The sequence below is a fragment of the Actinomadura sp. ATCC 39365 genome, assembly GCF_054392275.1.
Genome location: NZ_CP184335.1, coordinates 7,067,457 through 7,125,127, shown reverse-complemented (window position 1 = coordinate 7,125,127; position 57,671 = coordinate 7,067,457). Strand labels below are relative to the sequence as shown.

Below are 57,671 nucleotides of genomic sequence, written 5' to 3'. Positions count from 1 at the left end.
CAGGCGGGCCGTCCCGGACAGGACGGTGAACCATTCGCGCCCGGGATGCGCCTGCGGTTCGAGCGGCCGGTCGGGGGTGATGCGCAGCTTGGCCACCGTGACGCCGTGCAGCGAACGTTCCCGGGACAACAACCACACGGTCATCCCCGGGTGGTCGCAGGGGAGCGGCCGGATCACCACGTCGTCGTCCTCGGTGGACTCGACGAGCTGGTCGAGCGTCGTGCCGAGGGCCCGCGCGATGGGGACGAGCTGGTCGAGGGCGATCCGGCGGTGGCCGGTCTCGATGCGGCTCAGGTTGGACGGGCTCAGCCGGCACCGCGCGGCCAGGGCGTCGAGCGACCAGCCCCGGGCCAGCCGCAGGCCGCGGATGCGCCGGCGGACCACGGCGTCCAGGTCGACTTCTTGCGTCATAGGCAAGAGTGTATGCCGCACGCGCAGGAGCCCCTTACGGTGAGGGCATGGAAGCACATCCCCACCACGGACATCACCATGGCGACGTCTCAGCCGTGGCCGACCTGCTCGACCTGGACGCCGAAGTGCTCGGGCCGTTCCTGGACGAGCTGACCGCCTGGGTCGGCGAGCAGGCCGCCCGGCCCCCGCGGACGGTCGCCGACCTGGGCGCCGGCACCGGAACCGGCACGCTGGCCCTGGCCCGGCGGTTCGCCGCCGCCGAGATCGTCGCGGTCGACCGGTCGCCGGTCATGCTCGACCGGCTGCGCGCGGCGGCGCTCGGCCAGGGGCTGGGGGAGCGGGTGCGGGTGCTCCAGGTCGACCTGGACGCGGCCCTGCCGCCGCTCGGCACGCCCGACCTGGTGTGGGCGGCGGCGTCGCTGCACCACGTCGAGGACCCGGCGCGCGTGCTCCGCGAGGTGCACGCCGCGCTGCGCCCCGGCGGGCTGCTGGCGGTCGTCGAGATGGACGGCATGCCGCGCTTCCTGCCCGACGCGGCCGGGGCGGCGCTGGAGGCGCGCTGCCGGGAGGCGCTGGCGGGCAGCGGCCCGGACCCGTACCCGGACTGGGGGCCGTTCCTGGCGGCGGCCGGGTTCGAGGTGGCCGCGCGGCGCGACTTCCCGATCGAGGTGCGCCCGGCGCCGCCGGGCGCCGTCCGCTACGCGCGGGCCGTGCTGAGCGGCTACCGGTCGCGGCTCGCCGGGCGGCTGGCCGCCGACGACCTCGCCGCCCTCGACCGGCTGCTCTCCGGCGACTCGCCGGAGTCGCTCCGCCATCGCGAGCTCGTCGTGCGCGGCACCAGGACCGCCTGGGCGGCCCGCCGCCCCTGACCCGCCCCGACCCGCGGAGCCCGGATGCTGCCCGCGGGACCGATACGTTGGGGTGCGTGACGACTGCACCCATTGGCACCCCCCAGGTCGTTCGTCCGGAGGCGTCCAGGCTCGCCTGGCTGGACGCCCTGCGCGGCATCGGCGCGCTCGCCGTCGTGGGCGAGCACCTGACCACCTGGGCCATGCCCTGGCTGCGCCCGACCTTCTTCAACCTGGGTGTGTACGGCGTCCTGGTGTTCTTCCTGGTCAGCGGCTACATCATCCCGTCGTCACTGGAACGGCACGGCGACGTGCGCGCCTTCTGGATCGGCCGCGCCTTCCGGCTCTACCCGCTCTACCTCGCCGTCATCGCCGTGGTCCTGGCCCTGTCCTGGTGGATCCCGGTACGCGCGGAGGTGCCCAGGGACGTCTCCTCGGCCGCGGCGCACGCCACGATGCTGCTGGACGTCGTCGGCGTCGCCGGGGTGATGAACACGATGTGGACGCTCTCCTACGAGATGGTCTTCTACCTGATGGTCACCGCCCTGTTCGTGACCGGCGTCCGGGACCGGCGCGGCCTGGTCGCCGTCGCGTTCGGGGTGACCGCGGTCGTGGCGGGCCTCGCGCTGAGCGCGGCGCCGCTGACCGGCGGCTGGCTGGCGTGGGTGTCGTTCGCGGTGTTCGCCGCCGGGCTGGCCTGCGTCGTCTCCGGGCGGCTGCGCAACGTGGCGGCGTGCGCGCTCGGCGTCATAGCCCTGGCCCTGCTGCTGCTGAGCAGCCGCGTCCCGTGGTTCGGGGCGGCGATCCTCGCGGTCATGTTCACCGGCACGGCGATCCGCCGGTGGGAGAGCGGCCAGGGCTCCCTGTGGCCGGTGGCCCTGGCCGCCTCGCTGGTGACGGTCGCCCCCGTCCGGGCGCTCAGCGCCGGGTGGTGGTGGGTGCAGCCGGACGTGTGGGGGACGACCGTCGCGCTGGCCGGGCTCACGTTCGCGGCCGGTCTGGCCTGGCGGGCCCGCCGGGTGCCCGCCGTGCTCACCTGGCTCGGGCTGATGAGCTACTCCCTCTACCTGGTGCACCTGCCGGTGCTCCTCGTGGTGATGGAGGTGGCGGGGGAGATGCGCTGGTCGCCGCTGCCCCTGCAGATCGGCGTCAGCGTGCTCTTCCTCGCCCTCGTGCTGCCGGGCAGCCGGCTGACCTACCGTTTCCTCGAACGCCCGATGCAGCGGCTCGGCCGCCGCCTGACCGCCTCCTAGGGGCTCCTACCGGCGCGGGTCGAGCACGAGCTTGCCGGTCGTACGCCGTTCCCTGAGCTCCGCGTGCACCTGCCGCACCTCCGACATCGGACGGTCCCCGCCCGCGACCACCCGCAGCCCGCCCGCGATCACCTGCGCCGCCATCTCCGCGTACGCCCCGGCCAGGACGGCGGGCCGCTGGAAGGCGTTGAGCAGCCAGAAGCCGCTGACGGTCGCCGAACGGGGCTGCAGCGCGCGCGGCGAGACCGGCTGCGGCTCCACCCCGCCCGCCATCCCGTAGAAGGCGAGCCGGCCGAACGGCGCCAGCGCCGCCAGGCTCTGGTCGGTGACCCGGCCGCCGGTCATCTCCAGGACCACGTCCACGGGCTCGCCGCCGTTGGCCGCGCGCAGCGCCGCGGTGAGGTCGTCGGCGGCCGGGTCGACGGCGGTGTCCGCGCCCAGCGACAGGGCGAGCTCCCGCTTGGCGGGCGTGCTCGCCGTGGCGATCACCCGGCCCGCGCCCGCCGCCCTGGCCAGCTGCACCGCCAGCGAGCCGACGCCGCCCGCCGCCGCGTGCACGACCACGCTCTCCCCGGCCTGGACCCGGCCGGTGTGGCGGACCAGCCACCACGCGGTCAGCCCCTGGGCCAGCAGGGCCAGCGCCGCGACGTCGTCGAGCTCCTCGGGCACCGGGAAGGCGGACGCCTGCGGGATCGCGGCCTTCTCGGCGTACCCGCCGCGCTCCAGCATGGCGGCCAGGCGGCGGCCGTCGGCGGTCCTGCCGACGACCTCGCCGCCCGGGACGACCGGCAGCGTGGTCGCGGCCAGGTAGGCGTTCTCGCGCACCAGCGTGTCGGCGAAGTTCACGCCGCAGCGCGAGACGTCCACGACGACCTGGCCGGGGCCGGGCACCGGCTCGTCCACCTCCCGCACCCGCACGACCTCGGGACCGCCGAACTCGGTGATCTGCACGGCTCGCATGACAACTCCAATGGGATCTAGTTCCAAATGGTACTGAGTACCATAAGGGACGCCGTCCGGAAGCGCTAGACTGAGCCCGTGACCGAGTCCTCCCTGCGCGCCCGCAAGCGACGGCGAGCCCGCGACGAGATCATCGAGGCGGCCTACCGGCTCTTCGCCGAGCGCGGCTACGACGAGGTGACGGTCGCCGACATCGCCGAGCGCGCCGAGGTGGGCCGCACCACGTTCTTCCGCTACTTCGGCGACAAGCAGGAGGTCGTCTTCGCGGGGGAGCACGACTGGCTCGACGGCCTGGCCGCCCACCAGCGCGAGCTGCGCGGCGACCGCCCGCCCGGCCTGCCCGAGGCGCTCGCCCAGGTGCGCGAGCTCACCCTCGCCCTGTGCGCCAGGGCCACCCTCGACCCTGGCCGCTACGTCCTGCGCGAACGGCTGATCGCCGACCATCCCGAGCTCGGCGACCGTACGGCGCGCAAGCAGCGCCGCTTCGCCGAGACGATGACCGAGATCCTGCGCGAGCACGGCGCCACCCCCGAGACGGCTGCCCTGGCCCCGCAGCTCGCGCTGGCCTGCTACACCGCCGGCCGCGCCGTAGCCGGTGACGACCCGGCGGCGCTGGCCCCGAGCGTGGCCGCGGCCTTCGACCGGCTCGGCCTCCTCCCGCCCGCCGCCTGACCCGCCGCCACCGGACTCTTCACGCGCCCGGCTCAGCGCACGTGCACACCGATCAGGCAGGTGTCGTCGTCGGTGTCGGAGTTGCAATGGGTGAGCAGGTCGTCGAGCCGGTGGTCGAGGGTCGAGGCCGTGCGCGAGGCGACGGCCAGCAGCCGGTCCTGGGCGTGGCGCAGGTTGTGGTCGCGCCGCTCGATCAGGCCGTCGGTGTAGAGCAGCAGCGTGTCGTCGGCCTCCAGCTGCAGCCGGCCCTCCTCGTAGACGGCGTCGGCGAACGCGCCGAGCAGCGGCCCCTTCACCATCGGCAGCTCCGTGCCCTGCGCACCGCGCAGCAGGATCGGCGGCAGGTGCCCGGCCCTGGCCCAGCGCAGGACGCGGGTGGCGGGGTCGTACAGGCCGCAGATCGCGGTCGCCGTCATGCGGTCGGCGAGGTGGCGGGCGACCAGGTTGAGCCAGCTCAGCAGCCGGGCCGGGCCCGCGCCGGTGGTGGCCAGGCCGCGCAGCGCGTTGCGCAGCACCACCATGCCCGTGGCGGCCTCGACGCCGTGCCCGGCCACGTCGCCCACCGACAGCAGGATGCACTCCGACGGCAGGACGACCGCGTCGTACCAGTCGCCGCCGACCAGGTCCTCCTTCTGCGCCGGACGGTAGCGGACCGAGATGCGCAGCCCGAAGGAGTCCATGCGGCCGTGCGAGGGCGGCATGATGGCGTGCTGGAGCTGGAGGGCCAGGCGGTTGCGGGCGGCGGACTGCCGTTCGGTGTGGGCCAGCCTGTCGCGGGTCACCGCCAGCGCGACCTCCGTCCAGTGCTGGGGCGAGACGTCCTGGTAGGCCCCCCGCAGCGCGGTCAGCCGGCCGTCCGGGGCGAACACCGGCTCGGCCACCACGCGCAGGTGGCGGGCCACCCCGTCGGGGCGTTCGAGCCGGAACGCCGTCGCCGCCGGCCGCCGGTGATGCAGCACCGTGCGCAGGAAGAGGCCCACGGCCACCTCGTCGTCGCGGTGCACGTGGTCGCGCAGGCGTTCCAGCGGGACCGGCCGGGCGTCCGGCGGCAGGCCGTACAGGGAGAACATCTGGGCGTTCCACATGATCTGGCCGGTGAGCGCGTTCTCCTCGAAGCCGCCGATGCGGCCCAGACGCTGGGCGTGCTCGAGCAGGCGGGCCTGGTCGTCGTGGTCGCGCCGGACGAGCAGCACGCTCCCGCCGTGGCGGGTGATGCTCACCTCGGCCGTGGAGGCCGCGGTGAAGGGCATGTCGGTGGCGCGGAACGGCTCGCCGGTGGCGTGCACGTGCTCGATCCTGGCCAGCAGCTCCCCGGCCGCGAACGGGTACGCCTCCAGCAGCAGCCCGCCCGCCCGCACCGCCGCCGACCCGTTGGCGTGGTGGACGCGGAAGTCGGCGATGTGGCCCTGCGGGTCGAGGTGCGGCACCAGGACGAGCGCCGGGTCGGACATGGAGTCGGCCAGAGCGGCCAGCTCGGCCAGGGCGGCGCCGGCCCGCGCGGGCGGACCGGGGGAGTTCAGGGTGAGGGCGCACAGGTCGGCCAGCGCCTCGATCTGGCGTTCCATCCTGGGCGTGGGCTCGGGACAGCCACCCGGCCAGCAGATCTCCAGGACGCCGAGCACCCGTCCGCCCAGCCGGGCCAGCGCGGTGACGCGGCCGCCGGTCAGCTGGTGGCGGCCGATCGAGGGCGGCCCCTGCGTGGTGTGCCACAGCGTGCGGCGTTCGATCAGCGTGCTGGTGGCGGGCGTGACCAGGCCCGGCGGGACCTGCCGCCAGAGCCCGGCCTCCTCGGCGCTGAAGCCCGCGTGCCCGGCCAGCGTCAGCGACGTGTCCGGCCCGGCCGCCCACACCGCCACCGCCGTCGCGCCGATGGGCAGCAGGGCCGTCTCCAGCACGGCGTGGGCCGCCGCCTGCACGTCCGTGGCGCCGAGCGCGGCGCTCTCGGCCGTCCGCAGCCGCACCGCCGCCTCCGCGTGCCCGGCAAGCGGCTCGGGACCGCCGTCGAGCCCGGCGGCGCCGGTCAGGGACGCGTCGGCGATGGGGTCGTCGGCGGCCCGGTTGACGACGTCGGCCGCCAGCTCGGCCTGCGACCGCCCGGTCCTGGCCGCGAGCGTGGCGAGCTGGTCGGCGGCCTGCGCCGGGGCGCAGCGCAGGCGTTCGACCAGGATGCCCTTCGCCAGCTCGACCAGCGCGCGGTCGTCGGCGGCGCGGCGGACCTCGTGCAGCTCGGCGCGCAGGCGTTCGACGGTCGCGGCCAGCCTGGCCAGGCCCGTCTCCTCGGCTGAACTCCCCATGGCTCGACTCCTCACCGGGTCAGGCCGGATCCATCCAGTGCTGGATGCGTTCGATCAGCTGGTCGGCGTCGACCGGTTTGGTCACGTAGTCGCTGGCTCCGGCCGCCAGCGACTTCTCCTGGTCGCCCGGCATGGCCTTGGCCGTGACCGCGATGATCGGCAGGCCGGCGTAGCCGGGCATCTCGCGGATCGTCTCGATCGCCGTGTAGCCATCCATCTCGGGCATCATCACGTCCATCAGGATCAGGTCCGTCTCGGGGTGGGCCGTCAGCGTGTCGATGCCCTTGCGGCCGTTCTCGGCGTGCAGCACGTCGATGCCGTGGATCTCCAGCATGCTGGTCAGCGCGAACAGGTTGCGCGCGTCGTCGTCCACCACCAGGACCGTGCGCCCGGACAGCGTGTTGTCGATCTCCCGGCCCGACGCCGCCCCCACCGTCCGGGACCTGACCAGCGGCAGCACGTCGCCGGGCTGGTCGGCGGTCAGGTGCAGGGCGATGCGCTCGCGCAGCTCGTCGAGGCTGGACAGCAGCTCCAGCGGCCGGTCGCCGATGCGCGCCTCCTGCGACGGGCCGGAGCGCCAGTTGTTGTAGGCCAGCACCGGCACGCCGTGCAGCCCCGGATCGCCGTCCATGGCCTCCAGCAGGCCGTAGGCGGCCCGGTCGGGCAGGTCGAGGTCGAGCACGACGCAGTGGCACGGCTCGGCGGCCAGCAGGCTCGCCGCCTCCTCCGCGCCCGTCGCCTCGACCACCTGGACGGTCCCGCCCAGCGGGTCGGGCGACCCGGCCAGGCCGCTCACCACGCTCTCGGTCACCAGCGACAGCAGCCCGTGCGGGCGTTCCTCGATCACCAGCAGCCGCCGCGGCTGACCGGCCACCGGCAGCGCGACGGCCGCGGGCGCGCCGCCGGTCGCGTGCCCCTCGGCGCCGGGCTGGGCGACCGGCAGGTACAGGGTGAACACGCTGCCCTGGCCCGGCGTGCTCTGGACGGTGATCGCGCCGCCGAGCAGGTAGGCGATCTCGCGGCTGATGGACAGGCCGAGGCCGGTGCCGCCGTACTTGCGGCTGGTGGTGCCGTCGGCCTGCTGGAACGCGCCGAAGATGGCTTCGAGCTGCTGTTCGGGGATGCCGATGCCGGTGTCCATGACGCGCAGGGCGATGGCGGGGGCGTGCGGGCGCACCGAGGCGGGCAGTTCGCCGTGCGCGGCCGGCTCGATGCGCAGCTCGACGCCTCCGGTCTCGGTGAACTTGACCGCGTTCGACAGCAGGTTGCGCAGCACCTGGCGCAGCCGCGAGTCGTCGGTGAGCAGGTCGGCGGGCACACCCGGCCCGGTGGTGATCCGGAAGTCGAGGCTCTTCTGCGACGTCATCGGCCGGAACGTGGCCTCGACGTAGTCGAGAAGCTGGCGCAACGGCACCCATTCGGGGTTGATGTCCATCTTGCCCGCCTCGACCTTGGACAGGTCGAGGATGTCGTTGATCAGCTGGAGCAGGTCCGAGCCCGCGGAATGGATGATCCCGGCGTACTCGACCTGCTTGGGCGTCAGGTTGCGGGTGTGGTTCTGGGCCAGCAGCTGGGCCAGGATGAGCAGCGAGTTGAGCGGGGTGCGCAGCTCGTGGCTCATGTTCGCCAGGAACTCGCTCTTGTACGTCGAGGCCAGCGTCAGCTGGTGGGCGCGGTCCTCCAGCTCCTGCCTGGCCTGCTCGATCTCCAGGTTCTTGGTCTCGATGTCCTGGTTCTGGCGGGCCAGCAGCGTGGCCTTCTCCTCCAGCTCGGCGTTGGAGCGCTGGAGCTCCTCCTGCTGCTGCTGCAACTCCTCCGAGCGGGCCTGCAGCTCGACGGCCAGCCGCTGCGACTCCTTGAGCAGCTCGTCGGTGCGGGCGTTGGCCACGATCGTGTTGAGGTTGACCCCGATCGTCTCCATGAGCTGGTCGAGGAAGGCCCGGTGGACCGGCGTGAACGCCTGCACCGAGGCCAGCTCGATCACGCCGAGCACCTGCTCCTCCACCACGATCGGCAGCACGATCACCGAACTCGGATCGGTCCTGCCGAGCCCCGAGGAGATCGTGATGTAGCCGGGCGGGACATCGGCCATCGTGATCGTCCTGCGGCTGCGGGCGGCCTGGCCGACCAGCGCCTCGCCGAGCCGGAACCGGGTCGGCCTGCCGGGGTCGGCCGGGTAGCCGTAGGCGCTGATGAGCTGCAGCTCGTTCTCCTCGGCCGAGAAGAACGCGCCGTACTGGGCGCCGACCAGCGGGGCCAGCTCGTTCATCACCAGCTCGGCGACGGCCGCCAGGTCGCGGTGACCCTGCATGAGACCGGACATGCGTGCCAGGTTGGACTTGAGCCAGTCCTTCTCCTCGTTGGCGCTGGTCGTCTCGCGCAGCGACTTGACCATCGAGTTGATGTTGTCCTTCAGGTCGGCCAGCTCGCCCTCGGCGTCGACCGTGATCGAGCGGGTCAGGTCGCCGGAGGTGACCGCGCTGGTGACCTCGGCGATGGCGCGCACCTGCCGGGTCAGGTTGGCGGCCAGCTCGTTGACGTTCTCCGTCAGCCGCTTCCACGTGCCGGACACGCCCTCGACCTCGGCCTGGCCGCCCAACCTGCCCTCCCGGCCCACCTCGCGGGCCACGCGGGTCACCTCGGCGGCGAAGGAGGACAGCTGGTCGACCATCGTGTTGATGGTGGTCTTCAGCTCAAGGATCTCGCCGCGGGCGTCGACGTCGATCTTCCTGGTCAGGTCGCCCCTGGCCACCGCCGTGGTGACCTGGGCGATGCTGCGCACCTGGTTGGTCAGGTTGTCGGCCATCGAGTTGACGTTGTCGGTGAGGTCCTTCCAGGTGCCCGACACCCCTCGGACGGTCGCCTGGCCGCCCAGGTTGCCCTCGGTGCCCACCTCACGCGCCACCCGGGTCACCTCGTCGGCGAAGGCCGACAACTGATCGACCATCGTGTTGATGGTCTCCTTCAGCTCCAGGATCTCCCCACGCGCATCCACCCGGATCTTCTGCGTCAGATCACCCTTGGCCACCGCCGTGGTCACCTCGGCGATACTGCGCACCTGCGCCGTCAGATTGTCGGCCATCACGTTGACCGACTCCGTCAACGCCTTCCACGTACCCGACACACCCTTCACATCGGCCTGACCACCCAGCCGCCCGTCCGTGCCCACCTCACGCGCCACCCGCGTGACCTCGTCGGCGAACGACGACAACTGATCCACCATCGTGTTGAGCGTGTTCTTCAGCTCCAGGATCTCCCCACGCGCCGACACCGTGATCCGCTGGGACAGATCACCCCGCGCCACCGCCGTGGCCACCTGCGAGATGTTCCGCACCTGATCGGTCAGATTGCCCGCCATGAAGTTCACCGAGTCGGTCAGATCACGCCAGGTGCCCGCCACCCCCTCCACCTCGGCCTGACCACCCAGCTGACCCTCGGTGCCCACCTCACGCGCCACCCGCGTCACCTCGTCGGCGAACGACGACAACTGATCCACCATCGTGTTGACGGTGTTCTTCAGCTCCAGGATCTCCCCACGCGCATGCACCGTGATCTTCTGCGACAGATCACCCCGCGCCACCGCCGTCGTCACCTGCGCGATACTGCGCACCTGATCGGTCAGGTTGCCCGCCATCGCGTTCACCGACTCGGTCAGGTCCTTCCACGTGCCCGACACCGCCGGCACATCGGCCTGACCACCCAACCGCCCGTCCGTGCCCACCTCACGCGCCACCCGCGTCACCTCGGAGGTGAACAACGACAACTGATCGACCATGCCGTTGAACACCGAGGCGATCTCACCCAGCAACCCGTCGGCATCCTCGGGCAGACGAGTACGGAAATCACCGTCACGGACCGCCGTCAGCCCGCCGAGCAGCTGACGCAGCTCGGTCTCGCCGACCTCGGAAGGGCCTCGGACACGTTTGCCGCGCCCGCTCGAACGTGCGTTGCCGACCGTGGGGTCGCTCATGTCGTGTTCCTCGTTCCGTGCTCGCCCGGCATGGAAGAACTTCAACCCTGGGTAGCGGAAGAGTAGCCGCCTGCGCCCAGACGCGCGCTAGCCCCGAAGTTAGCCGAGATTGCCCCCGCGCGCCGCCCGTCACACGGAACGTTCCGCGGCGGCCCTGGCGGCGGCCACCGCCTCCTCGACGGTGTCGTGCACGGGGACGTGCCCGAGCACCCCGGTGATGTCCAGCAACCGGGCGGGCAGGGGCTGCACGGCGGCCGGGCGCACCGCGCCCGACCGCCTGAGCTGGTCGGTGGCGAAGGCCAGCAGGACGTGCAGGCCCGAGCTGTCCACGAACGGGACCCGGGCCAGGTCGAACACGACCTGGTGGCCGGGCTCCGGACGGTCTCGCAGGAAGCTCTCGAACTGGGCGCGGTTGGTGGCGTCGAGCTCGCCGGACACCACGATCACGGTCACGCCCGGCTGCTCCCGGCGCAGGAGCGTCAGCGGTGGCATCGCCGTCGCCCACCGCGCCTCGGACGCGACGCGACCGGCGGAGGAGGGGCGCCGACCGGCGCCCGGTGATGACCGGCCCCGGCGGAGGCCGGGTGTGTCGAGAAGCCGCGTCCCGCGGGGGCGGAGCAGTCACGCAAGCAGAATAGCCTCCCGGGGTCGCCGGGGACATCCCGTCAGTGACCGTGGCCGTGACCGACGAACGCGCCCGCCGGCCTGCCGGGCGGGACGAGGCCGAGCGAGATCACCGCCGCCACCCCCGCGACGACCGCGCACAGCACGAGCCCCGAGGTGAAGCCGCCGGCGCCCGCGCCCGGCACCAGGCTGGACGCGGCGACCGTGGAGACCACCGCCACCCCGATCGAGCCGCCCAGCTCGTGGAAGGTGTTGATCACCCCGGAGGCGACGCCGTTCTCGCCGGGCGGCACGTTGGCCATCGTCGTGGTGGTGGCGGTCACGAACGCCGGCCCGATCCCCACGGCGGCCAGCACGAACCCCGGCACCAAGGTGGTGAACGCGCCCGCCTCGGGGGAGACCCGCGTCATCAGCGCCGCCCCCGCGGCGGTCAGCAGGAACGACGCCACGGCCACCGGCCGGCCCCCGACCTTGCCGATGAGGCGGCCGCCGAGATGCGCGCCGAGCGTGATGGCGACGGCGACGGGCAGGAACGTGAGCCCCGTCCGCAGGGGGCTGTAGCCCAGGACGTGCTGCAAGTAGAGGGAGCTGAGGAAGAACAGGCCCAGCATCAGTCCGGTGGCGACCAGCATGACGAACGCGCCCGAGACGACAGGCCGCCTGGCCAGGGTCTCGACCCGCATGAGCGGCGCCCGTACCGACCGCTCGACCAGCACGAACGCGACATAGGACAGGGCGGCTCCGGCCAGCGGCAGCACGGTTCCCGCGGAGCCCCAGCCGCCGTCGCCGGCGGAGACGAGCCCGTAGATCAGCAGGGCGGTCGCCAGGGTGACGAGCAGCGCGCCGCCGACGTCGACACGACCGCCGCGCCGGGCCTCGTTCTCGATACCGCCCTCGACGCCGTCCTCGGCGCGGGCGGGGACGACGCGGGGGACGGCGGCCAGCACCAGCAGGCCGACGGGGACGTTCACGAAGAACACCCACGTCCAGCCGGGGCCGTCGGTCAGGACGCCGCCGAGCAGCACGCCGATCGCCGCGCCCGAGCCGCCGATGGCCGCCCACACGGCGAGCGCGCGGGCCCGGCGCTCGCCCTGGAAGACGGTGGTGACGACGGCCAGGGCCGCGGGTGACATCAGGGCCGCGCCGACCCCCTGGACGGCCCGCCCGGCGATGAGCGTGCCGCCGTCGTCGGCCAGGCCGCAGACGAGGGAGGCCGCGGTGAACAGCGCCAGGCCGGCCAGGAGCGTGCGGCGGGCGCCGAGCGCGTCGGCGAGCCGCCCGCCGAGGACCATCAGGCCGCCGAAGCACAGGGTGTACGTGGTCACCACCCAGGTCAGCGCCTCCCGGCCGAGCGCGAGGTCGGCGCCGATGGTGGGCAGGGCCACCTGGACGACGGTGATGTCGATGATCAGCATGAACTGCGCCAGGCACAACAACGCCAGCACCGCCCAGCCCTTGCTCTGTGCGGGGGCGGAAGCCCGCGTCCCGACGTGACGGCTCATCTCGTGTCTCCTTAACTCGTACACTGGTGTTCAAGTTAAGCACAAGAAAACGGTACGCCGGTAGGGTGTCGCGCCGGGCTCGGGAGAAGGGGGCTGAATGCCCACGCCGGGGCAGCCGAGCGTGAGGCCGTGCCGGAAGACCGGCGGGGGGACGGAGAGTGCCTGGAGGGTGGCGGTCAGGCCGGGGAGGGCGCGGTGAGGAGGGAGAGCATGGTGCGGATCAGGACCGGCTCGACCTCCTCGGCGGCCAGGCGGCCGGCCTCCCGTTCCTGGGCCGCGCTGTGAATGATCGCGAAGAACGTCGTCACCAGCCACTCCAGCGGCAGGTCGGTGCGGAAGTCCCCGTCGTCCTGGCCGCGGGCGATCAGGCGCTCCACCCGGCGCAGCGGACGGTCGTGGTGCTCGCGGATGCGCTCGGTGGGCAGCACCCGGTCGGCGGCCACGAAGAGCCGCCGGTGACGGTCGAGGATCTCCCACGACGAGTGCAGCAGCCCGGCCATCGCCTCCGGCGCGGGAGCCGTGTCGAGTGCCTCGTCCTCCAGGACGGCGTCGGCCAGCCCGACGGTGTGGTCGAGGACGGCGTCCACCAGAGCCTCGCGGGAGGGGAAGTGCCCGTACAGGGTGACCCGGCCGACGCCCGCGGCCTTGGCGATCTCGGCCACGCTCGCGCCCGGGTCGTCGCTGAGCAGCCGCGTCCCGGCCTCCAGGATGGCGGCGATGTTGCGTTCGGCGTCGGCCCGCCGGGCGGGGACGGGCTGTCGGGCGGCGGTCTTCCCCATGGGCACCAGCCTACGACGCCTCCGGCCGGGGATCGCCGCTGCCCTCGGCGCGTCACCGGCCCCAGGGGAGGTGGTCAGAGGGCGCGCGCGTGGTCCAGGAGAGGTGGTCAGAGGGCGAGCGCGTGGTCCAGGAGGGACTGGAGGGTGACGGCTCCGGCGACCCGGCCGTCCTCCACGATCGCCACCAGCGGGCTGCGCGTGCGGGCCATGAGCGCCGCCAGCTCGAGCACCGTGGCCTTCATGTCCGCCACCGGCAGCTCGCGCGGCTGCTCAGGAAGGCATTCGCGGACGGTACGCGTGCCGAGCCGGCGCAGGAACAGGTCGGCGTGGGCCTCGTCCACCACCCGGGCCAGGGCCGGGTCGTCCTGGCAGTAGGGCGGCACGGCCAGCCGGAGCACCTGCGTCCCAGGGAGGATGCTGTGGGGACGGCCGTCGTCGCCGATCACGATGAGGCCGGGCAGGTCGCGCTCGGCCAGCAGCCGGGCGGCGTCGAGCGCCGACATGTCCAGCGTGACCGCCGGGAACTCCGTGACGAGATCGCGTGCGCGCATGGGTGATCATCCTCCGGCCCACAGCCTAGCCAACCCCCCTCTCGCCCGGCGCGCAGGCAGGCGGGTGGGACGTGGGCAGTGATCGTCGGCCGAATTCCGCGGTACGCCTCCGTCGTCCGTCGAGTTGCCGGATCGCCGGCGCAGAAAGCGTCCGCCGTGCGCGGCGCCCGTCGGCCCGTGCTTTGTTTCCGATCGCCATGATGACGAAAACGGGGGGCTGTTTTCGAAGCTCTTTCCTGGCGGCAAAACCAGGCTCGAAGGTGTGGCGCGACACCATGAGTAGGGGCCGATCCTAAACGGTCGCCGCGAAATGCATATCACTCATCGAGATGTCCCCGCAACGCTCTTCCGGGTCGGAGAATGAGCGGCTTCTGTCGATCACGGAGCATCCCGTTCCCGTTACTGGAAACGATCTTTACATTCAATCCCGCGCATGTGACGATCACTGCGTTTTCCGACATCTGTTCGAAAGGCTGTGAGTGAACACACGTCGATTAGCGTCCGGCTTTTCTCACCGGACGCGCCGTCGCGCTGCCCTGATCACCACTCTGACGCTGCCGCTGTCGCTCCTGAGCGCCCCCGCGATCGCCCAGGGCCCCACGTCGCCCCCCACCTCGGCGCCTCCGGCGACGCCATCGGCCACCACGCCGCAACCGGCACTCAAGGCCGCCTGGCAGCAGGCGGCCAAGTCCGGCAAGCCTGTTGAAGTCCCGTCCCAGTTCACCGAGACCATGAAGGTCTGGGCGAACCCCGACGGCAAGCACATGCGGGCTGAGCTGTACACCCGGCCCGTCCAGCTCAAGAACCCGGCCAGCGGCGCCTGGGAGCCCGTCGACACCCGCATCGTCACCCGGGACGGCAAGCTGCGGGCCGCCCGGGTCAAGACCCCGCTGACCTTCGGCGGGCGCGGCGCCAGACACCTGGTGTCGGCGGAGGGCGAGAGGGGCGCGACCGGGCTGCGCGTCACCCGGGCGTTGCCGGAGCCGAAGGTCTCCGGCAGCACGGTCACCTACCCCGACGCCGTCGCGGCCGGAGCCGACCTGGTGGTGCAGGCCCAGCCTGACGGTTTCGTCTCGCAGGTGGTCTTCCGGCAGCGGCCGGCCGGCCCGGTGACCGTCCGGCTGCCGCTCACCCTGCCCAAGGGCACCGCCTTCGGCACCACCTCCGACGGGCAGCCGCAGCTCAAGGACGCCAAGGGCAAGGCCGCGGCGGCGCCGGTCGTCCTGACCGCCGTGGACGCCAAGGTCGAGACCGGGCCCGACGCCGGCAGGTCCGCCCCCGTCCGGGCCCGGGTGGACAGCTCCGGCGCGACGCCGGAGCTGGTGTTCACGCCGGACGAGAAGTTCCTGGCCGATCCGGCGGTGACCTACCCGGTGACGATCGCCGCGGCCGACGACTGGTTCGGCGGCGGCGAGCCCGACGACGCCTGGGTCAGCAAGAACAACCCCGGCACCAACAACGCCGCGGCCGGCTGGCTACGCGCCGGCACCACCTCCACCAGCGCCGACGTCGCCCGCGTGTACCTGAAGTTCGACACCGACGACCCCGTGCTCAGGGGCGCCACCGTGGTGGACGCCGACCTGTCGGTGTGGAACTACAAGTCGGGCGGCCCCGGCGGCCAGCTGTGCGGCGACACCATGGGGTCGGGCATCGCGGCCGCCCTCGTCACCTCGGCCTGGGACACCTCCACCTTGAGCTGGTCCCGGCAGCCCACGGCCGCCGGCAGCCTGGAGGGCGTGAACAAGGCCGGCTACAACGACGATGCCGACCCCACCTCCTGGTGCGCCACGGAGGAGACGCTGGTCCACCGCGTCACGAACATGGCCAGCGCCTGGATCGAGCAGGGCGTGGCCAACCACGGGCTGGTGCTGCGGGCCGTCAACGAGACCACGGCGATCAACTGGCGCCAGTACTACTCCAAGGAGCAGAACGGCGACCCCTACCCGGGCTACCGCCACCCGCCCACCCTCGTGATCCAATACACTCCGGCGCCTGAGCCGCAGGAGGTCGCCATCGTCCGCGACTATCCCGGCGGCCAGGAGGTTCCGGCCGGCTCCTTCGCGGAGGACAAGGCCTGGGCGACGTCGTCGATGCGCGACGGGGAGACGGTGCCCGGCCGCGCGATCACGCCGGAGAAGGCGCTGGACGAGGCCATCGCACGGAACAGCACCGTCGAGCTCGACGCGATGGACGCGTCCTACCCGAGCGGCCTGTCCGACGAGGAACTGGTCGCGGGGTTCGACCCGGTCTTCGAGGATCAGGGAACGCCGCCCGCGCCCAACCCCGACCCGACGCCGCCGGCGCCCGGCAAGGTGCTCAACGCCAACCCGTCCTTCGAGAGCGACCTCCCGCCGTGGACGGCGACCGGCGGCACCTTGGAGCGGTCGGCCGACCGCGCACACGAGAGTGGCGGAACCGCGTCGGCGAAGGTGGTCGTGCCCGCGGGCGGTCAGGCGGAGGTCCGCTCCGAGACCGGGATCGCGGTCCGTGCGAACGCCCTGCACGCGACCAACGGCTGGTTCTACCCGCAGGGCGGCGGCGTCGCCCTCGCCTGGGGCGTGGACTGGTTCGACTCCGCCGGAACCCTGCTCAAGTCCAGCACGGCCGAGCGCACCCTGGCGGCCGACACCTGGACCGCCGTCGACGTGACCGTTCCACCGCCCTCCGGGGCCGCGACGGCGCAGCTGAAACTGTCGGTCAAGGCCGATCAGGACGCTGCGGCGACGTTGTACGCGGACGAGCTGAAACTGCTCGGCAGCGGAGGCACCGACCCGGGGCCTGGTCAGGAACGCACGATCGAACTCCCGCTGAAGGAGAACCTCTCGATCGACAGCGAGGACGCCTTCGACGACAGCGGCGCCAACCTGTGGGCGGGCCTGTACGACGGCCCCAACAACCCGGTCAAGGAACGGACCTACCTGCGGTTCGACTCCGCCGCCATCACCGGCAAGCAGGTCAAGTCGGCGGAGCTGCGCCTGTCGAACGTCTATGGGTACGGATGCGGCGACAACGGCGCCGGCATCCTCGCCCAGCAGGTGACCGGGGCCTGGGGCGCCGGCACGCTGAGCTGGGGCGCGCAACCTGCGGTGACGGCCGCGAACCAGGCCACCGCTCGTGACCCGCAGCCCTGCCGGAACGAGGATCCGGTCATAGGCGACACGTGGACGTGGCCGGTCACGGGCATCGCGCAGGCGTGGGGCTCGGGCCAGCCGAACCATGGGCTTCTCCTCCGAGGCGTCCACGAGTCGTCCACCGCCTCGGCGTACGACCGGGGGTTCGCCTCCTCGCGGTCGGACAGGCAGGCGCCCACGCTGGTCGTGACCTACCTCGACACCACGACCCCGACCCCGACTCCCACGCCGACCCCGACCCCCACCCCGACTCCCACGCCGACCCCGACCCCCACCCCGACTCCCACGCCGACCCCGACCCCGACTCCCACGCCCGGGGACGACACCACGCCCCCGGAGGTCGTCGAGGTCCAACCCGCCAACGACGCCGAGAACGTGCCGGCCGGCGCCAAGGTGATCGTGCGGTTCAACGAACCCGTCACGAACGCCCGGCTCTCGGTGACCGACCTGTTCGACGAGCAGGAGGTGGCGGGGCAGTCCAGCATGAGCCCGGACGGGAAGACGTTGACCTTCACGCCCTCCCAGGGGCTCGGCAGCTACTACACGGCGGAGGTGAGCGAGGCCAAGGACGCGGCCGGCAACATCATGATCGGCTCCTATCCCTGGTGGTTCACCAACTACCAGTGGGCCCCGCTGAGGGCGACGGCCAAGAAGGCCGCGCCCGGCGCCCTGGCGGCCGGCAAGCTGCGCGTACGCGGTGCCAAGGAGTCGTCGGGACGCCTGATCGTCTCGACGACGCAACCTTCCTTGCTGGTCAACGTCCCTCGCCCGGCAGGTCGGCACGCTTCGGCGGAGGTCCAGGTCGAGCACGCCTCGGCGCGTCAGGGCAAGGGCGTGATCTGGACGGGCAGGGCGCAGGCCGGCGCGAACGGCTCCCCGGCGATCACCGGCATCCAGGTGCCCGCGGGCAAGCTGCGTGACGGCTGGCAGGTGCGCTGGCGGGCCCGGGTGTCACTGGCGGGAGCCGTGGGCGCCTGGTCGGACTGGCAGCCGTTCACGGTGGCCGAGACCGCGGGCGGGTCCGAGCTCGCCGCCACCGCGGTGGCGGACGCGGCGAGCATCAAGAAATACCTGCCCACCGACAAGGACATCGCCCAGGACGTCACCTTCACCGAATGCCAGGCGGGCGCCACCACCGAGTCCTGGAACGGTTACACCAAGAACCGTTTCGCCTACTGCAACAAGGGGCCCTGGGTGAGCCGGATCACCGCGAAATACCCGGACGGTCAGGAGCAGGTGCTGACCAAGGTGCAGGGCAAGCGGCTGGTACGGATCTCGACGGACCAGACCGGCCGGGAGTTCGAGGTCACGACCCGCGTCTGGGTCGACGCGGGAGGCTTCGGCGCCCTCGCGACGGCTCCGCACGCGTTCTGGACCGAGGTGAGCGACCCCGGGCCGGGAGCCGGTGCCTGCCAACTCGTCTCCAGGACCGGGACGAAGTGGGCCACTCCCTCGCAATGGAACAACGCGAGCCAGGAGTGGCAGATCACTGAACGTTTCCGTACCGACCGCGCGGACGGCGAACACAAGATCGGCTCCTGCACGCTGACCCCCGCCATCGCGCACGACCACCAGGGCAAGCGGGCCGCGCCCGGCTTCCGGTCCTTCACGGTCAGGTGTGACACGTCACCACTCGTCAACTGGCACAACAAGGACGCGCAGGGTAATTCCGTGGGCGGATGCGTGGTCATGGACGCCATTCCCGCGCAGTCCTTCGCGAAGGACGACAAGAACGACAAGGGCGTGGCGGTCGACCAGATCTACGACCACATCAAGCGCGCGCTGACGCCTGGTTCCTTCACCAATCCGGTGCCCGGCGGCGTCACCTTCCCGGACCTGCGCCAGGCGAAGAGCATTCCGGGCGGCACGCCGCAGAACCCGTTGTCCCGCGTGCGATACTCGCCGCAGGTCGACGCCAACCGTCGATTCGCCGGTAAAACGTGCGAGTTCGAGTTCGGCAAGGAGCAACTCGCCCCCGAGGACGCCGAATGCGATGAGTTCCCCTTCGCCTCGACAATGCAGGGAGCCGCATACGCGAAACCGGAACACAATTTCTCGGTGCAGATCCTCGGCAAGGAACAGAAGCTGGGCTATGGCGCGATGCTGCAGGCCTGGTACAGCAACAACCGAATCCTTCGGCAGGACAAGTTCTACATGCGACTGAAATAGCGGCCGCCGCGGCCCGCTTCCCGCAGCCCGGGAAGCGGGCCGCGCTGCCCTGGAACTGAAGGAACGCCGTCATGGAAAAGATCCTCGCTGAGCGCTCCGACGGCATCCAGGTGTGCCGTTTCCACGCGTTCGCGGACGTCGAGGCCGCCCAGGATCTCCGTCCCCGCCGGCCGGGCATCTGGGACGTCGGCGTGTTCGTCCGCCACGAGAGCTGGGACGGTGACGCGCCGGGGAGGGTCAGGAGGGGAGGCGCAGGTAGCCCGGTGGGACGTGGGCGGTGAGCCAGACGCCGTTGGCGCTGCGCAGGAAGAGGTGACCGGCGACGTGCATGTCCCCGGCGGCGACCGCCAGCACCACCGGCCTGCCCCTGCGCGCGCCCACCCGGACGGCGGTCTCCCGGTCGGGGGACAGGTGCACGTGGTGGCGGCTCATCGGCCGCAGGCCCTCCCGGCGGATCGCGTCCAGGTTGCGCGCCACCGTCCCGTGGTAGAGGTACGCGGGCGGCTCCACGGCGGGCAGGCCGAGCTCCACCGGCACGGAGTGGCCCTGGCTGGCGCGGATCCTGCCGTCCTCGATCGCGTAGCGCCGCTTGTCGTTGGTCTCCACGACCTGGCGCAGCTCGTCGGGGGTGATCGGGAAGTCGTGCGCCGCGGCGGCGGCGAGCAGGTCGTCGACGGCGACCCAGCCGGCCGGGTCGAGGGTGAGCCCGATGCGCTGCGGGTCGTGGCGCAGGTGCCTGGCCAGGTACTTGGAGATGCGGATCATGCGTCGTTCGTCCATCGAGGTTCCATTCTGGCAGCGAGGGGCGGGCGCGGTCAGTTGGTTTGTGCCCGTACGAGGTCTTCGCCGACGGACGTACGGCCGTAGAGCACCGAACGGCCCGCCCGGACGCGGCCGACCAGCCCCGCGTCGAGCAGCACCTTGAGATGGCGGCCCACCGAGCCCAGGCCCTGGCCGGTGAGCGCGACGAGCTGCGTGGTGCTCTTCGGGGTGTCCAGCAGCACCAGCACGCCCGCCCGCGCCCCGCCCAGCAGCCTGCCCAGGGCCTGCGGCGTAGGCGGCGGGCCGACGTCGGCCAGCGGCCCCGAGCACGGGTAGACGATCGCGCAGCGGCGGGAGCCGTGCCAGCTCACCCAGCCCTGCCGCGGCGTGACCGGCACGAACATCAGCCGGGCGCCCGCCAGGTCCCGCGGCGGGTGGTCGTGGGCGTTGATCTGCAGCCGTCCGTCGCCGAGCCAGCGCAGGCCGGGACGCATGCCGTCCAGGGCCGCCGCCCAGCCGCCCCGGCCCAGCCGCGCGGCGCGGGCCGTGACGTCGGCCTCGATGATCCGGCGGCGCCGCGGCCAGGTCGGCAGCACGGTCTCGCGCCACACCCACTCCAGCCGAGCGGCCATGCGTCCGGGCAGGTCGTCGCGGCGCAGCGCGGCGGGCACCGGGCCGCCCAGCGACTCGACCAGGTCCGCGCGCGCCTGCTCGGGCGGGGTGTCACGGACGCTCGCGACCTCCTCCTCGAAGGCGGCCTCGCCCTCTCCCTCGGGCGTGGGCGTGAGGAAGGTCGCGTTCCACGTACGGCCCAGCGCCGCGCGGACGAGCAGCGCCGTGACCGGGTCGGCGGCCTGCTCGGCGCGGTAGGCGGGCAGGTGGGCGGCCAGCCAGGCGTCCTCTCCGGGATGGGCGGCGACGGCGCGGTCCAGCGTCTTCAGCGCGGCGATCGTCTCGGCCAGCGGCGACAGGACGAACCGGCCGTCCGCGAGCGTGTCCGCGTCGACCTGCCAGAAACCCACCACGTCCTCCCCGCCCCCGCGTTGTTTCGCGGGTGGGCGAAACAGTAACGCCTGCCGCCGCCGGTCGCGAAGACTGCCGTCCCATGCGCACGTACCGGGACCTGTTCGGCAGGTCCGGCTTCACCCCGCTCTTCCTGGTCTCGTCCGGGCAGGTGGCCGGGCAGACGGTCAGCGGGCTGGCCCTCGGCACCCTCGTCTACGCCGACACCGGATCGCCGCTGCTGTCCGGGCTGGCCATGTTCGGCCCGGCGCTCGCCCAGGTGGTGGGCGCGGCCACGCTGCTGTCGGCGGCCGACCGGCTGCCGCCGCGGGCCGCCCTGTCCGGGCTGGCGCTGGCGGCCGCGCTCGGCGCCGCCTTCCTGGCCCTGCCCGGCCTGCCGGTGTGGGGCATGCTCGCCGTCGTGCTGGCACTCGGCGCGCTGTCCGCGCTCGGCGGCGGCGTCCGGTACGGGCTGCTGAACGAGCTGCTCGACCGGGACGGGTACCTGCTCGGCCGGTCGGTGCTCAACATGTCCTCCGGGATCGTGCAGATCGCCGGGTTCGGCGCGGGCGGCGTGCTGGTGACCGTCCTGTCGCCGCGCGGGACGCTGCTCGTCGCGGCGGCCCTCCACCTGGCCGCCGCGCTGGCCGGGCTGGGGCTCGGACGGCGGCGGCCGCGCGCGTCCGGACGGCCCTCACCCGCCGAGACCTGGCGCGACAACGCCCGCCTGTGGTCCGATCGGCCGCGCCGGCACGTCTACCTCGCCCTCTGGCTGCCCAACGGCCTGATCGTCGGCTGCGAGTCGTTGTTCGTGCCGCTCGCGCCGGACCGGGCCGGGCTGCTGTTCGCCTGCGCCGCCACCGGGATGCTCGCCGGTGACGTGCTGGTCGGCCGGTACATGCCGCCGCACTGGCGGGCGCGGCTGGTCACGCCGCTGTACCTGCTGCTCGCGCTGCCGTACCTGGTGTTCGTGGCCCACCCGTGGCCGGTGCTGGTCGCGCTCGCCTCGGCCGGGTTCGCCGCCACCCTGCTGCTGCAGGAGCGGCTCATGGCGCTCACGCCCCCCGAGCTGAGCGGGCACGCGCTCGGGCTGCACTCCTCCGGCATGGTCGCCATGCAGGGGCTGGCCGCCGCGCTCGCCGGCGCCCTGGCCGAGTACACCTCGCCCGGCACGGCCATGGCCGTGCTGGCCGCGGCGTCGGCGGCGGTCACGCTCGCGCTGGCGCCCCGCCTGCGGTCCGCCCGTGTCGCAACCCCGGCGCAGGCTCCGGCGAAGTTACCGTTGACCAGGGGAAATCGCCGGGGGAAGGACACATCATGACGCAGACGGACGACTTCGTGCTCGACGTCACCAGGATCCGCGAGCAGGTGCGGCAGAAGATGGACGAGGGCCCGATCACGCAGACCTTCGGCCGCGACCCGGAGAAGGTCATCGAGATCCTCAACGACGTGATCGCCACCGAGGTGGTGTGCTGGCTCAGGTACACCAGGCACGCCATCTCGGCCAAGGGCATCGACCGCGCGCAGGTGGCGGCGGAGTTCACCGAGCACGCCAAGGAGGAGCTCGACCACGCGCTGCGCGCCGCCGAACGTGTCAGCCAGCTCGGCGGCGAGCCCGACTTCGACCCGGCCAAGCTCGTCCAGCGCTCGCACACCGACTACCAGGTGCCCGCCGACACCGACCTGAAGGCGCTGCTGGAGGCCAACCTGTGGGCCGAGCGCATCGTCATCTCCACCTACCAGGAGATCATCCGCTGGCTCGGCGAGGGCGACCCGACCACCCGCCGGCTCATGGAGTCGATCCTGGAAGAGGAGGAGGAGCACGCCGACGACCTCACCGACCTGCTCGGGGTCTAGGACCGGGCTTGGCCCGCCGTTGGGCGGCCCCTGAGCCGGCCCGGGTAAGGGCCGGGCATGAAGAGCCTGGTCAACACGCCCGTCACGCACACGCCGCCGTCCCGCGAGATCGACGTCGAGACGCTGAGCCGACGCCTCGCCGAGGCGGTCGACGGCGAGGTGCGTTTCGACCTGGGCAGCCGCGCCGCCTACGCGCGTGACGCCTCCAACTACCGGCAGGTCCCGATCGGCGTCGTCGTGCCGCGCGACCTGGACGCCGGGGTGGCGGCGGTGGCCGTGTGCCGGTCCAGGGACGTGCCCGTGCTCTCCCGCGGCGGCGGCACCAGCCTGGCCGGGCAGTGCTGCAACGCGGCGGTGGTGATCGACTGGTCCAAGCACTGCGGCGCGGTCGAGTCCGTGGACGCGGCGGGCCGCCGGGTCGTCGTCCAGGCGGGGGCCGTGCTCGACCAGGTGGACCACGAGCTGGCGCCGTACGGGCTGATGGTGGGGCCGCGGCCGTCCAGCCATCGGGCCTGCACGATCGGCGGCATGATCGGCAACAACTCGTGCGGGGCCTCGGCGCAGGCGTACGGGAAGATGTCGCAGTCGGTGCTCCGGCTGGAGATCCTCACCTACGACGGCGTGCGCGCCTGGGTGGGGCCGACGAGCGACGCCGAGTACGACCGCGTCCAGGCCCAGGGCGGCCGCCTGGCCGAGATCTACCGCCAGGTGCGCGACCTGCGCGACGAGACCATGGAACTGGTCCGCACCCGCTACCCCAGGCTGGAACGCCGCATCTCCGGCTACAACCTCGACCAGCTCCTGCCCGAGAACGGCTTCGACCTGGCCCGCGCCCTGACCGGCAGCGAGGGCACGCTGGTGACCGTGCTCCGCGCCGAGCTGCGCGTCGTGCCGGCGCCGCCCGCCAGGGCGCTGGCCGTGCTCGGGTTCGAGGACGTCTTCACCGCCGCCGACGCCGTCCCGGCCGTGGCCCGGCACGCGCCGATCGCGCTGGAGGCCATGGACGAGACCATGTACCGGCTGGCCAAGCGGGAGCACCCCGGCGACCCGGCGCTCCAGGACCTGCCCGAGGGCGGCGGCTGGCTGCTGGTGCAGTTCGGCGGGGACACGCCCGAGCAGGCGCGCGAGCGGGCCGAGACGATGATGCGCGACGTGGGGGAGCGGGCCGGGGCGCCCACGCCCACGCACGCCTTCCTCGGCGACCCGGCCAGGGAGGACCGGCTGTGGCGGTGGCGGGAGTCGGGGCTCGGCGTGGAGGCGTACCCGCCGACCGGCCGCCAGACGTACGAGGGCTGGTCGGACGCGGCCGTGCCGCCCGAGCGGCTGGGCGCCTACCTGCGCGACTACGAGCGGCTGCTGCGCACGCACGACTACCAGGACTCCGCCCTGTACGGCCACTTCGGCCAGGGCTGCGTGCACGGCCGGCTGCCGCTCGACCTGCACACCGACGACGGCATCGCCCGGTACCGCGCCTTCGCCAAGGAGGCCGCCGAGCTGGTCGCCTCCTACGGCGGCTCGCTGTCCGGCGAGCACGGCGACGGCCGGGCGCTGGCCGAGCTGCTGCCCGTCATGTTCGGCCCGGAGGTCGTCGAGGTGTTCGGCCGCTTCAAGGCCATCTTCGACCCGCGCGACCGGATGAACCCGGGCAAGGTCGTCCACCCCCGCCACCTGGACCAGAACCTGGCCCAGCACCGCTTCTACCCGCACGAGCCGCGCCAGACGTTCTTCCAGTACCCCCACGACCACGGACGGTTCGGGCACGCGGCCACCCGCTGCGTCGGCACCGGGACCTGCCGCAAGCACACCTTCGAGGGCGGCGTCATGTGCCCCAGCTACCGGGTGACCCGCGAGGAGGAGCACTCCACGCGGGGGCGCGCCCGCCTGCTGGAGGAGATGGTGCGCGGCGACGTCATCACCGACGGCTGGCGTTCGGCGGCCGTGCGCGACGCGCTCGACCTGTGCCTGTCGTGCAAGGGCTGCCGCTCCGAATGCCCCGTGAACGTGGACATGGCCACCTACAAGGCCGAGTTCCTCGCCCACCACTACCGGCACCGCGTCCGGCCGCGGGCCCACTACTCGATGGGCTGGCTGCCGGTGTGGGCCGCGCTCGCCTCGGCCGCGCCCGGCCTGGTCAACGCGGTCAGCTCGGCGCCCGGACTGTCGCGGCTGGTCAAGGCCGTCGCGGGGATCACGCCGGAGCGCGACCTGCCGAGGTTCGCCCGCCAGCGGTTCACCGACTGGTTCAGGCGGCGTCCCCAGAGCCGGCCGGGCACGCGGGGGCGGGTGGTGTTGTGGGCCGACACCTTCACCGACCACTTCGACCCGCACATCGGGCGGGCCGCCGTGGACGTGCTGGAGGCGGCCGGGTTCGAGGTGGTGGTGCCGCCGGTGACGCTGTGCTGCGGGCTGACCTGGATCAGCACCGGGCAGCTCGGGGTGGCGCGGCGGGTGCTGGCGCGTACGGTGGGGGCGCTCGCCCCCTGGGCCGAGGCCGGGGTGCCGGTGGTCGGCCTGGAGCCGAGCTGCGCCGCCGTGTTCCGCTCCGACGGGCCCGAACTGCTCAACACGGCCGAGACGCGGCTGCTGGCGGAGCGGTTCCTGACGCTGGCCGAGCTGCTGGAGACGCGCGCCGCCGACTGGCGGCCGGCCACGACCGGCGGGCAGGCGATCGCGCAGGTGCACTGCCACCAGAGCGCCATCATGGGCTACGACGCCGACCGGGCCGTGCTCGACCGCTTCGGCATCCGGACCAGCGTGCTCGACTCCGGCTGCTGCGGGCAGGCCGGGAACTTCGGGTTCGAGCGGGAACACCACGAGGTGTCGAAGGCCTGCGCCGAGCAGGGGCTCTGGCCGGCCGTACGGTCGGCGGGGCCGGGGGACGAGCTGCTCGCCGACGGCTTCTCCTGCCGCACCCAGATCGCCGCCGCGGGCACCGGACGCCAGGGCCGCCACCTGGCCGAACTGCTCGCCACGGCCCTCGTCCGCCAGGACTGACCCGGCCGCGCCCCGGCCCGGCCCCGCCCCGGCCAGGCACGCCCCGGTCACGGCTGCGGCCGGGACCGGGACGGCGTCAGGCCGACAGGCTCTGGGACAGGCGGCGGGGCAGGCCGGTGTTGCGGGGGCGGCCCACGCGGTGGACGGCCAGCTCCAGCGCCTCGCGCTGCCCCACCAGCACGACCCACGCCTTGGCCCGGGTCACCAGCGTGTACAGCAGCTTGCGCCGCAACATGATCCCGCCCGCCTCGGCCACGATCGGCGCCACCACGAACGGGTACTCGCTGCCCTGCGAGCGGTGCACGCTGATCGCGTAGGCGTGGGTGAGGTCGTCGAGCTCGCCGAACCCGTACTGGACGGTCTCGCCGTCGTCGGTGCGGACCTCGACCACGCGGTCCTGCGGCAGCACGGCGGTGACCGTGGCGGTCTCCCCGTTGAAGACGCCCTTGTCGTAGTTGTTGCGGATGGGCATGACCCGGTCGCCCACCCGGAACACCGACGCCCCCGACCAGTGCTCGGGCTTGTCGTCGGCCGCCGGGTTGAGGCGGTCCTGGAGCAGCCGGCCCAGCGTCACCGCGCCCGTCTCGCCCTTGCGCATCGGGCACAGCACCTGCACCTGCTCGGGCGGGACGCCCTGCTTGCGCGGGATCGCCTCCATGGCCAGATGGGCCACCCGCTCGGCCACCCGCGCCGGATCGTCGAGCTCCTCGAACCAGAACCCGCCGCGCCCCGGCGTCGCCGGCATGCGGCCGGCCCGGATGAGGTGGGCGGCCTCGACGATGCCGCTGCCGCCTGCCTGGCGGAAGACGTGGGTGAGCCGCACGCGCGGGATCGCCTCCACGCGCAGCAGGTCGGCCAGCACGTCGCCGGCGCCGATGCTGGGAAGCTGGTCGCTGTCGCCGATGAGCAGCAGATGGCTGCCCGGCTGGACGGCCGCCGTGAGCCGGGTGGCGAGATGGAGGTCGAGCATCGACGCCTCGTCGACCACGATCAGGTCGGCCTGCGCGGGCGCCTCCTCGAACAGCGTGGACGGATCGGGATCGGGCTGGTGGGCGAGCATGCGGTGGATGGTCATCGCGGGCATGCCGGTCAGCTCCGACAGGCGCTTGGCCGCCTTGCCGGTGGGGGCCGTGAGCGTGACCGTGCCGCCCGACGCCCGCACCGTGGTGGCCACGGCCTTGACCGTGTGGCTCTTGCCGCAGCCGGGCCCGCCGGTGATGATCGAGACAGTGCAGGTCAGCGCCATGTTGACGGCCGCGCGCTGGTCGTCGTGGAGGGTCTCGTCCTCGCGGAAGGAGCGCAGCGGCAGCGTGGAGCGGGCCCGCATGAGCCGGGTGAGCTGCTCGGTGAGCTGCCGCTCGCGGGCGTGCACGTGTTTGGCGTAGGCCACCGCCCGCCCCGGCTGCTGCTCGTCGGCCTCGACCACCACCCGCCGCTCGGCCACCAGGGCGTCGATCATCGGCCCGACCGCCTCGGGATCGAGCTCGATCAGCTCGGCCGCCCCCGCCACCAGATGGGGCACCGGCACGAAGCAGTGGCCGTCGCGGACCGCCGCCGACTCCAGCCGGTCGAGCAGCGCCGCCTTGATCCGCTGCGGGCTGCGCTCGGGCACCCCCGCTGCAGCGCGATGCGGTCGGCGACGCGGAAGGCGATGCCCCTGACCCGGCCGATCAGCCGGTAGGGGTCGGTGGCCAGGACCTCCTCGGCCTCGCCGCCGAACACCTGATGGATCTTGGCCGCGAGCAGCGGGCTGACGCCCAGCCCCTGCAACGTCACCATCAGCGCGGCGATGGCCTTCTGCTCCTGCCACGCCTGGACGATCTGCGCCTGCCGCAGCGGCCCGATGTTGACGACCTCGGTCAGCCGCCCGGGCTCGGCGTCGATGACCTTGAGCGTCTCCTCGCCGAAATGGTCGACGATCGCGTACGCCAGCCGCGGCCCGATGCCCCGGATCAGCCCCGACCCGAGGTAGACGCGGATCGCCCGGACCGTGGCGGGCACCACCCGCTCGCACCCGGCCACCGCGAACCGCCTGCCGTGGCGCGCGTGGTGGCTCCAGTCGCCGGTCAGCCGGAGCGTCTCGCCCGGCTGCGCGCCCGACAGCGCCCGGCCGGTGGCCACGAAGTCGGGCACGCCCTCGGCGCTCATGCGCGCGACGGTGTATTCGTCGTCTCTGACGTAGACGAGCTGCTCGACCGAGGCCTCCACAGCAGCGATCAAACCATCTGCCACCGACAGTCCGTCACATGGCGCTGGGATAGGTCTCCGGCTCGACGTCGTCCCACGGCTCGGCGTGCAGCGGGTGCAGGGCCTCGGTGACGTCCAGCCAGAGGAAGGCGTCGTAGCGGTCGCCGAGCGCGGTGGGCACGTAGTTGCCCCACTTCTCGCGCTCCGGCCGGTAGACGACGCCGATCGCGCGGTGGTCCAGCGGCTGGTCGAACCAGCGCGGACGGGGCCGCCGGGGCGTCACGAACAGGGCGCGCTCGCCTCCGAGCGCGTCGTGCAGCAGCGCCTCCAGCGATCCGGGCCGGGCCGGCGGGACGGGCATGACGTGCGCCCGCGTGCCCCAGCTCGCCCCGGCCACGACCGTCCCCCGGTAGCCGCCGAAGCCGACCAGGACGACGTCCTCGCCGTGCCGCTCGCGGGCCAGCTGGCCGAGGTTGGTCATGCCGGCGGCGGCCATGTCGGTGGCGCGGGCGTCGCCGACGTGCGTGTTGTGCGCCCACACCACGCCCTTGGCGCCGTGGAAGGCGGTCAGCCGGTCCAGGGTGTCGGCCATGTGCACGTCCCTGATGTTCCACGAGCCGGGGCCGCCGCCGACCATGGTCCGGTAGTAGCTCTCGGCCCCGGCCACGACCTCGGCGTTCTGCCGGGCCTCGAAGCCGTCCTCGTCGGCGGGCGCGGCCGCCACGACCGCCCTGAGCAGCTCCACGACCTCGTTCTCGCAGGAGTCGGGGACCAGGCGGGTCTCCAGGCCGTACCGCTGCGGGTCGTGGCCGTAGGACTCGAAGCAGTACAGGGCCTCCATCACCGTGCCGAGCTGGTCGGGCAGGTGGTCGACGGCGTAGCGGCGCACGGCGCGCAGGGACTCCCAGAGGCTGTAGACGTCGAGGCCGTGGAAGCCGACGCGCTCGCCCGGCGGCAGGGCCGAGTTCCAGCGGCGCAGCCAGCGGCAGAACTCGGCGACCTCCTCGTTGGCCCACATGAACGCGGGCCAGCGCTGGTAGGCGTACAGGGCGTCGAAGGGGTCCTCGCCGTCGCGGGTGACCGCGCGGTGGACGCGCTCGCAGTCGGGCCAGTCGCCCTCGACGGCGACGAACCCGAAGCCCTTCTCGGCGATCAGGCGGCGGGTGAGCGCGGCCCGCCAGGTGTAGAAGTCGTGGGTGCCGTGACTGGCCTCGCCGATCAGCACGAGACCGGCCTCGCCGATGCGGTCGAGCAGCGGGTCGAGATCCTGCTCGCCCGACAGCCGCAGCGCCGAGCGGGTGACGTCATCCATAGCCGTCCTCCTCTGCCGGCCGGAAGACGCCCAGGCATTCGCGGGCGAGCTGGAGCTCCTCGCGCACCTGGACGACCAGGACGGGCACGGCGGCGCCCGGCCCGCTGACCGGGCCGTCGTCGTGCCGGTTGCCGGACTCGGGCGGCTCGACGCCGAGCAGCCCGAGACGGCGGCAGACCGCCTCGCGCACCTCGGGCTGGTCCCAGCCGATCTCGCCGGTGAACACCAGCGCGTCGATCCTGGACAGCGACGTGGCGGCGGCGGCGATCTCCCGGCTCACCCGGTGGCAGAACACCTCCAGGGCCAGGGCGGCGTCGGCGTCGCCGGCGCGTTCGGCCTCGACCAGCTCGCGGGTGTCGCCCGAGCGGCCGCCGGACAGCCCGAGCAGCCCGGACCGGCGTTGCAGGCCCTCGCCCAGCTCGTCGGCCGACAGGTGGCCCTGCGACAGCAGCCACACCAGCATCCCGGGATCGACGCTGCCCGAGCGCTTGCTCATCGGGACGCCGTCCAGCGGGGTGAACCCCATCGAGGTGTCCAGGCTGCGCCCGCCCGACACCGCGCACACCGACGAGCCGCCGCCCAGGTGGGTCAGCACCAGCTCCAGGTCGGCGAGCGGCCGGCCGAGCAGCTCGGCCACCCGGTCGGCGGTCCAGGCGTAGGACAGGCCGTGGAAGCCGTAGCGGCGCAGGCCGTACCGGTCGCGCCACTCGCGCGGCAGGGCGTAGACCGCGGCGGCGTCGGGCAGGCCGACGTGGAAGGCCGTGTCGGGGCAGAGCACGTGCGGCACGGCGGGAAGCTGCTCGCGGGCCGCCTCCAGCAGCGCCAGCGCGGGCGGCAGGTGCAGCGGCGCCAGGCTCACGACGCCGCGCAGCGCCTCGACGGTCTCGTCGTCGGCGACCGTGGGCGCGCGGACGACGTCGCCGCCGTGCACCAGCCGGTGCGCCACCGCGCGGATGTCGCGGTCGAAGTGGCCGCCCAGGAACGCCGCCAGCTCCTCGCGCGCCGAGCCCGGGTCCGCGGCCCGTTCGGCGTGCGCGCTGTCCAGCACGCAGCCGCCCTGCACGAGGTCGAGGCGCAGGCTCGACGAGCCCGCGTTGACGGTGAGCACCGCCTCGGACTCCGCCACCTGCTCGTCGAACGCTCGCCCCATGCATCCCTCCGCCGGCCGATCCTCTCCCCGGCTACCCGCCGGCCGCGACCCGACACCTGGACTCCGTCACCTTTACCCCGAGATGTCCGAGCCCGTGGTTGCCCCCGGCGGTGGCCGGGTAGGCGAGCGCCTATGGACATCACCCTGCAGGTGAACGGCGTGCCGCACACCGTGGCCGTCGACCCCAGGATCTCCTTGCTCGACCTGCTGCGCGAACGGCTCGGCCTGACCGGCTCCAAGAAGGGCTGCGACCACGGCCAGTGCGGCGCGTGCACGGTGCTGATCGACGGCCGCCGGGCCAACTCCTGCCTGGCACTGGCCGTGGCGGTGGACGGCAGCGAGATCGTCACCGTCGAGGGGCTGGCCTCGGGCGAGCAGCTGCATCCGCTGCAGGCCGCGTTCATCGAGCACGACGCCTTCCAGTGCGGCTACTGCACGCCGGGCCAGCTCTGCTCGGCGGTCGGCATGCTGGGCGAGCCCGGCCCGAGCGCCGTCACCGCCGACCTCCTCCTCGACCCGGCCCTGACGCCCGAGGAGATCAGGGAACGCATGAGCGGCAACCTGTGCCGGTGCGGCGCGTATCCCGGCATCGTGGCCGCGATCGGCGAGGTGGCCCGGTGAAGCCGTTCGACTACGTCCGCGCCCAGAGCCCGTCGGACGCGGTCGGCCGGTACGGCCCCGGCACGATGTACCTGGGCGGCGGCACCAACCTGGTCGACCTCATGCGCCTCGGCGTGGCCGCCCCCGACCACCTCGTGGACGTCAGCCGCCTGCCGCTGGACGCCGTCGAGCCCGTACGCGATCGGCTGCGGATCGGCGCGGCCGTGCGCAACAGCGACCTGGCGGCCGACCCGCTCGTCCGCGCCCGCTACCCCATGCTCGCCAGGGCCGTCCTGACCGGCGCCTCCGGCCAGGTCAGGAACATGGCCACGGTGGCCGGCAACCTGCTGCAACGCACCCGCTGCCCCTACTTCCAGGACGTCACCAGGCCGTGCAACAAGCGCGAGCCCGGCACCGGCTGCCCCGCGATCGAGGGCGACCACGGCAACCTGGCCGTGCTCGGCGCCTCGGACGCCTGCGTGGCCACCCACCCCTCGGACATGGCCGTGGCGCTGGCCGCGCTCGACGCCGAGGTGCACGTCACCGGCCCGGCCGGCGACCGGATCATCCCCATGCCCGGCCTGCACCGCCTGCCCGGCGACGCGCCCGAGCGCGACACCGTGCTCGAACCCGGCATGCTGATCACCGCCGTCGAGCTGCCCGCGCCGCCCCCGGGCGCCTCCCTCTACCGCAAGGTGCGCGAGCGGGCCTCGTTCGCGTTCGCGCTGGTGTCCGTCGCCGCCGTGCTCGACGTGCGCTGGGACGGCGTGGTGACCGGCTGCCGCATCGCGCTCGGCGGCGTGGCCCACGCGCCCTGGCGGGCCGAACGCGCCGAACGGGCGATCATCGGCGGCCCCGCCACCGGCGAGGCGTACCTGCGGGCCGCCGAGGCCGAGCTCGACCAGGCCCGCCCGCTGCCGCGCAACGCCTACAAGCTGCCGCTGGCGCGCAACCTGATCGTCCGCACGCTGGAGGAGCTGACGCCGTGAACCGCATCGAGGGGCGCGTCAAGGTCACGGGGCTGGCCACGTACGCCGCCGAGTACCCGGTCGAGGGCGTCGCCCACTGCTACCCGGTGCAGTCCACGGTCGCCAGGGGCCAGATCACGCGGGTGGACGCCGAGGAGGCGCTGGCCATGCCGGGCGTGCTCGCCGTGCTGTCCGTGGAGGACCCGCCCGACCTGGCCGAGGACGCCGACCCCGAACTGGCGCTGTTCCGCTCCAGGGACGTCGTCTACCGGGGCCAGCTCGTGGCCGCCGTCGTCGCCGGCAGCTACGACCAGGCCCGCGCCGCCGCCGACGCCGTCCGCGTCGAGTACCGGCCGCAGGCGCACGACGTGCGGCTGCGCGCCGACCACCCGGACCTCTACCGGCCGGAGGTGGTCAACCCGAACCTGCCGCCCGACACCGAGAAGGGCGACGTGGAGGCCGGGCTGGCCGCCGCCGCGTCGGCCGTGGACGTGACGTACACGACGCCGCCGCTGCACAACAACGCGATGGAGCCGCACGCCGCGGTGGCCGTGTGGGCCGACGACGGCCGGCTGCTGGTCTACGACTCGACCCAGGGCACCAGCGGCGACCGGGACAGCATCGCCAAGACCCTCGGCCTGCCCGCCGCCCAGGTGCGCGTGGTGTCCAGGCACGTCGGCGGCGGCTTCGGCTCCAAGGGCACCACCAGGCCGAACGCCGTGCTCGCCGCCCTGGCCGCCCGGGCCGCCGGCCGTCCGGTCAAGGTCGTCTTCACCCGGCAGCAGATGTTCGACCTCACCGGCTACCGCACCCCGACCGTCCAGCGGCTGCGGCTCGGCGCGGACGCCGAGGGCCGGCTCACCGCGGTCGAGCACACGGCGTACGTGCAGACCAGCAGGCTCGTCGAGTTCGCCGAGCAGGCCGCCACCCCCGGCCGCGTCATGTACGCCACGCCCGCGCTGCGCACCGCGCACCGGCTCGTCCGCCTCGACGTCGCCACGCCGTCCTGGATGCGCGCCCCCGGCGAGTGCCCCGGCATGTACGCCCTGGAGTCGGCGATGGACGAGCTGGCGGAGGCGGCCGGGATCGACCCCGTCGAGCTGCGCATACGCAACGAGCCCACGACCGAGCCGGACGGCGGGCTGCCGTTCAGCTCCCGCAGCCTGGTGACCTGCCTGCGCGAGGGCGCCCGCCGCTTCGGCTGGGACCGCCGCGACCCGGCGCCCGGCGTCCGGCGCGAGGGGGAGTGGCTGGTCGGCACCGGCGTGGCCGCCTCCACCTACCCGGCCAGGCGCGGCCCGTCGAAGGCCACCGCGACCGTGCGCGACGGCGACTTCGTCATCCGGGTGGCCGCCGCCGACATCGGCACCGGCGCCCGGACCGTGCTCACCAGGATCGCGGCCGACTGCCTCGGCGTCGCCCCCGGCCGGGTGCACGTCGAGCTCGGCGACAGCGACCTGCCCGCCGCCCCCGTCGCGGGCGGCTCGATGGGCACGGCGTCGTGGGGCTCGGCCGTCGTACGGGCCTGCGAGGCGCTGCGGGCCGACGGCGGCGAGGGGTCCGCCGACACCACCGAGGAGGTCAAGGCCGACGAGGAACTGGCCAGGCACGCCTTCGGCGCCCAGTTCGCCGAGGTCAGGGTCAGCTCCGTGACGGGCGAGATCCGCCTGTCGCGGCTGCTCGGCGTGTTCGCCGCCGGCCGGATCCTGGACGCCAGGCTGGCCAGGTCGCAGTTCGTCGGCGGCATGACCATGGGCATGGGGATGGCGCTGATGGAGGAGACGCTGACCGACGACGAGTTCGGCGGCTTCCTCCACCGCGACCTGGCCCAGTACCACGTGCCGGCCTGCGCCGACGTGCCGGCGATCGAGGCGGTGTGGATCGACGAGCAGGACGGCCTGCTCAACCCGATGGGCTCCAAGGGCATCGGCGAGATCGGCATCGTGGGCACCGCCGCCGCGATCGGCAACGCCGTTCACCACGCCACCGGCCGGCGGGTGCGCGACCTGCCCATCACGCCCGCCAAGATCCTCGCCTGAGCTCCGAAATCCATGTTTCGACCGGCCTCCGCCAAGGAAGAGGAGAACATCCAACGAGGAGGCCGAGTGAAGAACGAGTCGCACGAGGAACGCGCCGACCGCAACTTCGTCGAGCTGCTGCAGGGCGCCCGCGTCGCGGTGACCGGCGTGCAGGTGCTGTTCGCGTTCCTGCTGACCGTCCCCTTCTCGCCCGGCTTCGTCAAGCTGGACCAGACCGACCGCTGGCTCTACTTCGCCGCGCTGGTCAGCGCCGCCATCGCGTCGATCTGCTACATCGCGCCGACCGCCCAGCACCGCGTGCTGTTCCGGCAGGGCCACAAGGAGACCCTGGTACGCCGGTCCAACACCTACGGCCTGTTAGGAGCGCTCGCCCTGGTGGTGTCGATGACCACGGCCACCATGCTGGTGATCGACTACCTGTTCCACTCCACCCTGGCCCTGATCACCGCCGGCGTCCTGGCCGGGCTGGCCGCCTGGACCTGGTTCGGCCAGCCCGCCCTCGACCGCAGGGGCGATCAGTCCTCCTCCGAGGGCGGCATCTCGGTCTCGTCCCGCGACGACTGACGCGAGTAGGCCGCCCGTCCCACCATGTACGCCGCCACCGACACGGTGATCACCTGCGAGGCCCCCACGATCAGCAGCGGCCCCGCGTTCCACCAGGTGGGCCGGTGGAACCACATCGCGGCCAGCACCAGCAGCACGCCGAGCACCTGCGGTTTGGTGCCGGCGTGCATCCGGTCGAGCGTCGTGCGGAAGCGCACCAGCCCGGCGCCCGCCGACAACGCCAGCACGGCCCCGAGCACCAGGCAGACCGCCGCCGCGGCGTCCATCACGCTGTCCATCACGCCGTCCATCACGCTCACCCCGACCGCCCCGGGAAGAACCGGGCCAGCGACACCGAGCCCACGAACCCCAGCAACGACAGCACCTGGAGCACCGGCAGGTCCGAGTAGTCGTCCCTGACCACCGCGAACAGCCCCACCGCGCACATCGCCAGCGACGTCAGCACGTCCAGGGCGACCGCGCGGTCCAGCATCGAGGGCCCGCGCCCCACCCGCCACAACGCGGCCGCCGCCCCGCCGCCCAGCAGCGCGATCGTCACCAGGTACACCGCGCTCACCGCAGCTCCTCCCGGTCCGCGCGGGTGCCGAACGCGGCCACGATCCGCGACTCCAGCCCGGCGACGTCCTCGCGGACCGTGTCGGGGACGCCCTCTCCGGCCAGCCCGAGCACGTGCAGCATCAGCTCTCTCCTGTCCATGTACGCCTCCACCACCAGGCTCCCCGGCATCGTGGACAACGCCACCATGATCATCACGGTCATCGACTCCGACGACGTGCGCAGCCGGACCAGGACCAGCTGGGTGGGCGGATCGCCGGGCCGCACCACCCACGCGACCACCCGCACGGTCGAGAGCAACATGTCCCACCCGAACCACAGCAGGAACCGCGCCAGCGGCAGCGGCCGCACCCTGATGCCCGGGTCCAGGACGGGCAGCGGCAGCAGCCACGTCACCACCACCGCGGTCGCCAGGCCGCCCAGCACGTTCCCCGCCGACAGCTCACCCCACAGCGTCACCCACACCAGCGTCAGCCACGCCACCAGCGGCAGCGGCACCCGCCGGCCGAACAGCCGCGGCGCGAGCAGGCCGCCGCTCACCGCCGCGTCCCCAGCACGGCGGTGATGTACGTCTGCCGCTCGCTCAGCTCCGTGGCCACCCGCTGCGTCAGCGCCGCCAGCGGCCCGGCCAGCACCGTGAACGACAGCCCGAACGCCACCAGCGCCGCCGTCGCGCCCAGCAGCACGGGCGGCAGCGCCGTCGTCGTCACCACCGGCTCCTCACCCGTCGCCTCCTCGCTCTCCATCACCTGGCCCAGCCGCTCCTCGCGCGGCGCCCGCCAGAACGCCTTGCCCCACGTCCTGGCGATCGCGTACAGCGTCAGCAGGCTCGTGAGCAGCCCGCCCGCCACCAGCACGACCGCCGCCGGGCCGCCCTTGGCCAGGCCCGCCTGCACCAGCAGCAGCTTGCCCAGGAACCCCGACATCGGCGGGATGCCCGACAGGTTCATCGCGGGCACGAAGAACAGCACGCCCAGCACCGGCGCGGTCCTCATCAGCCCGCCCAGCCGGTTGACCGACGTGGTGCCGGTGCGCCGCTCGATCAGCCCCGTCACCAGGAACAGGCTCGTCTGCACGGTGATGTGGTGGACGATGTAGAACACCGCGCCCGCCAGGCCCGCCACCGTCGACAGCGCCACCCCGAACACCATGTAGCCGATGTGGCTGACCAGCGTGAAGGACAACATGCGCTTGATGTCGGTCTGCGCCACCGCGCCCAGCACGCCGGCCAGCATCGTGGCCAGCGCCACCGCCATCAGCAGCGTGGAGACCGGCCCGCCGGGGAACAGCAGCGCCTCCAGCCGGATGATCGAGTACACGCCGACCTTCGTGAGCAGCCCGGCGAACACGGCCGTGGCCGGCGCGGGCGCGGTCGGGTAGGAGTCCGGCAGCCACGCCGACACCGGGAAGATCGCCGCCTTGATCGCGAACGCCAGCAGCAGCGTCAGCTCGACCAGCAGCTTGACCTGCTCGGGCAGCGTGCCGAAGCGCTCGGCGAGCTGCGCCATCGACAACGTGCCCGTCGCGCCGTAGGTCACCGCCAGCGCGATCAGGAACAACATCGACGACGCCAGCGCCATCAGCGTGTACGTGGCCCCCGCCCGCATCCTGGACTCGGTCCCGCCGAAGGTCAGCAGCACGTACGAGCCGCTCAGCAACATCTCGAACGCGACGAACAGGTTGAACAGGTCACCGGACAGGAACGCGTCCGCCACGCCCGCCACCATGACGAGGAACGCCGGATGGAAGATCGCCATCGGCGCGTCGTGCTCCGCCTCGTCGTAGGCGTTGGCGATCGAGTACACCATCACGCAGAGCGTCACCGCCGACGACACCACCAGCACCAGCGTCGAGAGCCGGTCGGCCACCAGGCAGATCCCGACGGGCGAGGCCCAGCCGCCCAGCTCGGTCACCAGCGGGCCGTGCGTGTCGGCGTGCGCGAGCAGCAGCACCGACACCGCCAGCGAGATGCCCAGCGTGGTGACGCTGATGGCCGACTGCAGGTGCCGCAGCCGCCCGCCGATCGCCAGCTTGATCCCCGCCGCCAGCAGCGGCAGCAGCACCGGCACGCACACCAGCCCGCGCAGCTCGACCAGGTCACCCACGGGCCCCGCCCCTGCCTGCCACTAGTCGTCGCCCTCCAGTTCGGGGTCGTTGGCGAGCGCCTGGCGGGCCCGCTCCTCGCGGATGGCCGAGCGCATCTGCCTGCGGGCGTCGCGCTGCCTGGCCTTGATCCGCCGGCGCAGCTCCTTCTCGCCGGACGCCTGCTCGGCCCGCCGCCGGGTGTGCTCGCGGCGCAGCTCGTCGATGCGCTCGGCGTTGTCGCCGGCCGTGGCCTCCTCGCCCGGCCGGTCCCGCTGCCCGGCCTCCTCGAAGCCGCGTTGCAGCTCCTCCTCCGACAACCCTTCGGCCATCCGGGTGCGCATCCACTCCTCCAGCTCGGTGTGCACGCGGGCGATCCGCCGTTCCAGGTCGTCCTCCTGCAGCCGCTCCCGCTCGGCCTGCTCGGCCTCCAGCCGGGCCAGCTCCGCCCGCTGCTCCACGACCAGCCGCCGGTAGGCGTCCTGCCGGGTGCGCAGGGCGTGGCTCAGCTCGCCGCGCCGGGCCCGCAGCCGCACCCGCCGGTCCTCGGTGTCGTCCTGGACCTCGTCGCTGCCGGTGAGCTGCCACGAGCGGTGCACCATGGCCAGCACGAACGCCGTCACGCCCAGGGTGATCACGATGGCGGTGAGCACCATCGCCTGCGGCAGCGGATCGGCCATGTCCGCCACCGGCGTGCCGCCCAGGATGGGCGGCCCGCCGGCGTTCCCGCCCGCGGTGACGATCAGCAGGTTCACGCCGTTGCCCAGCACGACGACCCCGGCCAGCACCCGTACCAGGCTCCGCTCCAGCAGCAGCGTCACGCCGGTCGTGATCATCACGCAGCAGCACACGAGCGGCGCCAGGGAGATCGTCACGAGCTCTCCTCCGCCTCGATCTGCCGGTCCAGTTCGGCGCCGAGGCCGCGCAGCACGTCCTGGACCATGCCGGTGACCGAGACGTACACGCCGAGGTCGAACAGCAGGCCGGTGGACACGTGCAGGCTGCCGACCAGCGGCAGGTGCACATCGGCCGCCAGCATGTCCAGCGCCGCCCGCCCGAACAGCAGCCCGGCCAGCGCCGTGCCGGTCGACAGGGTCAGCCCGACGCCCATCAGCACGCCGGCGTGCACCGGGACCGCCGCGGCCAGCTCGTACCGGCCGCCGGCCAGGTAGCGGACGGTGATCGCCAGCCCGGCCACGATGCCGCCGGCGAACCCGCCGCCGACCCCGCTGTGCCCGACGAACAGCAGGAACACCGAGAGCACGAGCACCGTGTGGAAGGTCAGCCGGGCCGCCACCTCGAAGGCCACGGCCCGCTGGCCGCGCGGCAGCGTCGAGGACAACCAGTGCGTGCGCTCGGCGGGCACCCGGCCGCGGTCGTCCCGCTCGATCTCGTACGTCCTGCGCCGCAGGAACACCAGGCTCGTCACGCCCAGCGTCAGCACGACCAGCACGGTGCTCTCGCCCATCGTGTCCCAGGCCCGGATGTCCAGGATGATGGCGCTGACGATGTTGCGCGCCCCGGCCTCGCGCGCCGCGGCGGGCATCATCGACCCGACGGCCCACGTGCTCCGCGCGCTGGTGGCCAGCAGGCCCGCCCCGGTCACCACCACCCCCACGGCCAGCCCGAGCCCGAACCGGAACAGGCGCGACAGCCGGGGCCTGACCGGGGTCACCGGCAGCCGCCGCAGCACCAGGGCGAACACCACCAGGGCCAGCGTCTCGGCGAGGAACTGGGTCAGCGCCAGGTCGGGCGAGCCGTGCGCGAGGAACAGCAGCGCGGTGCCGTACCCGATGACGCCGACGACCACGGCCAGCAGGATGTAGGCGCGGGCGAACAGCGCCAGCGCCGCCGCCGCGGTGATCAGGACCGCCAGCACCGGCTGCTCCACGCGTTCCCAGGCGACGACCGGCACGTCCAGGTGCGGCACGCCGCCGTAGGCGACGGCGAACACGCCGACGCCGGTCGTGGCGGCCAGCGTGAGCAGCAGGTAGTCGGGCAGCGAACCGCGCTGGACGAAGCCGGTGGCCTGGACGGCGAACCGGTCCAGGCGGCGGACGAGCGACCAGAAGATCTGCGTCGAGTCCAGCACGTGCAGCGCCGCGCCCGCCCTGGCCACCGGTTCCCTGGCCAGGAACAGCAGCACCCCGGCCGCCAGCGCCACGGCCGACAGCAGCAGCGCGGGGGACAGGCCGGCCCAGATCGCCAGGTGCGTGGCATGGCCCGGGTCGCGGAAGGTGCCGGTGTAGCCCGACATCGCGCCGCCGTACCAGGAGGCGAAGGGCGCCAGCGCCAGGCCGAGCACGGCCAGCAGCGCGGCGGGCGCGAACATGGCCGCCGCCGTCCGGTGCGCCGGCGTGGCCGGCACGCCCGGCTTGGCGGCGAAGGCGCCCCACAGGAACCGCAGCGTGTACGCCGCAGTCAGCGCCGACCCCGCCACCACCCCCGCCAGCACGAGCGGCCGGTCCAGCAGCGCCTCCAGCGCCGCCTCCTTGCCGGCGAACCCCGCGAACGGCGGCAGCCCCGCCATCGACGCCCCCGCCAGCACCGCGGCCGCGCACACCCACGGCATCGACCGGCCCACCCCGCTCAGCTCGCGCAGCTCACGGGTGCCGGTGGCATGGTCGACGACGCCCACGACCAGGAACAGCGCGGCCTTGAACAGCGCGTGCGCGGCCAGCATGCCCACCCCGGCCAGCGCCGCGCCCCGGGTGCCCGAGCCGAACAGCGTGATCAGGAAACCGAGCTGGCTGACCGTGCCGTAGGCCAGCAGCCGCTTCAGGTCCGTCTCGCGCAGCGCCCGCCAGCCGCCCAGCAGCATGGTCAGCACCCCGAGCGGCACCGCGACCGCCCGCCACACCGGCACGTCCCCGAACGCCGGCCCGAGCCTGGCCACCAGGTACACCCCGGCCTTGACCATGGCCGCCGCGTGCAGGTACGCCGACACCGGCGTCGGCGCCGCCATCGCGGCCGGCAACCACGTGCTGAACGGGAAGATCGCCGACTTCGCCAGCGCCCCGGCCAGCACCAGCACCAGCCCGGCGGCCAGCGGGCCCGCCTGCGGCGGCCGGGCGACGACCCCCGACAGCGCGTACGTGCCCGCCGCCTGCCCGACCACCACGAACCCGGCCAGCATCGCCAGCCCGCCCAGCGTGGTCACCGTCAGCGCCTTCATCGCGGCCCGCCGGCTCGCCCGGCTCTCCGGGTGGTAGCCGATCAGCAGGTAGGAGAAGACGGTGGTCAGCTCCCAGAAGACGTACAGCAGGAGCAGGTTGTCGGCGGTGACCAGCCCCAGCATCGACCCGGCGAAGGCGGTCATCGCGCCGCCGTAGCGGCCCAGCCCTTCGTCGCCGGCCGGGAAGTAGCGCACGCTGTAGACCAGGACCAGCACGCCCACGCCGGTGACCAGCGCCATCATCAGCAGGGTCAGCGGGTCGGCCCGGAAGGACAGCTCCAGCCCGAGCGCGGGCGCCCAGCGGGTGTCCTCCCGCGCCGGCAGCCCCCGCACCCCGAGCCACACCGTGTACGCGAAACCGGCGCCGGGCGCCACGGCCAGCAGCAGGAAGGAGGCCCGTCCCATGCGCCGGGCCAGCCAGGGAGCGCAGACCGCCGCGAGCGCGTGCAGGACCAGCAGCGACTCCATGGGCTCCTCGGGCGGGAATTTCCGGCTACGTCCGCCCAATCTCTCCCGCCCGGTCGTGCCCGCCGCGCAGGCGCGGCCAGGGTTGACCCGAACGTCACCAGTCCCTCACCCGCCCATGAGCGGGTGGGGGACCAGGCCGACGCCGTCAGACCTTCGCGCAGGCTCCCGGGCGCGGCGCGCGAGCCGTGATCACGTACCGGTCGATCTGCCGGTCCAGGCAGGACGAGCTCCCCTTGTACGCCGTGTGCCCGTCGCCGTCGTGGGTCAGCAGCACGCCGTGCTCCAGCTGCCCGGCCAGCCGCCTGGCCAGCTCGTACGGCGTGGCCGGGTCACGCGTCGTGCCCACCACCACGATCGGCGGCGACCCGTGGGCGCGCACCTTCCTGGTGAACCTCTCGCCCTTGACCGGCCAGTACGCGCAGCGCTGCTCGGGATGGTCCAGGCAGTTGACGGCGGTCAGCGCCTCGCTGCTGTTGTCGTAGCTGCCGTCGGGACGGCGTCCGTGGTTGACGTCGGCCAGGGCGAGCATGGCCGTGCCGTCGCCCCTGAAGGCGAGGGTGAGCGCCTGGCGCAGGTAGGGCCAGCTGTCCTTGGCGTACATGGCCTGGTTGACGCCCGAGCGCAGGATGGCCTCGTTGACCTGCCTGCTGTCGCCGTCGTTGCGCAGCGGTGCCCGGTCGGCCCGCTTGTAGAGCGCCTCCAGCCGCCTGGTCGCCGCGGCGACGGTGTGGCGGGGGAACGGGCAGTCCCTGGCCCGGAAGCAGTCGCGCAGGAACGACTCGCGCGCCAGCCGGAACCCCCGCTCCTGCGCCGCGCCGAACTCGGCGAGCGTCTGGCCGGGGTCCTCGGCGCCGTCGAGCACCATGGCGCGGATCCGGGTGGGGAACAGGTCGGCGTAGCGGGCGCCCAGGTAGGTGCCGTAGGAGAAGCCGAAGTAGGTCAGGCGGGCGTCGCCCAGGGCGGCCCGCATCACGTCCAGGTCGCGGGCGACCTCGCCGGTGCCGACGTGCGCGAGCAGCTGCTTGCCGGAGTTGGTCGCGCAGCCCTGGGCGAAGATCTTCATCCACGCCTTGGCCCGCTTGACCTCGGCCGCGTTGTCGGGGGTGGGGTCGGCGGCGAAGTAGGCGTCCAGGCCGAGGGGCGACAGGCAGCGCACGGGGGCGGAGGCGCCCACGCCGCGCGGGTCGAAGCCGACCACGTCGAAGTGCTGCCGGACGGCGGCCGACATGACGGTCTTGTCGGCCTTCAAGATGGTCGCGCCGGCGCCGCCGGGACCGCCGAAGTTCAGCACGATCGAGCCGATCCTCCGGCCGGTCGCGGGCAGCCGGACCATGGCGATCCTGATCCGCCGGCCGCCGGGCCTGGCATAGTCGAGGGGGACCGCCAATTTCGCGCACTGGAACCCGCTGCCGCACCCCGACCAGGCCAGGCGCTGACCGTAATAGGCGTTGAGCCCGCCGTTCGTGGCCGCGTCCGCGGCGCCGGACAGGCCGGCCGCGGCGATCAGACCTGCGAGTACGGGGGAAAGAATCGTGATTAAACGTCGCATAATCAAAAGTTGAAGGGGATAGCTTGCGAGCCCCTTTAAGCGTGGTGGCACAGATCATTTGCAAGAAGCGCGCCGGGCTGGGTATCGAGCAGGTCATCCGCACGATTACCAGGGGGAACAGGCCGTCATGTCGCAGCAGAACCGTCCCGTCGAGGGCGAGCACAAGTACGAGCAGCACGTCACCTCGACCGACGAGCACGAGGAGCGGCCCGGCCGCAGTCTCATCACCACCGACCACGACGTGATCCAGGAATGGGCGCAGGAACGCGGCGCCAAGCCCGCGACCGTGCCCGGCACCGAGCACCAGGGCAGGGCCGGCGTGCTCCGCTTCGACTTCCCCGGCTACGGCGGGGGCGACCTGGCGGAGATCACCTGGGAGGAGTGGTTCGAGACCTTCGACCAGCGGAAGCTGAACTTCATCTACCAGGAGCACAAGAAGGACGGCAAGCAGAGCAACTTCTTCCGGCTGGAGAACCCGGACCGCGAGGACGCCTGAACCCCGGCGGGCGGGCCCGCCCCCGCCCGCCCGCCGGAGCCGGCCGCCCTCGCAAGGAGCCCGCCGTCCGGCCGCGCCCGGGGAAGCCCGCCGTTCAGCCGCCCTCGGAGACGCGGCGGGTGACCTCGTCGGCCAGCCGGTCGAGGGAGCGGTCGAGCAGCTCGCGCACCTCGTCGGCCCTGGCGCTGGAGGCCGGCTCGTCGAGCAGCGACAGGTGGACCGTCACCTCGCTCGTGCCGGCCGCCGAGTCGGACACCTGCAGCCAGCCCGCGTAGTCGGGGTGGTCGCGGCCGCCCCACTCCACCCGGAGCTGCTCCTCCCGGACGCGGAACAGCCCCTCGTGCCGCCCGCTGCCGGGCACCAGCTCGCCGCCCGCCTCGACGGTGCCCGCCCCGCCGTCGCCGACCCACAACCCCTGCGGCAGCCACCGGTCCATCAGCTCGACGTCGGACGCCACCCCGAACACGATCATGCTGTCGGCCGGCATCCCGCGCGTCGCCTCGATCTCCGCCATCACAGGCCCCCGTCTTCCCCGAATGCCGCCGTACCGGGCGCGGACCGCGCCGCCTGCCACCGGCAGCCGAACGCGGCGACCATACCCGTGGCATCTGCTCGCAAACCGGCCCCCGCGGTGCCCGTCTCTCCGGCTACGGTGGCTCCGGTGAAACCGCGGCGAGAGGGGAGAACGGCGCGATGGCGGAGCTGCCACGAGTGCCGCCGGAGATGTTCCGGTTCGCCACCACTGAGCGGGCGGATCTGCACACGGCCCTCCTCGACGTCCTCGGCGCCGCCGCCGAGCGCCTGGAGCCCGCGCTGACCGGCGACGAGGTCCGCGACCGGCTGCGCGCCCGCGGCTGGTACGCCCCCGTCGGCGACCACGACCTCACCGGCGCGCTGCGGCAGCTCGCCGGCTGGCGGCTGGTCGAGGTCGTCTTCGACCACGCCGCCGGCTTCGCGACCGCCGAGGAGTACGAACGCAGGAACCTGCGCTACGCCCTGACCGCCGAGGGCGAGGCCGCCCACACCGGGCTGCGGCGGGCGTCGGAGACGCTGGCCGCGGCGGGCGCGTTCCACACCGCCGTGCTCGACGCCCTCGCCGACCGGCTGGAGGAGCTGGAGGCGCTGCTGGCCGACCCCGACCCCGGCCGCGACCGGCGGGTGTTCACCTGCCTGCGGGAGCTGGAGTGCCACCTCGACGGGCTGCGCCGCGACACCGTGCGGCTCAACGGCGAGCTGCGGCGGCTGCTGCGCGCCGACGGCGCCGGCGTTGGCACGTTCCACGAGGCCGAGGCGGCCACCGTGGCCTACCTCCAGGAGTTCGTGACCGGGCTGGAGCAGCGCGGCGAGACGGCGGCGCGGGCGCTGCGCGGCGTGGCCGGGCGGGGCGTCGGCGTGCTGCACACCCGCGCCCTGGCCGGCGCCGACCTGCCCCGGATCCCCGGGACCGACCTGGCCACGCCGTGGCTGGCCGCCCGCGCCGCCGCCTGGGCCGAGCTGCGCCAGTGGTTCGACCCCGACCTCGACGGCGGCACCGGCGGCGAAGGCGCCGAGAGCGGCGGTGCCGGGCCCCGGTTGCGGCGGCTGCACGAGGTCGCCGGCGAGGCCATCGTCACCCTGCTCGGGCTGCTCGACCGCGTCACCGCCGCCCGCCGTCCCGCCTCCAGCGCCGCCGCCGACTTCCGCGCGCTGGCCCGCTGGTTCGCCACCGCGCCGGGCGAGGACGACGCCCACCGGCTCTGGGACGCCGCCTTCGGCCTCGGCCCCGCCCGGCACGCCCACCTCGGGCACGCCGACGCCGAACTCGTCCCGGCCGGGACGCCCTGGGCGGAGGCCGGGCCGGTGGCGGTCTCGGCGCTGCTGCGCTCGCGGGGCAGGACCGAGCGCATGGGCCGCACCGGGCGGGTGCGCGACGTGGCCGCGCTGCGCGCCGAGCGCCGCGCCCGAGCCGAGAAGGAGCACGCCGGGCTGGAGGCCGCCTGGCAGGCGCTGGCCACCACCGGCTCGGTCCGGCTGTCCCAGCTCGGCGCGCTCGACCACGACACCCTCGGCCGGCTGCTCGACCTGCTGGGCCGGGCCCTGGCCGCCCGTCCCGACGCCACCGGCCTGCGCCGGGCCGTCACCTCCGACGGCCGGGTCGAGGTCGTGCTGCGGGCCCCCGGCGACGGCGCGGTCGCGGTGCTGCGCACGTCCGAGGGCTGGTTCCGCGGCCCCGACTACCTGCTCGACGTGCGCTCCCCGGGCGCCCGCGACCACGGGAGGGCCGAAGGGGCATGAGCAGCCTGGCCAACCAGCTCGTCAGGGCGGAGAAGGAGGAGATCGCCCGCGCGATCAGGACCCTCCTCGCCCGGCCCTTCCTGGCGGCGGACGACGAGCCCGCCGCCTTCGCGGTGATCAGGAAACGGCGGGAGCCGCTGACCCGGTGGTTCGACTACTTCTGCGGCTGGCGGCTGGTCGTGGAGCCCCGCGAGGGCTACGCCCGCCTGGTCAAGGTCGGGTCGCGGCCGACGGCCACCCGCCCGGCCCGGCGTCGCGCCGGCGGCCCGCCGTTCGACCGACGCCGCTACACGCTGCTGTGCCTGTGCGCGGCCGAACTGCTCGCCGCGCCGGTCACCACGATCGGCATGCTGGCCGGACGGGTGACGCGGGCGGCGGCGGTCGAGCCCGGCGTGCCGCCCTTCGACCCGGTCGGCGCCGACGAGCGGGCCGCCTTCGTCGACGCGCTCAAGCTGCTCGAACGGCACGGCGCGATCACCGCCACCGACGGCACGACCGACGCCTACCTCGGCGACGAGGAGGCCAAGGTGCTCTACCGCGTGGACACCACCCGCGTGATCAGGCTGCTGGCCGCCCCCGTCCCGCCCTCCCGCCTGCCCGGCGCGGCCGGCACCCCCGCAGCGCTCACCGTCGAGGCCCGTTACGGCGGCGACGAACCCACGGAGACCCAGCGCGCCCTGTGGGCCCGCCACTCCGTCATCCGCCGCCTGCTCGACGAGCCCGTCGTCTACCGCGACGAGCTGACCCCCGCCCAGGCCGCCTACGCCGCCTCGCTCACCGGCCGCCGGATGATCCGCAGGGCCGCCGAGGAGGCCGGGTTCGTGCTGGAGGAACGCGCCGAGGGCCTCCTGCTCGTCGACACCGAGGCCACCGCCACCGACACGAGGTTCCCCGACGACGGCGGCCACGCCAAGGTCGCCGCCCTGCTCCTGCTCGACCTGCTGGTCACCGCCGGTCCGCTGCCCGCGGGACGCCTCGACGAGGAGGCCGCCGAGCTGCTGCGGCGCTTCCCCCAGTGGGCCAGGGCCTACCAGTCGGACGGCGGCGCGCCTCGCCTCGCGGCCGACGCGCTGGCGGTGCTCGCCATGTTCGGGCTGGCCCGCCGTACCGGCGACCGGGTGGCCGCCCTGCCCGCCGGAGCCCGCTACCGGGTCGATCGCGGCCCGGCCGACACGGAGGACGCATGACCGTCACCGAGCTCACGCCCGCCCGCACCGCCCCGGGCATGGACCGGCGCTGGATCCCCGTACGCGCCGGGATCCTCAACGTGTGGCGCTACCACGACGAGGTGTTCGAGTTCCACCGGGGCAGGCTGCTGCTGCGCGGGCCCAACGGCAGCGGCAAGTCCAAGGTGCTCGAACTGCTGCTGCCGTACGTGCTGGACGCCAGCCTCAAACCCAGCAGGCTGTCCACGTTCGGCGGCACCGAGCGGACCATGCACTGGAACCTCATGGGCGAGGGCGCGAGCGGCGTCACCCGCGTGGGCTACGTCTGGCTGGAGTTCCAGCACGCCGACGGCCGCTGGTTCACCTGCGGCGCCCGCCTCCAGGCCACCGCCCACACCAAGAACGTCACCGCCGCCTACTTCACCACCGGCTCCCGCGTCGGCCTGCCCGGCGGCGTCCGGCTCACCGGCGACGGCGGCCAGCCGCTGACCAGGGCCCAGCTCGCCGACGAGCTGGGCGAGGCCGGCACGGTCCACGAGTCCGCCGACGCCTACCGCGCCGTCGTCCGCCGCACCCTCTACACCGCGCTCAACGAGCAGCGCTACGACTGCCTGCTCACCGCGCTGCGCCAGCTCCGCACCCCCAAACTGTCCGAACGCCTCGACCCCGGCCTGCTGTCCGACCTGCTGTCCAGCGCCCTGCCGCCGCTCGGCGAGGGCGAGATCCACGAGATCGCCGACGGGTTCGAGCGGCTCGACCGGCGGCGCGAGGAGCTGCGCCTGCTCGACCGCGACGTGCAGGAGGCCGACCGGCTGGCCGACGTCCAGCGCGGCTATGCCCAGAAGGTGCTGCGCGCGGCCGCCGCCGCGGCCCTGTCCGCCGGGCAGGCCGTCGACGCCCTCGCCGCCGAGGTCAAGGCCGGACGGGAGGCGCTCAAGCAGGCCGACGGCGAGCTGGCCGCCGCGGCCGTCCGGCTGTCGGAGGAGGAGGCGCAGGAGCTGGCCCTGGCCGCGCAGATCGACGGGCTGAAGGAGAGCGAGGCGTACCGGTCCGGGCGTGACCTGCACCGGCTGCGCACGCAGGCGGGCGAGGCGCACGAGTCGGCGGCCCGGCTGCGCGACCAGGCCGGGGCGGCGGCCCGCAGCGCGTCGGCCAGGCAGGAGCTGTCGCTGCGCGCGGCGGCCGTCGCCCGAGCCGCCACCGGCCTGGCCGACCGCGCCCGCGCCGAGGCCCGCCGGGCCGCCGAGCGCGCCGGGCTGCTCTCGGTCCACCTGGAGTGCGAACGCCCGGTCCCCGAGCCCGCGAGCGCGCAGTCCGGGGGCGCCCCCGGCGAGGGGGAGCGGGGCGACGACGGCGAGGAGTCCGTGCGCCGCGCCCGCGAGCTGCTGCGCGCCGCCGTCACCAGCCGCGCCGGCCAGATCCGCGAGGTCGCGGCGGCGGCCGTCGAGCACGAGGAGGCGATCGGCCGCCGCACCACCGCCGAGCACGACCGCGACCGGGTCCGCGACGACCTGACGGCCGCGACCGCCGCCCACGACCAGGCCGGCGCGACCCGCGACGAGCGCGCCCACGACCTGGCCGCCGCCCTGGAGGAGTGGGCCCGCGGCTGCGTCCACCTCCGGCTCGACCCCGAGGAGCTGGCGGGCCTCGCCGACCGGTCCGACCAGGCCGACGAGCTGGTCGGCGCGGCGCGCACGGCGGCCGCGGTCCGGCTGGCCGCCCGCGAGCACCACCTGACCGGCCTGCGTGACCGGCTGCACGCCGAGCGCGCCGAACTGGCCCGCGAACGCGAACGCCTGGCCGACCGGACCGCCCTGGAGCCGCCCCCTCGCCCGCCCGCCCCGCCTCCAGGTCCGGACGGCCCGGCATGCCGCTGTGGCGGGCGCTCGCCTTCCGCTCCGGCGTCGACCCGGTCACCCAGGCGGGCGTCGAGGCGGCGCTCGAAGCCTCGGGCCTGCTCGACCTGTGGCTGCTGCCCGACGGCGGCATGGACCCCGGCGAGCACGACGCCTTCGCCGCCTCCGCCCTGGCCCGGCCCGCGCCCGGCCACAGCCTGGCCGCCGTGCTGTCCGCCCAGCCGGGCGCGCCCGTCTCGGCCGAGCGGGTGCTCGCGGGCGTCGCCTTCGCCCCCACGGCGCTCGGCCTCGACCATCCGGCGGCCGTCGGCGCCGACGGCACCTGGCGGCTCGGCCCGGCCGCCGGGCGCTGGGTCAAGCCGGAGCCCTCCTACATCGGCGACGCCGCCCGCGAGCGCGCCCTGCGCCGCCGCGTCGCCGAGCTGGACGACCGGCTCTCCGACCTGGCCGGCACGATCGCCGAGTGCGACCACCTGTTCAGGGTGCTGGCCGGCGACCGCGACACGCTGGCGGCCGAGCTGCGGCGGCGGCCCGACAGGAGGCCGTACGACGGGGCCGCGCGGGCCCTGGACGCGGCCGTGGGCAAGGTCGCCCTGCTGGAGGACCAGCTGCGCGCGCACGAGCAGCGCCTGCACGAGTGCGAGAAGGAGGTGGGCAGGTCGCTGCGCCGGCTCACGGAGCTGGCCGCCCGGCACGCGCTGCCCGCCGCCCGGCCCGCGCTCGACCGGCTGGAGGCCGCCCTGCGCGCCGCCGAGACCACCGGCGCCGTCTGGCACGACCGGCGCGGCGACGCCCGCGCGGCCAGGGACCGCGCCGGCCAGGCGGCCGAGACCGCCCGCGAGTACCAGGACCTGGCCGTACGCGCGATGGAACGGGCCGAGGAGGCGGCCGACGCGGCCGTCGTGCTGGCCGAGAAGCTGGCCGCCGTCGAGCCCGCGGCCGGCGGCGAGGACCCCGACCTGCTCGGCCGGCTCCAGGACGCCCAGACCGCCCACCAGGGCTGCCGCCGCCTGATCCGGACGATCCACGACGACACGGCCCGGCTCAACGCCCGCCTCGGACGGCTCAGGGGCGAGCTGGGCCGGGCCGAGGAGAAGCACGCCGAGGCCGGTCGCGTCCGCGAGGCGGTCTGCGAACGCCTGCGCCGCCTGCTGGCCGGCCACCTGGCCGCCGACGCCGGCGTGCCGGCCGGGCTCGCCCCCGACGCCGGGGTGCGGGCGGTGCTGGAGGCGGCCGGGGACGTGGCCGGGCGGCTCGCGGCGGTGCCGCACGAGCAGCGGACCGTCAGGGAGGCCGAGGCCCGCCTGCGGGACGCCTTCCACCACGCCAGGGAGGTCCTGGCCGGCCGGGCCGAGCTGGAGCTGGCCCCCGACGAGGACGTCCAGGTGCTGACCGCCACCGCCGGCGGCGTGCGGGCGGGCGCGGCGGCGCTGGGCAGGGCGCTGCGCGGCGAGCGCGACGAGCGGCGCGGCGACATCACCGAGGCCGAGCGCGACCTGTTCGACCGCACGCTCGCCGGTGACACGCGGCGGCACCTGGCCGACCGCATCCGCCAGGCCGCCGCGCTGGTGGAGGGCATGAACCAGCGGCTCGAACGCGTCCGCACGGCCTCGGGGGTCGCGGTGCGCCTGGTGTGGCAGGTCGATCCCACCCAGTCCCCGGCCACCCGCGCGGCCCGCGAGCTGCTGCTGCGCGACCCGGCCGGGCTGAGCGAGGCCGACCGCGAGGCCCTGTACGCCTTCTTCCGGGACCGCGTCGAGGAGGCGCGCGCCGACAACTCCTCCGCCGGCTGGGAGGACCAGCTCATGAGGGTGCTCGACTACACGTCCTGGCACCGGTTCGTGGTCCGCCTCGACCGCGGCGACGGCCAGGGCTGGCAGGACCTGACCAGGAAGCTGCACGGCGCCCTGTCCGGCGGGGAGAAGGCCATCGCCCTGCACCTGCCGCTGTTCGCCGCCGTGGCCGCCCACTACCGCACCGACCCCGGCTGCCCCCGGTTCATCCTGCTGGACGAGGTGTTCGTGGGCGTCGACCGGGCCAACCGCGGCCAGGTCTTCGACCTGCTGGTGAACCTCGGGCTCGACCTCGTGCTCACCTCCGACCACGAGTGGTGCGAATACCGCGAGCTGGACGGCATCGCCATCCACCAGCTCATCACCGGCGACGGCGACGACGCGGTGACCACGGCCCGCTTCGTGTGGAACGGCTACCGGACCGTCGCCACCGAGACCCTTGATTAGAAAGGTTCTTTACCACCAGCGATCGCGTCCGTATGGTGGGGGCAACCCTCGGGAGGCGGTCATGAAGATCCGCACCGCTGCGGTCGTGCTGACGACCCTGCTCGCCATGTCGGTTTCCGCATCCGTGCCCGTCGCACCGAGCGCCACGGCGGCGGCCGCCGTCGCCTTCGGGGCGATCGTGCCCGCTCCGGTGAGCGCGGTCCCGGCGGCGGGGGTGACGTACCGGATCACCGCCGCGACGGCCCTGTACTCCGACGCGCCCGAGGTGGGCGAGCAGCTCGCGCAGCGGTTGCGCCGCTCGACCGGCTACCCGGTCCCGATCGTGACGGCCCCACCGGCGGACGGGATCACGCTGCGGCTGGGCACGGTGGCCGGCGGGGAGGAGGCGTACCAGCTCGACGTGACCGCCACCGGGATCGTCGTGCTGGCCAACGGGGCCGCCGGGCTGTTCAACGGCGTGCAGACGCTCCGGCAGCTGCTCCCGTACGCGGCCGAGGCCGGCACGGTGCAGCCGGGTCCCTGGCCGGTGCCCGGCGGACGGGTCGTGGACCGGCCGCGTTATCCGTACCGGGGCGCGATGCTCGACGTGGCCAGGCACTTCTTCCCGGTGGACGCGGTCGAGCGGTACCTCGACCAGATCGCGCTCTACAAGATCAACCGCCTGCACCTGCACCTGTCCGACGACCAGGGCTGGCGCATCGCGATCGACTCCTGGCCCCGGCTGGCCTCCTACGGCGGCGGCACCGCGGTCGGCGGCGATCCCGGCGGCTTCTACACCAAGGCCCAGTACCAGGAGATCGTCGCCTACGCCGCCGCACGAAATATCACCGTAGTTCCGGAAATCGACATGCCGGGGCACACCAACGCCGCCCTCGCCTCCTATGGCGAGCTCACCTGCGACGGCGTCGCCCCGCCGCGCTACACCGGCACGGACGTCGGGTTCAGCTCGCTGTGCACGTCCAAGGAGATCACCTACACCTTCGTCGACCAGGTGATCGGCGAGCTGGCCGCGCTCACCCCCGGCCCTTACCTGCACATCGGCGGGGACGAGGCGTCCTCCACGACGCCGGCCGACTACCGGACGTTCGTCGACCGGGCGCAGGGCATCGTGGCCGCCCACGGCAAGACGGTGATCGGCTGGCACGACCTCGTCAACGCCACCCCGCTGCCCGCCACGGTCGTCCAGTACTGGGGCAGCGACCCCACGGAGACGGCGGTGTCGACGGCGGGCCGGAAGGTCGTCATGTCCCCGGCGAGCCGCGCGTACCTGGACATGAAGTACAACCGGCGCACCCCGCTCGGCCAGACCTGGGCGGGCACCATCGAGGTCAAGGACGCCTACGGCTGGGATCCCGGCGCCTACCTCAGAAGGCTCCCGCCCGAGCAGGTGCTCGGCGTCGAGGCGCCGCTGTGGACCGAGACGCTCAGGACGTCGGCCGACCTCGAGTACATGGCCTTCCCCCGCCTGCCCGCGCTCGCCGAACTGGGCTGGTCCCCTTCCGCCACGCACGACTGGACCGTGTTCCGGCAGCGGCTGGGCGCGCAGGGCCCGCGCTGGCGCGTCATGGGGATCGCCTACTACCGCTCCACCCAGATCGCCTGGCCCTCCGGTTCTTAGGAGCCCACTCAGGAGCTGCGCATGTCCCGATCGATCAGATGCGTCCTGGCCGTGCTCGTCCTGCTGCTCGCCTCGGGGGTGGTGAGCGCCGGCAGCGCCGTCGCGGCGGCCGGTTCGACCGAGCTGGCCTCGGGCTGGGCGCTGCGCCCGGCCACCGGCCTCGCCGACACCGGCGCGGCGATCTCCACGCCCGGGTACGCCACCACCGGCTGGAACCCGGTCACCCTGCCCTCGACCGTCCTGGCCGGGCTGGTCGCGAACGGCGTCTACCAGGACGTCTACTTCGGCCAGAACCTCAAGAACGTGCCCGACCTGACCACCCAGGACTGGTGGTTCCGCGGCGAGTTCACCGCCCCGGCCACGGCCCCCGGCCAGGTGTACTGGCTGCGCTTCAAGGGCCTCAGCTACCGCGCCCAGATCTGGCTGAACGGCGTGCAGCTCGACGCCGCGGCCGTGGGCACGTTCGTCGGCCACGAGTACGACGCCACCGCCGCGATCCGGCCCGGCGCGGTCAACGCGCTGGCCGTCCGGGTCACCCCGCCGCGCCACGACTGCAAGGACCTGTCCACCTGCACGGTCGACTGGAACCCCGAGGCCCCCGACATGAACGCGGGCATCTGGAACACGACCCTGCTGGACACCACGGGCCCGGTGGCCCTGCGCGACCCGTACGTGCGGACCACCCTGTCCGGCGCCGCCGCCGACCTGACCGTCTACGTGGACGCCGTCAACGCGACGAACGCCCCCGTCACCACCACGGTCAGCGGCACGATCACCAAGGCGGGCCGGCCCGACCTCACCTTCTCCCAGACCGTCACGCTGGCCGCCCGCGAGCGCAAGGAGGTCGCCTTCGCGCCCCTGCACGTGAGCGATCCGGTGCTGTGGTGGCCGTACCAGTTCGGCAGCCCCGAGCTGTACCGCCTGACGGTCGGCGCGGGCGCCTCCGACAGCAAGACCATCGACTTCGGCATCCGCCAGGTCACCGACTACCGCACCACCGTCAACGGCACCTCGTTCGCCGGATACAAGATCAACGGCCGGCCGATCCTGCTGCGCGGCGGCGGGTACGTGTGGGACCTGATGCAGCGCTGGGACACCAGGACGAACGCCGCCCACATCGCCTACGTCAAGGACATGGGCCTGAACACCATCAGGCTGGAGGGCACCCTCGGCAACGAGGAGCTGTACGACATGGCCGACAAGGCGGGCATCCTGGTCATGCCGGGCTTCGTCTGCTGCAGCGCCTGGGAGGACGACAGCGCCTGGACCGCCGAGCAGGAACAGGTCGCCCGCGCGTCGCTGGACAGCCAGCTCCGCTCACTGCGCCACCACGCCTCGGTGTTCCTGTGGACCTACGGCAGCGACCAGCCGCCGACGGCCGCGCACCTGGCCGCGTACAAGAGCGTGGCCGCCGCACTGCACTGGCAGAACCCCACCCTGGACAACGTCGCCACCTGGTCCAACGCCGACGCCGGCATGAAGATGGACGGCCCGTACGTGTGGGAGCCCCCGGTGCTGTGGTGGGACGAGAGCAGGAGCGGCGGCGCGTACGGCAGCACGGGGGAGGAGGGCACCGAGTCGCCGCCGCCCCTGGAGACGCTGCAACGCTTCCTCGCGCCCGCCGACGTCTGGCCCATCGGCACGGCGTACAACTACCACGCCGGCAAGCCGGGCAGCGTGTTCGACACCATCGCCCCCTACAGCACCGGCCTGGCCAAGCGCTACGGCACGCCCGTCTCCGCCGCCGACCAGTCCCGCAAGTCCGAGGCGCAGAACTACGAGAACGCCCGCGCCTTCTTCGAGGCGTGGAGCGCCAGGCAGCACGTGCGCTCGTTCGGCTCGGTCTTCTGGATGCTGAACAACGCCTGGCCGTCGGTCCACTGGAACCTCTACGACTACTACCTCAAGCCCGGCGGCGGCTACTTCGGCACCAAGAAGGCCACCGAACCCGTGCACATCGCCTACGACTACCTGACCCGGGCCGTCCACGTGGTCAACTCGACCCTCACCACGCGCTCGGGGCTCACGGCCACGGTGTCCGTGCACAACCTGCCGGACCTGGCCCAGAAGTACACCGCCTCGGCCCCGGTCACCGCCACGGCCAACGCCGGCGTCCAGGTGCTGACGGTCCCGGCGGTCACCGGGCTGTCGCGGACGTACCTCATCAGGCTCCAGCTCAAGGACGCCGCCGGCGCGAAGGTCAGCGACAACGTCTACTGGTACTCCACCGCGCCCGACACGCTCGGCAACAAGAGCAACTGGTACCGCACCACGCCGAAGACCTACGCCGACCTCACCGGCCTGAACGCCCTGCCCACCGCCGACGTGGCCGCCACCGGCGTCCGCGCCGTCTCCGCCGGGACCGAGACCGTCACGATCACCCTGCGCAACCCCTCCGGCCTGGCCTTCCTCCTGCGCCCGGAGGTGATCGCGGACGGGCGCGAGGTCGTACCCGTGACCTACACCGACAACTACGTCACGCTGTGGCCGGGGGAGACCACGACGATCACGGCCACGTACCGCACGACCGACCTCGGCGGCCACCAGCCGGCACTCCGCGTCCGCGGCTACAACGTCCCCACCACGACCATCCCCCTCACCTGACCCGCCTTCCCGACCACGAGAGACCCGCCGCCCCGGGCGGGACCCCGGCCGCTCGCCGGGGTCCCGCCCGGGTGCCGGTCAGGGGGTGGCCAGCGCGTCGGCCCAGGGTGGGTTCGCGCCCGCCACCGAGCAGGTCAGCGCCGACACCCGGGCCGCGAACGACGCGGCGGCCACGGCGGTGTCCAGGTCGAGGCCGTCGAGCCGGCCGCCGAGCAGGCCGCGCGCGCCCAGGTCGTGCAGGAGCCCGGCGGTGAAGGAGTCGCCGGCGCCGACCGTGTCGACGACGTCGACCTCCGGCGCCCGCACCTCCGCCCGTTCGCCGTCGAGGGACACCAGCGCGCCCGCCGCCCCGCGGGTCACCACGACGAGCCGGGCCCCGGCGGCGTGCCAGGTGTCGCAGGCCCGTTCCGCCGACGCGCCGGGCATCAGGAAGCGCAGGTCGTCCTCGCTGAGCTTGAGCAGGTCGGCCCACCGGCACCAGCGCTCGACCCGGTAGTCCTCGCGGGCGGCGAGGGTGGGGCGCACGTTGGGGTCGACCGAGACCGTGGCCCGCGCGGCGGCCTCGCGCGCGAACTCCTCGACCGCCGCCCGGCCCGGCTCCCTGACCAGTGCCAGCGACCCGGTGTGCAGGCAGGCGGCCGGTCCGAGCCGGGCCGGGGCCAGCTCGTCCGGGCGCCACTGCCAGTCGGCGGTGCCGCCCGCGTAGAAGGTGTAGGCGGCCTGGCCGCCGCCGTCGAGCGCGGCGACCGAGAGTGTGCTCGGCTCCGCGGCCTCGACGGCCGCCGACAGGTCCACGCCCGAGGACGCCAGGCGTTCACGGAACAGCGCTCCGAACACGTCGCCGGAGATGCGGCCGAGGAAACGGGCCGGTGTGCCGAGCCTGGCCAGCGCCACCGCCGTGTTGGCCGGCCCGCCGCCCGGCAGCACCCGCAACCCGAGCTCGCCCCGCCCCGCGCCACCCGCCGCGGTGGTGAAGCCGTCGGCGACGCACTCGCCCAGAACAGCGATCATCGAGCCTGCCTTCCTGGCGCGCGCCGCCGATGCCGTACGCCCCGGGCGGCATCGACGTCTCCGGATGGGAGCTCATCATCGCAGCCCATCCGCCTTCCCTGCCCATATCGGGGCCGGGTGTGGTGCGCGGCTCGTCAGGAGGTCCGGTTCCCGTCCTTCAGGTGGCCGGGCAGGCCGGTGTTCGGGACGTCGAGTTCCCGGGCGTACCGGTCGTTCAGCTCCGGCCAGCCGAAGTCGACCGCCGCCGCACCCCGGATCGGCGGGATCGGCCGCCCTTCGAGCAGCCGCTCGGCCACGTCGAGGCAGATGTGCCAGCCGGCCGCCGCCTTCGGCAGCAGGTCGCGGTCCAGGACGGTGTGCCGCAGCGTCAGACGGGTGCCGCCACCGGTCGCCGCCAGCTCCCACCGCAGCAGGTCGGTGCCGAACGTGTGCTCCAGCAGCTCCGGCGGCCGGACGCGGACGACCTCGGCCGCCAGGTCCTGAGGATTCTCGTCGTCGATCATCGTGAGGGTCGCGCCACCGGCCGCGGAAAGGTCACGGTCGGCGGTGTACGGCGCCCACGCCGCGAGCTGTCCGGGCTCGGTCAGCGCCCGCCACACCTTCTCCGGTGGATGCCGCAGGTCACGGACGAAGACGAGGGTCCAGCGGCCTTCCGTCACCTCGCTGCCGACCTGGGCCGGCGGGCTCGGGCGGTACGCGTCTGAGGTCATGACTGCTCCAGGTTGTCGAGATGGCGCTCAAGGGCGTCGAGATGCGTGTCCCACAGGGCCCGGTACGGCTGGAGCCAGTCGTCCAGCGCCTGGAAGGGGCCGGCGTGGAGGCGGTAGATCCGCCGCTGCGCCTCGGTGCGGCAGGTGACGAACCCGGCCTCCCTGAGCACCTTCAGCTGCTTGGACACCGTGGGCTGGCTGACATCGAGCGCCTCGACCAGCTCGTTCACACTGCTCTCGGCCATCCGGAGCCGATCGAGGATCCGACGCCGGGTCGGCTCGGAGAGCACGGAGAACGCGTCGACGGACATGCCTTCATATTCCCTGTCGGGTATATGCCTGTCAAGGAATACACCCTGCACCCCCTTCCGGCGGTCCCCTCGGTGAGCCGCCCTGGACGGGGGCTGGCGGCGGGGCGGGTCGTTCAGGGTGGCCCTGCCTCGGGGATTGCGGGGGCCGGGATTCCGGTCGGGCGTGTGGTTTTTTCGTGTCCGTCCGAGGGCTCGCTAATGTTACCTCTTCGTGATGTGCGGCGCTGGGAAACGATTTGTCCCGAGAGGAGGCATGTGGAGGAGATTGGTTGCCCGATATTTCGTCTTTATTGGGAAAATTGGGGCGGCGGTGTCCGAACTTTCTTGTGGTTACGATTCCTTCGTCCAGTCGTTCTGCGGAGCGGAGGGGAAGAAGGGCGCCATCGATTCCCACGATTTGGCCGAACTCGAAAAGCGCCGAAACGACCCCGCCTTCGCCGTGGCGTTCGCCGCCGTGATGCCGCCGCGCCAGCTCAAGAGCCTTCTGGCTGGTCTGCGCCGCGCGCATGCCATCCAGTCCACCAGCCTCGACAGGCTGGCCAGGGCGCTGAGCACGCTGCTCGGCACCGCTTCGCGCGCGCCCGACGCCGCCAGGATCTCGACCCCTTACGTCCACCGCCTGCTCGAGAACCTCGACGACCCGGAAACCGGTTTCGCGCTCGGGCAATTGTTGCGATATGGCTGTTTCGCCGACGTGTTCCTGCGCGACCTCGCCTTCAAGGTCTACGACTACGAACGCAGCCAGCCTCCCGCGTCCCCGTACTGGCGCAACCTCCGCCCGGACTCGCGGCCGATGTGCGCCATTCCCCTGGACGAACGGGACCCCATGGCGGCCGTCATGGCCGCCCTGTCCAACCATCCCCGTGCCGCCCGGGAATTCCTGACGGACGAGCGGCGGGACCCGCTGGAGTATCTCCTCTACGAGCGCTTCTGGCCCGGAGGCACCGAGATGTACCT

The 57,671-nt window shown here is 73.6% G+C and carries 43 protein-coding genes and 1 pseudogene (2 of these 44 cut by a window edge); 19 read left to right on the top strand and 25 right to left on the bottom strand.

All coding sequences use genetic code 11. The features are described from left to right. A protein-coding gene (locus tag ACNF49_RS34755; RefSeq protein WP_482940212.1) for a helix-turn-helix domain-containing protein crosses the window boundary here: on the bottom strand, window positions 1–411 show its 5' portion. It extends 159 nt beyond the left edge of the window; the window shows 411 of its 570 coding nt (coding positions 1–411); its start codon is at window positions 409–411; the stop codon falls past the left edge of the window. A gap of 47 nt (window positions 412–458) precedes the next feature. Here ACNF49_RS34755 and ACNF49_RS34750 point away from each other — a divergent pair, with 47 nt between their 5' ends. Further along, complete coding sequence (locus ACNF49_RS34750; RefSeq protein WP_482940211.1) at window positions 459–1,280, top strand: class I SAM-dependent methyltransferase; 822 nt, start codon at window positions 459–461, stop codon at window positions 1,278–1,280. 56 nt (window positions 1,281–1,336) lie between these two features. Then, window positions 1,337–2,512 carry an acyltransferase family protein gene (locus ACNF49_RS34745; RefSeq protein ID WP_482940210.1) on the top strand — a complete coding sequence of 392 codons (1,176 nt, stop codon included), beginning with the start codon at window positions 1,337–1,339 and terminating at the stop codon, window positions 2,510–2,512. Window positions 2,513–2,518: 6 nt separating this feature from the next. On the opposite strand, the gene ACNF49_RS34740 is transcribed toward ACNF49_RS34745, so the two are convergent. Then, a complete protein-coding gene (locus tag ACNF49_RS34740; RefSeq protein WP_482940209.1) occupies window positions 2,519–3,472 on the bottom strand; it encodes a quinone oxidoreductase family protein in 954 nt (317 codons plus the stop codon). A 78-nt stretch (window positions 3,473–3,550) separates the two neighbouring features. Here ACNF49_RS34740 and ACNF49_RS34735 point away from each other — a divergent pair, with 78 nt between their 5' ends. Continuing rightward, complete coding sequence (locus tag ACNF49_RS34735; RefSeq protein WP_357989038.1) at window positions 3,551–4,144, top strand: TetR/AcrR family transcriptional regulator; 594 nt, start codon at window positions 3,551–3,553, stop codon at window positions 4,142–4,144. A 32-nt stretch (window positions 4,145–4,176) separates the two neighbouring features. Here the strand turns inward: ACNF49_RS34735 and ACNF49_RS34730 are convergent, their stop codons facing one another. The 6 genes from ACNF49_RS34730 to ACNF49_RS34705 form a co-directional block, all read right to left on the bottom strand. Next, complete coding sequence (locus tag ACNF49_RS34730; protein WP_357989040.1) at window positions 4,177–6,438, bottom strand: SpoIIE family protein phosphatase; 2,262 nt, start codon at window positions 6,436–6,438, stop codon at window positions 4,177–4,179. Between the two features lie 19 nt (window positions 6,439–6,457). Beyond that, window positions 6,458–10,408 carry a HAMP domain-containing protein gene (locus ACNF49_RS34725; protein WP_482940208.1) on the bottom strand — a complete coding sequence of 1,317 codons (3,951 nt, stop codon included), beginning with the start codon at window positions 10,406–10,408 and terminating at the stop codon, window positions 6,458–6,460. A 129-nt stretch (window positions 10,409–10,537) separates the two neighbouring features. Beyond that, complete coding sequence (locus tag ACNF49_RS34720; RefSeq protein WP_482940207.1) at window positions 10,538–10,900, bottom strand: STAS domain-containing protein; 363 nt, start codon at window positions 10,898–10,900, stop codon at window positions 10,538–10,540. Between the two features lie 173 nt (window positions 10,901–11,073). After that, window positions 11,074–12,534 carry an MFS transporter gene (locus ACNF49_RS34715; RefSeq protein WP_482940206.1) on the bottom strand — a complete coding sequence of 487 codons (1,461 nt, stop codon included), beginning with the start codon at window positions 12,532–12,534 and terminating at the stop codon, window positions 11,074–11,076. 176 nt (window positions 12,535–12,710) lie between these two features. Then, window positions 12,711–13,313: a TetR/AcrR family transcriptional regulator gene (locus tag ACNF49_RS34710; protein WP_482940205.1), complete on the bottom strand. Its 603-nt coding sequence runs from the start codon at window positions 13,311–13,313 to the stop codon at window positions 12,711–12,713. Window positions 13,314–13,420: 107 nt separating this feature from the next. Further along, window positions 13,421–13,864, bottom strand: coding sequence for a CBS domain-containing protein (locus ACNF49_RS34705; protein WP_352329152.1), 444 nt, complete (start codon window positions 13,862–13,864; stop codon window positions 13,421–13,423). A 731-nt stretch (window positions 13,865–14,595) separates the two neighbouring features. On the opposite strand from ACNF49_RS34705, the gene ACNF49_RS34700 reads away from it, so the two are divergent. Continuing rightward, complete coding sequence (locus ACNF49_RS34700; RefSeq protein ID WP_482940204.1) at window positions 14,596–19,164, top strand: DNRLRE domain-containing protein; 4,569 nt, start codon at window positions 14,596–14,598, stop codon at window positions 19,162–19,164. 71 nt (window positions 19,165–19,235) lie between these two features. Then, a complete protein-coding gene (locus ACNF49_RS34695) occupies window positions 19,236–19,445 on the top strand; it encodes a hypothetical protein (RefSeq protein ID WP_482940203.1) in 210 nt (69 codons plus the stop codon). Here the strand turns inward: ACNF49_RS34695 and ACNF49_RS34690 are convergent. Together ACNF49_RS34690 and ACNF49_RS34685 are read right to left on the bottom strand one after the other, a co-directional pair. Beyond that, complete coding sequence (locus ACNF49_RS34690) at window positions 19,402–19,944, bottom strand: RNA 2'-phosphotransferase (RefSeq protein WP_357977080.1); 543 nt, start codon at window positions 19,942–19,944, stop codon at window positions 19,402–19,404. The genes ACNF49_RS34695 and ACNF49_RS34690 overlap by 44 nt on opposite strands. A 35-nt stretch (window positions 19,945–19,979) precedes the next feature. Further along, window positions 19,980–20,948 carry an ArsR/SmtB family transcription factor gene (locus ACNF49_RS34685; protein ID WP_357977077.1) on the bottom strand — a complete coding sequence of 323 codons (969 nt, stop codon included), beginning with the start codon at window positions 20,946–20,948 and terminating at the stop codon, window positions 19,980–19,982. 83 nt (window positions 20,949–21,031) lie between these two features. On the opposite strand from ACNF49_RS34685, the gene ACNF49_RS34680 reads away from it, so the two are divergent. The 3 genes from ACNF49_RS34680 to ACNF49_RS34670 are packed head-to-tail and all read left to right on the top strand — an operon-like array spanning window position 21,032 to window position 25,779. After that, entirely contained in the window at window positions 21,032–22,249 is a 1,218-nt protein-coding gene (locus ACNF49_RS34680; protein WP_482940202.1) for an MFS transporter, read from the top strand. Continuing rightward, entirely contained in the window at window positions 22,246–22,785 is a 540-nt protein-coding gene (locus ACNF49_RS34675; RefSeq protein WP_352351383.1) for a DUF892 family protein, read from the top strand. Before ACNF49_RS34680 ends, ACNF49_RS34675 begins: the two co-directional genes overlap by 4 nt. 57 nt (window positions 22,786–22,842) lie before the next feature. Further along, a complete protein-coding gene (locus tag ACNF49_RS34670) occupies window positions 22,843–25,779 on the top strand; it encodes an FAD-binding and (Fe-S)-binding domain-containing protein (protein ID WP_482940201.1) in 2,937 nt (978 codons plus the stop codon). A gap of 76 nt (window positions 25,780–25,855) precedes the next feature. Here the strand turns inward: ACNF49_RS34670 and recD2 are convergent, their stop codons facing one another. The 4 genes from recD2 to ACNF49_RS34650 are packed head-to-tail and all read right to left on the bottom strand — an operon-like array spanning window position 25,856 to window position 30,428. Next, window positions 25,856–27,343, bottom strand: coding sequence for an SF1B family DNA helicase RecD2 (gene recD2, locus ACNF49_RS34665; protein WP_482945626.1), 1,488 nt, complete (start codon window positions 27,341–27,343; stop codon window positions 25,856–25,858). After that, window positions 27,268–27,987 (bottom strand): helix-hairpin-helix domain-containing protein, encoded by a 720-nt coding sequence (locus ACNF49_RS34660; protein ID WP_482940200.1) that lies wholly within the window; start codon window positions 27,985–27,987, stop codon window positions 27,268–27,270. Before ACNF49_RS34660 ends, recD2 begins: the two co-directional genes overlap by 76 nt. Window positions 27,988–28,021: 34 nt before the next feature. After that, a complete protein-coding gene (locus ACNF49_RS34655; protein ID WP_482940199.1) occupies window positions 28,022–29,278 on the bottom strand; it encodes an erythromycin esterase family protein in 1,257 nt (418 codons plus the stop codon). Further along, window positions 29,271–30,428, bottom strand: a complete 1,158-nt coding sequence (locus ACNF49_RS34650) for an acetate/propionate family kinase (protein WP_482940198.1) — start codon at window positions 30,426–30,428, stop codon at window positions 29,271–29,273. The genes ACNF49_RS34655 and ACNF49_RS34650 overlap by 8 nt, the downstream gene beginning before the upstream one ends. A 132-nt stretch (window positions 30,429–30,560) precedes the next feature. Here ACNF49_RS34650 and ACNF49_RS34645 point away from each other — a divergent pair, with 132 nt between their 5' ends. The 4 genes from ACNF49_RS34645 (at window position 30,561) to ACNF49_RS34630 (ending at window position 34,599) form a co-directional block, all read left to right on the top strand. Then, the gene (locus ACNF49_RS34645) at window positions 30,561–31,049 is read left to right on the top strand and encodes a (2Fe-2S)-binding protein (RefSeq protein ID WP_357977060.1); all 489 of its coding nucleotides are present in this window, start codon (window positions 30,561–30,563) and stop codon (window positions 31,047–31,049) included. Beyond that, window positions 31,046–32,017 carry an FAD binding domain-containing protein gene (locus ACNF49_RS34640; RefSeq protein ID WP_357977057.1) on the top strand — a complete coding sequence of 324 codons (972 nt, stop codon included), beginning with the start codon at window positions 31,046–31,048 and terminating at the stop codon, window positions 32,015–32,017. Before ACNF49_RS34645 ends, ACNF49_RS34640 begins: the two co-directional genes overlap by 4 nt. Continuing rightward, window positions 32,014–34,035, top strand: a complete 2,022-nt coding sequence (locus tag ACNF49_RS34635; protein WP_482940197.1) for a xanthine dehydrogenase family protein molybdopterin-binding subunit — start codon at window positions 32,014–32,016, stop codon at window positions 34,033–34,035. The genes ACNF49_RS34640 and ACNF49_RS34635 overlap by 4 nt, the downstream gene beginning before the upstream one ends. 66 nt (window positions 34,036–34,101) lie before the next feature. Further along, window positions 34,102–34,599 (top strand): DUF6328 family protein, encoded by a 498-nt coding sequence (locus tag ACNF49_RS34630; RefSeq protein WP_357977052.1) that lies wholly within the window; start codon window positions 34,102–34,104, stop codon window positions 34,597–34,599. Here ACNF49_RS34630 and ACNF49_RS34625 read toward each other — a convergent pair. From ACNF49_RS34625 to ACNF49_RS34595, 7 genes are all read right to left on the bottom strand, one after another. Beyond that, window positions 34,551–34,889 (bottom strand): cation:proton antiporter, encoded by a 339-nt coding sequence (locus tag ACNF49_RS34625; RefSeq protein WP_482940196.1) that lies wholly within the window; start codon window positions 34,887–34,889, stop codon window positions 34,551–34,553. The genes ACNF49_RS34630 and ACNF49_RS34625 overlap by 49 nt on opposite strands. A 5-nt stretch (window positions 34,890–34,894) precedes the next feature. Beyond that, complete coding sequence (locus ACNF49_RS34620; protein ID WP_352351365.1) at window positions 34,895–35,155, bottom strand: MrpF/PhaF family protein; 261 nt, start codon at window positions 35,153–35,155, stop codon at window positions 34,895–34,897. Next, on the bottom strand, window positions 35,152–35,694 hold the full coding sequence (locus tag ACNF49_RS34615; protein ID WP_482940195.1) for a Na+/H+ antiporter subunit E: 543 nt from the start codon (window positions 35,692–35,694) through the stop codon (window positions 35,152–35,154). The genes ACNF49_RS34620 and ACNF49_RS34615 overlap by 4 nt, the downstream gene beginning before the upstream one ends. Continuing rightward, complete coding sequence (locus tag ACNF49_RS34610) at window positions 35,691–37,259, bottom strand: Na+/H+ antiporter subunit D (protein WP_482940194.1); 1,569 nt, start codon at window positions 37,257–37,259, stop codon at window positions 35,691–35,693. The genes ACNF49_RS34615 and ACNF49_RS34610 overlap by 4 nt, the downstream gene beginning before the upstream one ends. A gap of 21 nt (window positions 37,260–37,280) precedes the next feature. Beyond that, window positions 37,281–38,111, bottom strand: a complete 831-nt coding sequence (locus ACNF49_RS34605) for a Na(+)/H(+) antiporter subunit C (protein WP_482940193.1) — start codon at window positions 38,109–38,111, stop codon at window positions 37,281–37,283. Then, window positions 38,108–40,879 (bottom strand): Na+/H+ antiporter subunit A, encoded by a 2,772-nt coding sequence (locus ACNF49_RS34600; protein WP_482940192.1) that lies wholly within the window; start codon window positions 40,877–40,879, stop codon window positions 38,108–38,110. The genes ACNF49_RS34605 and ACNF49_RS34600 overlap by 4 nt, the downstream gene beginning before the upstream one ends. Window positions 40,880–41,024: 145 nt before the next feature. Continuing rightward, complete coding sequence (locus ACNF49_RS34595; protein ID WP_482940191.1) at window positions 41,025–42,428, bottom strand: alpha/beta hydrolase; 1,404 nt, start codon at window positions 42,426–42,428, stop codon at window positions 41,025–41,027. Window positions 42,429–42,555: 127 nt separating this feature from the next. Between ACNF49_RS34595 and ACNF49_RS34590 the strand changes: the two genes are divergently transcribed. Further along, a complete protein-coding gene (locus ACNF49_RS34590) occupies window positions 42,556–42,924 on the top strand; it encodes a hypothetical protein (protein WP_482940190.1) in 369 nt (122 codons plus the stop codon). A gap of 94 nt (window positions 42,925–43,018) precedes the next feature. On the opposite strand, the gene ACNF49_RS34585 is transcribed toward ACNF49_RS34590, so the two are convergent. Next, the gene (locus ACNF49_RS34585) at window positions 43,019–43,438 is read right to left on the bottom strand and encodes an SRPBCC family protein (protein ID WP_357977030.1); all 420 of its coding nucleotides are present in this window, start codon (window positions 43,436–43,438) and stop codon (window positions 43,019–43,021) included. Window positions 43,439–43,617: 179 nt separating this feature from the next. Between ACNF49_RS34585 and ACNF49_RS34580 the strand changes: the two genes are divergently transcribed. The 5 genes and pseudogenes from ACNF49_RS34580 (at window position 43,618) to ACNF49_RS34560 (ending at window position 54,682) form a co-directional block, all read left to right on the top strand. After that, the gene (locus ACNF49_RS34580) at window positions 43,618–45,198 is read left to right on the top strand and encodes a TIGR02677 family protein (RefSeq protein WP_482940189.1); all 1,581 of its coding nucleotides are present in this window, start codon (window positions 43,618–43,620) and stop codon (window positions 45,196–45,198) included. Then, entirely contained in the window at window positions 45,195–46,385 is a 1,191-nt protein-coding gene (locus tag ACNF49_RS34575) for a TIGR02678 family protein (RefSeq protein WP_482940188.1), read from the top strand. Before ACNF49_RS34580 ends, ACNF49_RS34575 begins: the two co-directional genes overlap by 4 nt. A gap of 1,804 nt (window positions 46,386–48,189) precedes the next feature. Beyond that, a pseudogene (locus ACNF49_RS34570) lies at window positions 48,190–50,460 on the top strand (TIGR02680 family protein); the annotation flags it as partial. 61 nt (window positions 50,461–50,521) lie between these two features. Then, the gene (locus tag ACNF49_RS34565; protein ID WP_482940187.1) at window positions 50,522–52,078 is read left to right on the top strand and encodes a beta-N-acetylhexosaminidase; all 1,557 of its coding nucleotides are present in this window, start codon (window positions 50,522–50,524) and stop codon (window positions 52,076–52,078) included. A gap of 21 nt (window positions 52,079–52,099) precedes the next feature. Further along, entirely contained in the window at window positions 52,100–54,682 is a 2,583-nt protein-coding gene (locus tag ACNF49_RS34560; protein ID WP_482940186.1) for a glycoside hydrolase family 2 protein, read from the top strand. Between the two features lie 78 nt (window positions 54,683–54,760). On the opposite strand, the gene ACNF49_RS34555 is transcribed toward ACNF49_RS34560, so the two are convergent. The 3 genes from ACNF49_RS34555 to ACNF49_RS34545 all read right to left on the bottom strand — a co-directional run bounded on the left by ACNF49_RS34555 (window position 54,761) and on the right by ACNF49_RS34545 (window position 56,714). Further along, a complete protein-coding gene (locus tag ACNF49_RS34555) occupies window positions 54,761–55,693 on the bottom strand; it encodes a carbohydrate kinase family protein (RefSeq protein ID WP_482940185.1) in 933 nt (310 codons plus the stop codon). A 134-nt stretch (window positions 55,694–55,827) separates the two neighbouring features. Then, the gene (locus ACNF49_RS34550; protein ID WP_482940184.1) at window positions 55,828–56,403 is read right to left on the bottom strand and encodes an SRPBCC family protein; all 576 of its coding nucleotides are present in this window, start codon (window positions 56,401–56,403) and stop codon (window positions 55,828–55,830) included. Beyond that, window positions 56,400–56,714, bottom strand: a complete 315-nt coding sequence (locus ACNF49_RS34545; protein WP_357977010.1) for an ArsR/SmtB family transcription factor — start codon at window positions 56,712–56,714, stop codon at window positions 56,400–56,402. Before ACNF49_RS34545 ends, ACNF49_RS34550 begins: the two co-directional genes overlap by 4 nt. Before the next feature lie 310 nt (window positions 56,715–57,024). On the opposite strand from ACNF49_RS34545, the gene ACNF49_RS34540 reads away from it, so the two are divergent. Then, window positions 57,025–57,671 carry the 5' portion of a hypothetical protein gene (locus ACNF49_RS34540; RefSeq protein ID WP_482940183.1) on the top strand. It continues 31 nt past the right edge of the window, so the window shows 647 of its 678 coding nt (coding positions 1–647); it begins with the start codon at window positions 57,025–57,027; its stop codon lies off the right edge, out of view.

Bases quoted from the DNA above. Each gene is read 5' to 3' on its own strand.
- ACNF49_RS34590 (WP_482940190.1), top strand. From the start codon at position 42,556: ATGTCGCAGCAGAACCGTCCCGTCGAGGGCGAGCACAAGTACGAGCAG.
- ACNF49_RS34715 (WP_482940206.1), bottom strand. From the start codon at position 12,534: ATGAGCCGTCACGTCGGGACGCGGGCTTCCGCCCCCGCACAGAGCAAG.
- ACNF49_RS34710 (WP_482940205.1), bottom strand. From the start codon at position 13,313: ATGGGGAAGACCGCCGCCCGACAGCCCGTCCCCGCCCGGCGGGCCGAC.
- ACNF49_RS34555 (WP_482940185.1), bottom strand. From the start codon at position 55,693: ATGATCGCTGTTCTGGGCGAGTGCGTCGCCGACGGCTTCACCACCGCG.
- ACNF49_RS34580 (WP_482940189.1), top strand. From the start codon at position 43,618: ATGGCGGAGCTGCCACGAGTGCCGCCGGAGATGTTCCGGTTCGCCACC.
- ACNF49_RS34565 (WP_482940187.1), top strand. From the start codon at position 50,522: ATGAAGATCCGCACCGCTGCGGTCGTGCTGACGACCCTGCTCGCCATG.
- ACNF49_RS34545 (WP_357977010.1), bottom strand. From the start codon at position 56,714: ATGTCCGTCGACGCGTTCTCCGTGCTCTCCGAGCCGACCCGGCGTCGG.
- ACNF49_RS34585 (WP_357977030.1), bottom strand. From the start codon at position 43,438: ATGGCGGAGATCGAGGCGACGCGCGGGATGCCGGCCGACAGCATGATC.
- ACNF49_RS34655 (WP_482940199.1), bottom strand. From the start codon at position 29,278: ATGGATGACGTCACCCGCTCGGCGCTGCGGCTGTCGGGCGAGCAGGAT.
- ACNF49_RS34725 (WP_482940208.1), bottom strand. From the start codon at position 10,408: ATGAGCGACCCCACGGTCGGCAACGCACGTTCGAGCGGGCGCGGCAAA.
- ACNF49_RS34675 (WP_352351383.1), top strand. From the start codon at position 22,246: ATGACGCAGACGGACGACTTCGTGCTCGACGTCACCAGGATCCGCGAG.
- ACNF49_RS34550 (WP_482940184.1), bottom strand. From the start codon at position 56,403: ATGACCTCAGACGCGTACCGCCCGAGCCCGCCGGCCCAGGTCGGCAGC.
- ACNF49_RS34700 (WP_482940204.1), top strand. From the start codon at position 14,596: ATGAAGGTCTGGGCGAACCCCGACGGCAAGCACATGCGGGCTGAGCTG.
- ACNF49_RS34600 (WP_482940192.1), bottom strand. From the start codon at position 40,879: ATGGAGTCGCTGCTGGTCCTGCACGCGCTCGCGGCGGTCTGCGCTCCC.
- ACNF49_RS34560 (WP_482940186.1), top strand. From the start codon at position 52,100: ATGTCCCGATCGATCAGATGCGTCCTGGCCGTGCTCGTCCTGCTGCTC.
- ACNF49_RS34670 (WP_482940201.1), top strand. From the start codon at position 22,843: ATGAAGAGCCTGGTCAACACGCCCGTCACGCACACGCCGCCGTCCCGC.
- ACNF49_RS34690 (WP_357977080.1), bottom strand. From the start codon at position 19,944: ATGGACGAACGACGCATGATCCGCATCTCCAAGTACCTGGCCAGGCAC.
- ACNF49_RS34625 (WP_482940196.1), bottom strand. From the start codon at position 34,889: ATGGACGGCGTGATGGACAGCGTGATGGACGCCGCGGCGGCGGTCTGC.
- ACNF49_RS34705 (WP_352329152.1), bottom strand. From the start codon at position 13,864: ATGCGCGCACGCGATCTCGTCACGGAGTTCCCGGCGGTCACGCTGGAC.
- ACNF49_RS34740 (WP_482940209.1), bottom strand. From the start codon at position 3,472: ATGCGAGCCGTGCAGATCACCGAGTTCGGCGGTCCCGAGGTCGTGCGG.
- ACNF49_RS34645 (WP_357977060.1), top strand. From the start codon at position 30,561: ATGGACATCACCCTGCAGGTGAACGGCGTGCCGCACACCGTGGCCGTC.
- ACNF49_RS34575 (WP_482940188.1), top strand. From the start codon at position 45,195: ATGAGCAGCCTGGCCAACCAGCTCGTCAGGGCGGAGAAGGAGGAGATC.
- ACNF49_RS34695 (WP_482940203.1), top strand. From the start codon at position 19,236: ATGGAAAAGATCCTCGCTGAGCGCTCCGACGGCATCCAGGTGTGCCGT.
- ACNF49_RS34595 (WP_482940191.1), bottom strand. From the start codon at position 42,428: ATGCGACGTTTAATCACGATTCTTTCCCCCGTACTCGCAGGTCTGATC.
- ACNF49_RS34730 (WP_357989040.1), bottom strand. From the start codon at position 6,438: ATGGGGAGTTCAGCCGAGGAGACGGGCCTGGCCAGGCTGGCCGCGACC.
- ACNF49_RS34680 (WP_482940202.1), top strand. From the start codon at position 21,032: ATGCGCACGTACCGGGACCTGTTCGGCAGGTCCGGCTTCACCCCGCTC.
- ACNF49_RS34750 (WP_482940211.1), top strand. From the start codon at position 459: ATGGAAGCACATCCCCACCACGGACATCACCATGGCGACGTCTCAGCC.
- ACNF49_RS34650 (WP_482940198.1), bottom strand. From the start codon at position 30,428: ATGGGGCGAGCGTTCGACGAGCAGGTGGCGGAGTCCGAGGCGGTGCTC.
- ACNF49_RS34720 (WP_482940207.1), bottom strand. From the start codon at position 10,900: ATGCCACCGCTGACGCTCCTGCGCCGGGAGCAGCCGGGCGTGACCGTG.